The 57,457-nt window shown below is 37.1% G+C and carries 49 protein-coding genes and 2 pseudogenes (1 of these 51 only partly in view); 27 read left to right on the top strand and 24 right to left on the bottom strand.

Annotated features, from left to right (window positions below; translation table 11 throughout):
* Window positions 1-110 precede the first annotated feature (110 nt).
* From HMPREF0014_RS12210 to HMPREF0014_RS12165, 10 genes and pseudogenes are all read left to right on the top strand, one after another.
* Complete coding sequence (locus tag HMPREF0014_RS12210; RefSeq protein WP_006580900.1) at window positions 111-725, top strand: hypothetical protein; 615 nt, start codon at window positions 111-113, stop codon at window positions 723-725.
* A 266-nt stretch (window positions 726-991) separates the two neighbouring features.
* Window positions 992-1,333, top strand: a pseudogene (locus HMPREF0014_RS12205) (amidase family protein); the annotation flags it as partial.
* Window positions 1,334-2,014: 681 nt separating this feature from the next.
* Window positions 2,015-3,076: an HlyD family secretion protein gene (locus HMPREF0014_RS12200; protein WP_004887160.1), complete on the top strand. Its 1,062-nt coding sequence runs from the start codon at window positions 2,015-2,017 to the stop codon at window positions 3,074-3,076.
* Between the two features lie 25 nt (window positions 3,077-3,101).
* Window positions 3,102-4,649, top strand: a complete 1,548-nt coding sequence (locus HMPREF0014_RS12195) for a DHA2 family efflux MFS transporter permease subunit (protein WP_004887163.1) — start codon at window positions 3,102-3,104, stop codon at window positions 4,647-4,649.
* A gap of 188 nt (window positions 4,650-4,837) precedes the next feature.
* Complete coding sequence (locus tag HMPREF0014_RS12190) at window positions 4,838-5,626, top strand: hypothetical protein (protein WP_170318192.1); 789 nt, start codon at window positions 4,838-4,840, stop codon at window positions 5,624-5,626.
* The gene (locus HMPREF0014_RS12185) at window positions 5,623-7,209 is read left to right on the top strand and encodes a GH3 auxin-responsive promoter family protein (RefSeq protein WP_004887165.1); all 1,587 of its coding nucleotides are present in this window, start codon (window positions 5,623-5,625) and stop codon (window positions 7,207-7,209) included. Before HMPREF0014_RS12190 ends, HMPREF0014_RS12185 begins: the two co-directional genes overlap by 4 nt.
* Window positions 7,206-8,534 carry a TolC family protein gene (locus HMPREF0014_RS12180; RefSeq protein WP_004887167.1) on the top strand — a complete coding sequence of 443 codons (1,329 nt, stop codon included), beginning with the start codon at window positions 7,206-7,208 and terminating at the stop codon, window positions 8,532-8,534. The genes HMPREF0014_RS12185 and HMPREF0014_RS12180 overlap by 4 nt, the downstream gene beginning before the upstream one ends.
* A complete protein-coding gene (locus HMPREF0014_RS12175) occupies window positions 8,527-9,690 on the top strand; it encodes a hypothetical protein (RefSeq protein ID WP_004887169.1) in 1,164 nt (387 codons plus the stop codon). The genes HMPREF0014_RS12180 and HMPREF0014_RS12175 overlap by 8 nt, the downstream gene beginning before the upstream one ends.
* Before the next feature lie 232 nt (window positions 9,691-9,922).
* Window positions 9,923-10,894: a 5'/3'-nucleotidase SurE gene (locus tag HMPREF0014_RS12170; protein WP_079377104.1), complete on the top strand. Its 972-nt coding sequence runs from the start codon at window positions 9,923-9,925 to the stop codon at window positions 10,892-10,894.
* A gap of 11 nt (window positions 10,895-10,905) precedes the next feature.
* A complete protein-coding gene (locus HMPREF0014_RS12165; RefSeq protein ID WP_004887171.1) occupies window positions 10,906-11,550 on the top strand; it encodes a hypothetical protein in 645 nt (214 codons plus the stop codon).
* Window positions 11,551-11,585: 35 nt separating this feature from the next.
* Here HMPREF0014_RS12165 and HMPREF0014_RS12160 read toward each other — a convergent pair whose 3' ends face one another.
* Window positions 11,586-12,026, bottom strand: coding sequence for an HD domain-containing protein (locus HMPREF0014_RS12160; RefSeq protein WP_004887174.1), 441 nt, complete (start codon window positions 12,024-12,026; stop codon window positions 11,586-11,588).
* Between the two features lie 295 nt (window positions 12,027-12,321).
* On the opposite strand from HMPREF0014_RS12160, the gene HMPREF0014_RS12155 reads away from it, so the two are divergent.
* The 3 genes from HMPREF0014_RS12155 (at window position 12,322) to HMPREF0014_RS12145 (ending at window position 15,234) form a co-directional block, all read left to right on the top strand.
* A complete protein-coding gene (locus tag HMPREF0014_RS12155) occupies window positions 12,322-13,653 on the top strand; it encodes a HipA domain-containing protein (protein WP_004887176.1) in 1,332 nt (443 codons plus the stop codon).
* Window positions 13,650-13,958 carry a helix-turn-helix domain-containing protein gene (locus HMPREF0014_RS12150; RefSeq protein WP_004887177.1) on the top strand — a complete coding sequence of 103 codons (309 nt, stop codon included), beginning with the start codon at window positions 13,650-13,652 and terminating at the stop codon, window positions 13,956-13,958. Before HMPREF0014_RS12155 ends, HMPREF0014_RS12150 begins: the two co-directional genes overlap by 4 nt.
* A gap of 727 nt (window positions 13,959-14,685) precedes the next feature.
* Window positions 14,686-15,234 (top strand): TetR/AcrR family transcriptional regulator, encoded by a 549-nt coding sequence (locus HMPREF0014_RS12145; protein WP_004887179.1) that lies wholly within the window; start codon window positions 14,686-14,688, stop codon window positions 15,232-15,234.
* A 69-nt stretch (window positions 15,235-15,303) separates the two neighbouring features.
* Here the strand turns inward: HMPREF0014_RS12145 and HMPREF0014_RS12140 are convergent, their stop codons facing one another.
* Entirely contained in the window at window positions 15,304-17,244 is a 1,941-nt protein-coding gene (locus HMPREF0014_RS12140) for an ATP-binding protein (protein WP_004887182.1), read from the bottom strand.
* Between the two features lie 186 nt (window positions 17,245-17,430).
* Here HMPREF0014_RS12140 and HMPREF0014_RS12135 point away from each other — a divergent pair, with 186 nt between their 5' ends.
* Window positions 17,431-17,949 (top strand): GNAT family N-acetyltransferase, encoded by a 519-nt coding sequence (locus HMPREF0014_RS12135; RefSeq protein ID WP_004887184.1) that lies wholly within the window; start codon window positions 17,431-17,433, stop codon window positions 17,947-17,949.
* Between the two features lie 179 nt (window positions 17,950-18,128).
* On the opposite strand, the gene HMPREF0014_RS12130 is transcribed toward HMPREF0014_RS12135, so the two are convergent.
* From HMPREF0014_RS12130 to HMPREF0014_RS12120, 3 genes are all read right to left on the bottom strand, one after another.
* Complete coding sequence (locus tag HMPREF0014_RS12130; RefSeq protein ID WP_004887186.1) at window positions 18,129-19,169, bottom strand: NAD(P)-dependent alcohol dehydrogenase; 1,041 nt, start codon at window positions 19,167-19,169, stop codon at window positions 18,129-18,131.
* Window positions 19,170-19,191: 22 nt separating this feature from the next.
* On the bottom strand, window positions 19,192-19,950 hold the full coding sequence (locus HMPREF0014_RS12125; protein WP_004887188.1) for an SDR family NAD(P)-dependent oxidoreductase: 759 nt from the start codon (window positions 19,948-19,950) through the stop codon (window positions 19,192-19,194).
* A gap of 88 nt (window positions 19,951-20,038) precedes the next feature.
* Window positions 20,039-20,962: an alpha/beta hydrolase gene (locus tag HMPREF0014_RS12120; RefSeq protein WP_004887191.1), complete on the bottom strand. Its 924-nt coding sequence runs from the start codon at window positions 20,960-20,962 to the stop codon at window positions 20,039-20,041.
* A gap of 109 nt (window positions 20,963-21,071) precedes the next feature.
* On the opposite strand from HMPREF0014_RS12120, the gene HMPREF0014_RS12115 reads away from it, so the two are divergent.
* Window positions 21,072-21,971, top strand: a complete 900-nt coding sequence (locus tag HMPREF0014_RS12115; RefSeq protein ID WP_004887193.1) for a LysR family transcriptional regulator — start codon at window positions 21,072-21,074, stop codon at window positions 21,969-21,971.
* Window positions 21,972-22,021: 50 nt separating this feature from the next.
* Here HMPREF0014_RS12115 and HMPREF0014_RS12110 read toward each other — a convergent pair whose 3' ends face one another.
* The 3 genes and pseudogenes from HMPREF0014_RS12110 to HMPREF0014_RS12100 form a co-directional block, all read right to left on the bottom strand.
* Window positions 22,022-23,101, bottom strand: a complete 1,080-nt coding sequence (locus HMPREF0014_RS12110) for an HlyD family secretion protein (RefSeq protein WP_004887196.1) — start codon at window positions 23,099-23,101, stop codon at window positions 22,022-22,024.
* Window positions 23,102-23,114: 13 nt separating this feature from the next.
* Window positions 23,115-24,748, bottom strand: a pseudogene (locus tag HMPREF0014_RS12105) (MFS transporter).
* Window positions 24,749-24,889: 141 nt separating this feature from the next.
* A complete protein-coding gene (locus HMPREF0014_RS12100) occupies window positions 24,890-25,534 on the bottom strand; it encodes a TetR/AcrR family transcriptional regulator (RefSeq protein WP_004708743.1) in 645 nt (214 codons plus the stop codon).
* Window positions 25,535-25,738: 204 nt separating this feature from the next.
* Between HMPREF0014_RS12100 and HMPREF0014_RS12095 the strand changes: the two genes are divergently transcribed.
* Window positions 25,739-26,149, top strand: coding sequence for a hypothetical protein (locus tag HMPREF0014_RS12095; protein WP_006580906.1), 411 nt, complete (start codon window positions 25,739-25,741; stop codon window positions 26,147-26,149).
* Between the two features lie 17 nt (window positions 26,150-26,166).
* Here the strand turns inward: HMPREF0014_RS12095 and adeS are convergent, their stop codons facing one another.
* Together adeS and adeR are read right to left on the bottom strand one after the other, a co-directional pair.
* Complete coding sequence (gene adeS / locus HMPREF0014_RS12090; protein WP_004887202.1) at window positions 26,167-27,234, bottom strand: two-component sensor histidine kinase AdeS; 1,068 nt, start codon at window positions 27,232-27,234, stop codon at window positions 26,167-26,169.
* A gap of 31 nt (window positions 27,235-27,265) precedes the next feature.
* On the bottom strand, window positions 27,266-28,009 hold the full coding sequence (gene adeR / locus HMPREF0014_RS12085; RefSeq protein WP_004887203.1) for an efflux system response regulator transcription factor AdeR: 744 nt from the start codon (window positions 28,007-28,009) through the stop codon (window positions 27,266-27,268).
* A gap of 145 nt (window positions 28,010-28,154) precedes the next feature.
* Between adeR and adeA the strand changes: the two genes are divergently transcribed.
* The 9 genes from adeA to HMPREF0014_RS12040 all read left to right on the top strand — a co-directional run bounded on the left by adeA (window position 28,155) and on the right by HMPREF0014_RS12040 (window position 42,261).
* Entirely contained in the window at window positions 28,155-29,345 is a 1,191-nt protein-coding gene (gene adeA / locus HMPREF0014_RS12080; RefSeq protein WP_004887204.1) for a multidrug efflux RND transporter periplasmic adaptor subunit AdeA, read from the top strand.
* Window positions 29,342-32,452 carry a multidrug efflux RND transporter permease subunit AdeB gene (gene adeB, locus HMPREF0014_RS12075; protein WP_004887205.1) on the top strand — a complete coding sequence of 1,037 codons (3,111 nt, stop codon included), beginning with the start codon at window positions 29,342-29,344 and terminating at the stop codon, window positions 32,450-32,452. Before adeA ends, adeB begins: the two co-directional genes overlap by 4 nt.
* A 79-nt stretch (window positions 32,453-32,531) precedes the next feature.
* Complete coding sequence (gene adeC, locus HMPREF0014_RS12070; RefSeq protein WP_004887206.1) at window positions 32,532-33,929, top strand: multidrug efflux RND transporter AdeABC outer membrane channel subunit AdeC; 1,398 nt, start codon at window positions 32,532-32,534, stop codon at window positions 33,927-33,929.
* A 1,508-nt stretch (window positions 33,930-35,437) separates the two neighbouring features.
* On the top strand, window positions 35,438-35,728 hold the full coding sequence (locus tag HMPREF0014_RS12065) for a hypothetical protein (protein WP_004887207.1): 291 nt from the start codon (window positions 35,438-35,440) through the stop codon (window positions 35,726-35,728).
* Window positions 35,729-36,214: 486 nt separating this feature from the next.
* A complete protein-coding gene (locus HMPREF0014_RS12060) occupies window positions 36,215-36,748 on the top strand; it encodes a fimbrial protein (RefSeq protein ID WP_004708758.1) in 534 nt (177 codons plus the stop codon).
* Window positions 36,749-36,834: 86 nt separating this feature from the next.
* Window positions 36,835-37,569, top strand: a complete 735-nt coding sequence (locus tag HMPREF0014_RS12055; protein ID WP_000774082.1) for a fimbria/pilus periplasmic chaperone — start codon at window positions 36,835-36,837, stop codon at window positions 37,567-37,569.
* A gap of 60 nt (window positions 37,570-37,629) precedes the next feature.
* Window positions 37,630-40,188, top strand: coding sequence for a fimbria/pilus outer membrane usher protein (locus HMPREF0014_RS12050; protein WP_006580908.1), 2,559 nt, complete (start codon window positions 37,630-37,632; stop codon window positions 40,186-40,188).
* On the top strand, window positions 40,185-41,195 hold the full coding sequence (locus tag HMPREF0014_RS12045) for a fimbrial protein (protein WP_002049906.1): 1,011 nt from the start codon (window positions 40,185-40,187) through the stop codon (window positions 41,193-41,195). The genes HMPREF0014_RS12050 and HMPREF0014_RS12045 overlap by 4 nt, the downstream gene beginning before the upstream one ends.
* 109 nt (window positions 41,196-41,304) lie before the next feature.
* Window positions 41,305-42,261, top strand: a complete 957-nt coding sequence (locus tag HMPREF0014_RS12040; RefSeq protein WP_004887213.1) for a DUF4882 domain-containing protein — start codon at window positions 41,305-41,307, stop codon at window positions 42,259-42,261.
* Window positions 42,262-42,316: 55 nt separating this feature from the next.
* Here the strand turns inward: HMPREF0014_RS12040 and HMPREF0014_RS12035 are convergent, their stop codons facing one another.
* A complete protein-coding gene (locus tag HMPREF0014_RS12035; RefSeq protein ID WP_004887215.1) occupies window positions 42,317-43,426 on the bottom strand; it encodes an S-(hydroxymethyl)glutathione dehydrogenase/class III alcohol dehydrogenase in 1,110 nt (369 codons plus the stop codon).
* A gap of 228 nt (window positions 43,427-43,654) precedes the next feature.
* Complete coding sequence (locus HMPREF0014_RS12030) at window positions 43,655-45,526, bottom strand: hypothetical protein (protein WP_004887218.1); 1,872 nt, start codon at window positions 45,524-45,526, stop codon at window positions 43,655-43,657.
* Window positions 45,527-45,709: 183 nt separating this feature from the next.
* Here HMPREF0014_RS12030 and HMPREF0014_RS12025 point away from each other — a divergent pair, with 183 nt between their 5' ends.
* The gene (locus HMPREF0014_RS12025) at window positions 45,710-46,873 is read left to right on the top strand and encodes a catalase family protein (protein WP_004887221.1); all 1,164 of its coding nucleotides are present in this window, start codon (window positions 45,710-45,712) and stop codon (window positions 46,871-46,873) included.
* A gap of 99 nt (window positions 46,874-46,972) precedes the next feature.
* On the opposite strand, the gene HMPREF0014_RS12020 is transcribed toward HMPREF0014_RS12025, so the two are convergent.
* Window positions 46,973-47,332 (bottom strand): hypothetical protein, encoded by a 360-nt coding sequence (locus tag HMPREF0014_RS12020; protein ID WP_004887222.1) that lies wholly within the window; start codon window positions 47,330-47,332, stop codon window positions 46,973-46,975.
* A 728-nt stretch (window positions 47,333-48,060) separates the two neighbouring features.
* A complete protein-coding gene (locus HMPREF0014_RS12015; RefSeq protein ID WP_006580909.1) occupies window positions 48,061-48,528 on the bottom strand; it encodes a hypothetical protein in 468 nt (155 codons plus the stop codon).
* A 436-nt stretch (window positions 48,529-48,964) separates the two neighbouring features.
* Between HMPREF0014_RS12015 and HMPREF0014_RS12010 the strand changes: the two genes are divergently transcribed.
* A complete protein-coding gene (locus tag HMPREF0014_RS12010) occupies window positions 48,965-50,524 on the top strand; it encodes a phospholipase D family protein (protein WP_020992230.1) in 1,560 nt (519 codons plus the stop codon).
* Between the two features lie 9 nt (window positions 50,525-50,533).
* Here HMPREF0014_RS12010 and HMPREF0014_RS12005 read toward each other — a convergent pair whose 3' ends face one another.
* The 10 genes from HMPREF0014_RS12005 to ppk1 all read right to left on the bottom strand — a co-directional run.
* Window positions 50,534-51,121 carry a uracil-DNA glycosylase family protein gene (locus HMPREF0014_RS12005; protein ID WP_000582748.1) on the bottom strand — a complete coding sequence of 196 codons (588 nt, stop codon included), beginning with the start codon at window positions 51,119-51,121 and terminating at the stop codon, window positions 50,534-50,536.
* A gap of 162 nt (window positions 51,122-51,283) precedes the next feature.
* The gene (locus tag HMPREF0014_RS12000) at window positions 51,284-51,520 is read right to left on the bottom strand and encodes a hypothetical protein (protein WP_000044007.1); all 237 of its coding nucleotides are present in this window, start codon (window positions 51,518-51,520) and stop codon (window positions 51,284-51,286) included.
* Between the two features lie 252 nt (window positions 51,521-51,772).
* Complete coding sequence (locus HMPREF0014_RS11995; protein ID WP_000920232.1) at window positions 51,773-51,949, bottom strand: hypothetical protein; 177 nt, start codon at window positions 51,947-51,949, stop codon at window positions 51,773-51,775.
* A 579-nt stretch (window positions 51,950-52,528) separates the two neighbouring features.
* Window positions 52,529-53,581 (bottom strand): dipeptidase, encoded by a 1,053-nt coding sequence (locus HMPREF0014_RS11990; RefSeq protein ID WP_004887232.1) that lies wholly within the window; start codon window positions 53,579-53,581, stop codon window positions 52,529-52,531.
* Between the two features lie 16 nt (window positions 53,582-53,597).
* Window positions 53,598-54,752: a pyrroloquinoline quinone biosynthesis protein PqqE gene (gene pqqE / locus HMPREF0014_RS11985; RefSeq protein WP_004887235.1), complete on the bottom strand. Its 1,155-nt coding sequence runs from the start codon at window positions 54,750-54,752 to the stop codon at window positions 53,598-53,600.
* Entirely contained in the window at window positions 54,749-55,033 is a 285-nt protein-coding gene (gene pqqD, locus HMPREF0014_RS11980) for a pyrroloquinoline quinone biosynthesis peptide chaperone PqqD (RefSeq protein WP_004887236.1), read from the bottom strand. The genes pqqE and pqqD overlap by 4 nt, the downstream gene beginning before the upstream one ends.
* Window positions 55,030-55,788: a pyrroloquinoline-quinone synthase PqqC gene (pqqC, locus tag HMPREF0014_RS11975; protein WP_000195110.1), complete on the bottom strand. Its 759-nt coding sequence runs from the start codon at window positions 55,786-55,788 to the stop codon at window positions 55,030-55,032. Before pqqC ends, pqqD begins: the two co-directional genes overlap by 4 nt.
* Before the next feature lie 8 nt (window positions 55,789-55,796).
* Complete coding sequence (pqqB, locus tag HMPREF0014_RS11970; protein WP_004887239.1) at window positions 55,797-56,708, bottom strand: pyrroloquinoline quinone biosynthesis protein PqqB; 912 nt, start codon at window positions 56,706-56,708, stop codon at window positions 55,797-55,799.
* A gap of 75 nt (window positions 56,709-56,783) precedes the next feature.
* Window positions 56,784-56,858, bottom strand: a complete 75-nt coding sequence (gene pqqA, locus HMPREF0014_RS0206300; RefSeq protein WP_001982218.1) for a pyrroloquinoline quinone precursor peptide PqqA — start codon at window positions 56,856-56,858, stop codon at window positions 56,784-56,786.
* 223 nt (window positions 56,859-57,081) lie between these two features.
* Window positions 57,082-57,457: the final stretch of a polyphosphate kinase 1 gene (ppk1, locus tag HMPREF0014_RS11965; RefSeq protein WP_004887241.1), read on the bottom strand. It continues 1,700 nt past the right edge of the window; only the last 376 of its 2,076 coding nucleotides appear in the window; its start codon lies off the right edge, out of view; the stop codon is at window positions 57,082-57,084.

The raw sequence follows: 57,457 nt of genomic DNA, 5'->3' as shown, positions 1-57,457 counted from the left end.
AGCACTAAAACGTTTGGCCATTTCTTGGATCTCCAAAGTTAACGTTACGTTATCTTTAGAGGGAAGTACTGTCCATTATTTTGGCTAGGATCACAGGAACGATTGATGTAGTGGTAGTAGGTAGCGAAGATTCTAAAACTCGTCTTGGTATAGGAGTGGATAAACCTAAAAGTACTCTACATATTCATGATAAGAGTCTGCCGATGTTACAACTCACATCTGATTCTACTGGTTCAGAAGATAGAAATAATGGTGGATTGATCTATGTCACTGAATCAGACCTAATGATACAAAACAAAGAAAATGGACGGTTATATCTTGTTAATTCAGCTGGTATGGTGGAACTAGACTTATCAGGTAATTTTCTTTCAAGAAAAGGTAAGATTGGTTATGGTGGAGGAGCAGGATCTTATATTCTGCAGTATAGTTTCAAAGACAGGTCGGTAACTTGTAACTTTCCATCCGGTTGCGTTCGCATGGCCGCAAGTGCGTTGGGAGCTAATTCTTCTGTTGCATTCGTGTTGGAAAACAATTTCATTTATCAGGATGATGTGGTGATTGTAAATGTGAGAAGTATGCCGAGTGGTAATTCTGATTTATATTCAGTTAGAGCTTCAAATATAAAAACGGGCTCATGTCATATTATTCTAAAAAATGAATCAAATACTATTCTCTCTGAATATGTAGAAGTAAATTTTTGTATAGTCTCATGTGGTAATAGCTAGCCTAGCTAAGCAGATTAACATTAGTTTATATTGTGAACCCTCCTTATGGTGGGTTCTTTAACTTCTCAATTAGGGGGCTTTAGATTTAATTTCACCTGAAGTTTTAAGGTGCAAGATTTTTTTTAATTTTTAGTAAAACTGCTAGTGAGATAAAATATTTTATTTCTGTTTATTTTGACAAAATTTAAAACTAAAATTATTTTTTGTTATTAACGTAAACCCTAAACATGGCTAGAGCTGTTATTGATGATCAAGAATTATTTACTTTCTATGAAAAAGCCATCAGTGAAGCTCGTCCACAATTGATTGAACTCTACCAAAACACATTTAAAGCGCATAACTTACATGCTTTATTATTTCCGACATCACCGATTGTTGCACCACTAGCAAACGAAGACGTCTATTCAATTGAAACTTTCCAGACACTCATGCGAAATACAGACCCCGGCAGTAATATTGGAATACCGGGCCTGAGTTTACCTATTGGAAAGGGCGCGAAATCAAAACTGCCAATCGGATTTGAAATAGATGGCTTAGCTCATCAAGATAGTGAATTGCTTGCGATTGGAATAACTTTAGAAGAAATTTTTAAGGTTTTAAATCAATAGACAAAACCGCTTAAATCACTATTTTTAAAGCTTTGTTTGTCTTTTAATAATAGGTCTAAATTTATTTTAAGACTGTTTTTTATCCAAAAAATTATAAGCCATTTTACTTGTTATAATGGCTTATTTATTAAGCAATCATTGCTTGTTAGATTTAATATTTTGTCAGTTTGTTGTTGTTAATTTTATAAAATATAATATTTATAAATCATATATATTCTATTTTTATAAGTATAACAATTTTTATTGTTAACTCATTTTTAAATTACATATTATTTTAATTAATAATACTTAAATATTACATAATAAAATTTATTCTTAATATTTCTGCAATATATTGCTTTTATTAAAGGAGTTTTATTGAAGCTTAAATAAAAATTAAATTGTTTATTAACAATAGCTTGTATTGAATTTTTAGATGGATTAATTACGAGAAATCTACACTAGTTCGAATTACATAATTTTTAAACATAGTTTATATAATATGCTTTATTGACATAAATAGAAAAAATATATGGCAAAGAAGTCAATGATATTTAATTAACTTCAGAACCATAATTTGCACCAAATTTTACGCTGTCACGATTCATTGAATAAAACCAAGTGAAAAGTTACGTAAAAAAGAAACCAATAATTTTATTGGCTTAAATAAAAAATCGAATATTACAAATAAGCGGAATGAATATGGATAACGTAGCTCAGCTAGAAACTGATACTAATTTCCAAAGTCGAAAGAAAATAACTTGGGGTGTTTTTAGTGTCCTGCTGTTATTTTTAGTTGCCGGTATCGTATATTATTTTTTGGTATACCGATTCTATCAATCTACTGATAATGCTTATGTGCAAGCCGATGTGACTTGGGTCATGCCAAAAATTTCAGGCGAAGTGATGGAGTTATTAATTAACGATAATCAGGTGGTAAAAAAAGGGGAAACTTTAGCGGTATTAGACCATCGTGACTATCAAGCTCGTTATGACCAAGCCCGTTCTGTGGTCAGCTTAAAAGAAGCCGCACTGGGCGTACAACAACAAAATGAAAAGTCTGCCAAGTCTTCAATTACCGAAGCAAATAGTGGTGTAGTGGCAGCACAAGCCGACCTATCTCGTTTGAAAAAAGAGTTCGAGCGTTATCAAGACTTATTAAAAGATGGCGTGATTACCCGACAAAATTTTGAAGGGATCCAGTCTCAATATTTAACAGCTCAAGCACAGCTCAGCAAAGCACAAGCCGCCGTAAATGCAGCAGAAGCTCAGTTGGGGAGCTTACAAGCGAGCCGAGCGCAGCTTTTAGCAGATATTCAAAGTGCCAATGCAAATTTAAACTTGTATCAGGTTGATTTAGCTTCTTCAAAAGTGATCAGTCCTGTTTCGGGTAAGATCGGTAGCCTTGCAATTCAAAAAGGTTCACGCGTTTCTCCACAAACCCGCTTAATGGCGATCATTCCTGAAAATAGTTTGTATGTACAAGCGAACTTCAAAGAAACCCAAATTGAAAAAATGCATATCGGTCAAAAAGTGAAGTTAAAACTTGATGCCTATCCGAGCCTCACCTATACCGGAAAAATTGAGAGCTTTTCACCAGCTTCAGGCGCAACTTTTTCACTCATGCCACCAGACAATGCAACGGGTAACTTTAACAAGGTTGTACAGCGTATTCCTGTACGTATTGCCATAGATTCAAGCCCACATATTGATTTGATTAAACCTGGAATGTCGGTGAGTGCCACCGTTGACCTAAGAACTTAATAAAAAAATTTTAGGTAATAAAAAAATGAATAAGCATGTTGAAGCCGAGTGGAGGTTTCCTGCAAAAACTGCATGGGCAATTTTTGCTGCCATGATTTTTGGCAACTTCATGGCGATTCTTGATATTCAGATTGTGGCGAGTTCTCTAAACGAAGTTCAAGCTGGTATGAGTGCAAGTCGTTATGAAGTCACTTGGGTACAAACGGTTTATTTAATTGCCGAAATTATTGCAATTCCAATGTCGAGTATTGTCTCGCGAGTGCTTTCAACACGGGTGTATTACACCATGTGTGCAATTGGGTTTACGGTGAGTTCTTTACTTTGTGCTTTGTCATGGAACTTGGAAAGTTTACTGGTGTTCCGTGGCATTCAAGGCTTTATGGGTGGCGGCATGATTCCGACTTCCATGACGGCGTTGTATTTACTCTTTCCAGAAGCAAAACGCTCATTGCCTTTGGTCATGTTTGGCATGATCAGTACTTTAGGTCCAGCGATTGGTCCAACCATTGGCGGTTGGCTCACCAATAACTTCTCATGGCACTGGATGTTCCTGATCAATATTATTCCAGGCATTATCATTGCTACGGTCATTTACTCAGGCCCAAATATTGACCGTGCCAATTATTCACTCATCAAAAGCATGGACTGGCTCAGTCTGGTCGGTATGGCAATGTTTTTGGGTGGGCTTGAATATTTCCTCGATGAAGGCGCACGACATGACTGGCTTGCAGACACGGGCGTTCGTATTGCTTTTATGATCTGCGTTGTAGGCGGCATGATTTTCTTCTCTAGAAGTTTTACCCAGCCTAAGCCTTTGCTCGATTTATCGGTATTTAAAAATAAAAACTTTACTTTGAGTGCTATTACAACGTTTGTGATTGGCATGGCGCTGTATGGCTTGGGTTACATGATTCCTGTGTTTCTTGGGCAAGTCCGTGAAATGAATAGTAGCCAGATTGGTCACATCATGATGGTGACAGGCATTGTCATGTTCTGCTTTGCACCGTTTCTTGCGTGGCTTATTCCTAACTTCGATACCCGCAAAACCGTATTTGTTGGAATGGTTCTGGCTGGTTTTGGTGTATGGCTCAATTCGCACCTCAGCATTCATAGCGATTATGACTTCATGTTTTGGCCGCAAATTTACCGTGGTATTGGTCTTATGATTTGCCTGATTGTGGTGTCACATTTGGCTATGAGCACCTTGCCACTCAGTAAAGTAGCCGATGCCAGCGGTATTTATAACCTCATGCGCAATATTGGCGGCGCGGTTGGACTGGCACTTATCAACTCATCCTTAGACTGGCTAACAGCCATGCACGTCACCCAGATTAATCAGGCGATGACACCGCAAAACTGGATATTTACAGAACGACTCGACCAACTCACGGCGCAATATCAGGAAGTCGGCGCAAATGCTCAGCAAATCGCGCTAAGTGTGATTTACCGTGACATTCACTTTCAAGCATTAACTTCGAGTTTCAACGATTTATTACGCATGCTCGCAATCATCATGTTTGTGACCGCTTTTTTAACCATCTTTATGGATAGGGGGAAGAAAATGAATATGTAAGGTTTTAGCAGTAGAGGGCAGCTTTTAAAGAATGAAAAACAATAGGGCATATCAAAACGTATCCCTTCATAGAAAAAGAACATTTATACGAGTTTCTAATATCGCCGTATAAGCGATTGGAACTCACAGATCTGAATGTGGGAGATTAAAGTATTATGATTAATACAACATATAAACTGATTTCAAAATTGAACCTGAAAAATGCAACTTATGGGCAATATTTTGAAAAAGAGCAAATTGATACTGATCGACTAAAAGTGATGTATTCCATTTACGAACAGTATTATGAAAATACCAGATTTTCTATTTTTGTAGATGATTTTGAAAATAAAAGCGGTGCGATTTTAATTTTTGACTCTGAAACAGACGAAATAGTCGGTTTCTCGACGGTTGTTGTGCAGCACTTTTATTTAAACGGTAAAGACTACACCGTACTCTTTAGCGGTGATACGGTTATTTTGAAGAAGTTCTGGGGCACGCGTAGTTTACAAAGCACTATGCTTAAACTCATGATTAAGCTCCGAATCAAATATCCTTTTAACGAACTTTATTGGCTCCTTATTTCTAAAGGCTATAAGACCTATCTCTTACTAGCCAATAATTACTATGTGTATTACCCAAACATTAAAGATGAAAACCAACATCTTTCGGAAGTGGTTGAGCACTACTGTGAAAAATTCTTTGGTGAATATTATGACCGTGAAGCAGGCTTGCTTAACTTTGGTGATGACTATCAGCCACTAAAAGGCGAAGTCGCACCGATTACTGCCGAAATGAGAGAAAAGAACCCAAATATTCATTTCTTTGAACAGAAAAATCCAACTTGGAAAGCCGGTACAGAACTGCCGTGTATTGGTCGTCTTGGCTGGAAAGATATTGCCCGTTTCCCCGTAAAGCTGATGACTAAGCCGACCAGTAAAGGAAAGTTTGAAGCCCGTGTAACTCATAAAACAAAACGTAGAGAGGCTATCCAATGAAATCTAATGAATGGCTGACTCTCGGCTCGCATCTTATTTTAAAAAAATGGTGTGATGCATCTGACCGTAATTTCCAAAAGCAGTTTAATGCCCTAGAGACCACACAACGTCAAATTTTGCATTCGATATTACAGACCTCGACCTTTGCCAAAGATAAGAAGGTTCAAAATTATGAGCAGTTTGTAAAAGCATTTCCTGCCACTCGCTATAGCGCTTGGCGAGAAGACATTCAGCGTTACCGTGAACACAAGCTTTCACTCTCAAGCAGTAAATTGGTTCGTTTTCAGCCGACCAGTGGTTCGAGTGAGCAAATCAAGTTTATTCCATACACCAAGCTGTTTTTAGATGAACTTGACCATGCGATTGCACCGTGGATGGCAAGTTTATACCGTAAATGCCCACAGCTGAGTTCGGGTACACACTACTGGTCGGTGTCATGGTTGCCAGAAAGTCAGCGTGAAGTTTTAAAAGATAAAAATCTAAATGATGACAGTGCATTACTCGGTGTGGGTAAACGTATATTGTCCAAGTTTACCCAAGCGGTTCCAAGTAACGTTGCCTTTGCAGCCAATGCAGACGATGCACTGTTTGCCACCATTTGCTATTTGGTCGCAAACCGCAACTTAGCCATGATTTCGGTGTGGAGTCCGACTTTTGCGCTGCAATTACTTGAGCGTTTGGAGTCACTGCAAAAAGAAGTCATTGAAGTTTTGCAAAGTGGTAAATGGGGCAATCGTCAGGATTCATTAAAAGAAGTGACCGCACCGCATAGCCCTGAAAGTGCTCAAGCCTTAATTGCAAGTTCAAACGGCGCACAGATCGATTTTAAAAAGCTCTGGCCAAAGTTAAGTCTGGTTTCGAGTTGGGATACCGCAGGTTCAAAAGCTTGGGCCGAAAAATTAAAAGAGAAATTGCCCAGTGTTCAGTTTGAAGGCAAAGGATTATGGGCGACGGAAGGTGTAGTCACCATTCCCTATAACGACCAATACCCACTCGCATACCAAAGCCACTTCTATGAATTTGAATATTTAGAAGGTGAGAAACAAGGCCAAATTGTTCCTTCATGGCAACTTAAACAAGGTGATGTGGTCAGCCCACTGATTACTTCGGGGAATGGCTTACTGCGTTACTGTCTGGATGACTGTTTACGAGTTACTGGCTTTATAGAGCAAATCCCGTGTTTTGAGTTCCAAGGCCGCCGTTTTGGTGTAGATCTGGTCGGTGAAAAGTTAGCACCTGAAACCGCTCAACAGTTGTTGTCTCAGTTAAACGAAACCGAGTCAAAAGCGATTTCCTTACTGGCGATTGATACGGAGCAACAGGTTAAACCATTTTATTGCGTGCTTTTTGAAGGTGAAATTCATCACAGCATTAACAATGAATATATCGACAGTATTTTGCGTCAAAACTTCCATTATGAACTTGCGCGAAACTTGGGACAGCTTGATGAGCCGCAAATTCGCCAAGCCAATAATGGTTGGAATGCTTATAAAAAACTGGTCATGTTTGATGGCATTATCGAAGGCAATATCAAGCCTGAGCCACTTAAGAAAGTCACCCTCAATAGTTTGGAACAACTATGAAAGGGATGAAGCACTTTAATACTCGTTTTTTAACACTTCGACACGCCTTGTATTTAGGCGTGTTGGTTGTGTCCAATACACATGCCATGACTTTAGACGAGGCGTTGTCTGCCAGTTTAAGACATGAAAGCCAGCTTGAAGTCAGCCGTTTAAGTGTAAACCAGTCTACCGCTATGCTTGAGCAGGCCAAACAGCGTGATGGACTCAAAGTCAATTTAGTCGGGCAACTTGACTATGAAAGAATAGATACACCGCCAAAAGTCATGTTTCCAACTGAAGGAAACCGTAAAGGACGAAGTTTGCAGTTACAGGCAGATTATCCGATTTATACCTCTGGGCGGCATCGCTTGGGTGTAGATATTGCCGAAAGTCAGCTTTCTGCCCAACACCAAGGCTTGTCAGATCAACGGTCGGAAACCATTTTAAATACCGTGATGGTCTATACCGACGTATTAAAAAAGAAAGCCATTTTAGAACTTAGACAAAAGACCATGGCGAACCTGCAACGGTCTTTATATGAGTCAAAGCGCCGTTTTGATGTTGGTATGATTACCCGTGCAGACTTGGCTCAGGTTTTGGCGCAAGTCGCCCAAGGCCAAGCCGATATTACACAGGCGCAGTCTAACCTGACTGTAAGTGAAGCACAGTTTTACCAAGTGACAGGTACAACACCAGACAACCTTGTTGCAATAAAACAATTACCAGCTATACCGAATGGACTAGATGAGATTTTGGCGCAAACCAAGAACCATCCCGCTTTAATGCGCGCGAAATATGAAATGCAAGCCGCAGAGAAACAATATGCCTTAACTAAACGGGAGCTTTGGCCAACGGTTATGCTGACCAGCCGTGCCGGAAAGCAAGATGAAGCGAGTTATATTGGTTCTGAAAGTAATAACTATATGGTTGGGGTGCAGCTTAATGTACCGCTCTATGACGATGGTTTAAATCGGGCCAATGTTAAAAAAGCACAGGCCGATATCGATTTGGCTCAGCAGAAAATACGAAGTCTTGAACTGGACTTAAATAAGCGTACCCGTACCACCTATGCGCAGCTTCAAACCATCCGACAAAATAAAGACGCACTGGCAAACGCTATAGAGGCAGCGTCTATTGCTTTCGTCTACACACGTAAAGAGTTTGATGTCGGCACCAAAACCACTTTTGATTTGCTCAACACCGAGCAGAAACTACTCGATGCCCAAACCCAAAAAACCGTAAATGACCAAGACGAAGTAGTGTTTGTCTATCAGCTACTCGACCAAATGGGACGTTTAAACAGTTTGGTTCCTGTGCATACCGCACAACAGGTGAATAATGAATAAAACAAATACACCACTTGCGAATAACACTCTCATTACCCGTGAAGCGACTTCGGCAGATGACGAGGCTTTGCGAGAGTTAATTGCGGTGCCCATGACCACCAAAGGTATACAAATTAGCTTTCAGCGTGAACCGAGTTATTTTAAGGCGTCCGACATTGTCTATCGGCATAAACTGCATGTAGTAATTGAAGATACCGAAAGCCAAAAGAAAGTGGCTTGTTATAGCAATGGCTATCGTCCTTGTTATGTCGACCGAAATATACAAAACTTACGCTACGCGGGCGATTTACGGGTAGATCATAGCTATCGGGGTAAATCACTGGTGAAGGTATTAGGTAAGCATGTGAAAGATACCATGCACGCACCTAACTTTAGCCAGATGATTATTTTTGATGATAACCATGCCGCACGCGCCGCTATACAAACGGGCAAAACGGGAATGCCCGATTATTATGATGAAGGGCTTATAGAGACACTCAGCCTGACGAGCACTGGCGCAAAAAGAAAAGTCACGGCTTTTTTAAAGCAGACTGCTAAACAGAGTCATCTTCAAGAGATCCGTAGCTGTGTTGCCGAAGCTCAGCATGTACCAGCTATGAACCAGTTTATTCGCGACATGGCAGAACACTATAACTTTATTCCGGCCTATAACTTTGAAGAGCTTGCCCAAGGTCATCAGTATTTTTCAGGGATGAAACTTTCGGACTTTTCACTTTACTTTAAGGGTGAAAAACTGGTGGGTATGTTTGGCTTGTGGGATCAGCATAGTATTAAGCAAACTAAAATTTTAAATTACAGCTCGGCCATAGCTGTGCTTAGACCCGTTTATAACTTATTGACGCCAATAACTAAGGGCATGCGTTTGCCTAAACTTGGCGACTCTATTCAATACCACGTACTGCATACGCTTATGTGCCATCCCGAAGATTTGGCTTTGCATCATAAAATGCTCGAAGATGCCTATAACAAGTCAAAACAGCAGGGTGTTGGCGTGGTGAGTTTTACGCTTTCCCATAAAGACCCGCGTTATCAGTTAAACCAGTTTTATAAAGGTGAGCGTTTAACGGGTATGCATGGCTTTATTAGTTTTGAAGGCGACCCACGACCAAATTTTGATAAAAACCTAATTCCATACTTAGAAGTTGGGCGTATTTAATTTAAAGCCTGAGGTGATACTTTTAATGAAGCCCACGAAAGTGGGTTTTGTCATTCTTAACATGAACAATGAGGCTGATAATTAGTTGATAAAAAGAAATATAGCAATAACTTATAATATAATTATTTAATTTTTAATGGAAAAATATTTGGATTTTTACGAGTGCTTAGTCACTAAACCTACATATAGCCCAACTACTATACAAATCAAAATTTAAGAACATGGTAGTTAAGTGATGAAAAAAAGTTTATTGGGCGGCCTTATTCTGTCTTTGTGTACGACTCAAGCTTTTGCATTAAATATTTTATTGGTTAATGATGACGGTCTAACCAGCAATATCAAAGCACTCTATGATGAATTAAAAGCAAATGGTCATAACGTGCTTGTGTCTGTACCATGTTCACCACAAAGTGGTCGTGGTGGTGCAATTGTCATGTACAGTTCAACAACGATTAACGCAGATAATGATAAGCAAATTACGGCTGAAAACGGTTGTCACAATGGTGCAGCACCGATTGGCGCACCTGCGGCTGGAACCTTTACCAAAGCGGGCTATACCAATGGCGACTGGAATTACACGCATGGTACGCCAGTCATGGCAACCGTTTATGGACTAGACGTGGTTGCACCAAAGCATTGGGGTAAAGCACCAGACTTAGTTTTATCTGGCCCAAATGAAGGCCAAAATGTCGGAAAAGTCGTTGTACACTCTGGCACGATTGGCAATGTACAGTTTTCAGCAGGTCGTGGCATTCCATCTATCGCATTAAGTGCCGATACCAACACGGTAGATGACAAAACTTTAAATAACCCTAACTCTGCGATTGTGGCAAAGCAAACCGTAGTGTTATTAAAAGAATTACAAGCTAAGGCAGGCAAGGGCCAGTTGTTGCCAAAAGGCATTACCCTCAATGTGAATTTCCCTAAAAATTTAACAACCAGTACGCCGTTTGCATTTTCAAAAATTGGGACGTATGACTTATATAAATTAAAGTTCCAAGTGACCAAAGATAGTAAAGGCAACAACCAATTTGGTTTAGGAATAGACGCGGCACCATCGGCACCAACTGCCGCTCAAATGTCGGATGAAAGTGCTGTAATGCAAAGCAAAATTGCTGTGACTGCCATGCAAGTTGCTTATGACCAACGACCAGCAGGTCAAGAATGGCTTAAAATCCGTTTAAAAAGCTTATTTAATAAGTAAGGAGAAAGACCATGAAACGTTGTTTATTGGTTTTACTCCTTGGGTTTGGATTGGCGGCTTGTAATGACAATGATCATGATGACCAAGTCTCGACTGAAAAACCTGCCTTAGCACCAAGCTTAGATGTCGGTACTTATATTATTAGTACCGAAACTGATGAAGAGTTACCTATGGCGGGTAAATACTATTCTGGCGCAGATGGAACTAAATTATTGGTTTTAGATGATGATGAAAACCGTGCCAAGATTGTGATGAGCTACGATGCCAAAAATAAGACTTGGAAGAGCAACCAGTCTAATCAAGCGATGACAGTTGAATTGGCACATTATGAAAAAATTGCTGATCAAAAACTTTTGCTTAATCAATTGGTCGGCACCTACGATTTATCGTTTCCAGATGGAACAACGGTAAATGCCGAGGTGAATGCACAAGGCAAAATTGTCTCGAAAGATCCAAATTGTGTGTTTACGGGTGTGATCACTGAAAGTGCATTAGCCAATACGGCAAACTATCAACTTACCGATAACAAGTGTGATGCGCTAAAAAATAACTCGAAAGGTTATGTTGTGGTAGATGAAGATTTAGAGCCTATGAGTTTTAGACTTGTATCTGACACGGTTGCATCAAAAGACATTTGGGCATTTGCACAATCTTAAAAATAAAAAAGACAACGGATTCATTTCGTTGTCTTTTATTCCAACCTATCTTGCGCCGTTGAAACAGTTAACATGGTTTGAAGGTAATAGTCGACACGTGACTGATTATTTTCTTTATGTGAATTATGCGCATTAAAAGCTGCATCATGAAGTTTTACGACTCGAGCGATCGGGTTCAAACCACAACGAATTAAATATTCTTCGCGTGTTTCATCTTCACGTTTAGTTAATGCATCTACTGCATCACGGACTTCTTTTCCAAATAAGCTTTCGATTTTTTCTAGGGTAAGAGGCGTGTCTTCAACACTATCGTGGAGAAGAGCGGTAATAATATAGACTTCTGAAAATTGATGCTCGATTAATGAATTGACCACACCTTTAATATGGTAATCAAAGTAATCATGAGGACCATACTTTTGACCTCGATGCGATTCTTTTGATAATTTCTCTGCCAATTCAACTTTATTTTGAGTCATTTTTTGCTCTTATTACTTTAAGTATATGACACGGCCTAATGGGCGAGATGGGTAGTTTAAGTCATAATTTTATACTGAATAAGCTACTTTGTTGTGAATACTCTCGTTTGTTTGGTGAATCTCCACAATGTAATATTCAACATATGAAAACGGATAAATAAATTATTGCTATCTATAAATATGAGATGCGCAAAAATTTGCTCACTTTTATCTAAAATAAATCAAATTGAGCAAATATATTCACAAAAACTTATTTTTATAGTATTTTTGAGAAAATAATTGCTCATTTACACGAATGAAAAAATTAACAATACAGGCTTTACTAAATAAAAACTGGATAGATATAGCAGAACTAAAACTGCTGAAACCTAAGTTGGGTTCGGCTAGCGCCAGTGAACTAGAATATGAATTGGATTATGCAATTCAATATTTAGACAGACGAGATGAGCACGCCTGTAGTTTATCACTTCCTGTACAAATTCTTATCAAACACGAATCGGACACATGGTTTGGCTTTTTAGATGATATTGTTCCATCTGGCGCTGCACGCCGTTATTGGGTGAATTATCTAGATTTACAACGCTTAACCTATGCGGAACAAGAAAGTATTCTATTAGAAAAAGGTGGGATGGCACCTGTTGGTAATTTACGAATTAAAGAAGCATTGCCTCCACTAAACCCAGAGTCAACCTTGCACTTACGTTATTTTAGTAAGGAAGATGTGGCTGAGCGTAATATTGATTTTCTGGAATATGCTCAACAAATGGGAGCAATTAGTGGTGGTGCAACTGGTGCAGGCGGTGAAGCTCCCAAGTTGCTTATTCGTGTTTCACCAGAACAAAAAGTCTGGATTGACACCTACCAAGAAAAATTTGATCAGCCAGATCAGCATTATTTAGTTAAATTTCCGCGAAATAAACGTAGCGAGATTGATTGCGATATTCTCAGAGCTGAATATTATTACTATCAAATACTCAATGAGTTAGGTTTCAATACGATAGAGACGACTCAAATGCAGCTCATTGAAGGTACAAAATATCCGTCATTGTGGCTTCCAAGATTCGATACAGAATGGTGTGATCAATATTGGCACCGCTATGGTCTAGAGTCTGTGTATTCGGTACTAAATAAGTCTTCTGGCAGTCATCTTAATCATTTTGAAGTGATTGAAGATCTATGTAGATTACTCACAAGTATTGATTCAGATTTTGATGTACCACAATTTATTTGTGAGTGGTTACAACGAGATTTACTCAATATCATTTTTGGTAACTCAGATAACCATGGGCGTAATACATCATTTCTAAAAAAATCTGGAAAAATTTATCTTTCGCCTATTTATGACTTTGCACCTATGAAAGCCGATCCGGAAGTTGTGACCAGGTCGACGACTTGGGGAAGTCCGTACGAGGAAGGTGGTGAATACCGTTGGGCGCAAATTACACAAAAACTTGCTCCTTGGTGCGATCCCGATTTATCTCTAGCAACATTAAGGACTTTGGCGAATAACCTGCTTGGCTTAAAGCAACGATTAGTTGATAAAGGTGTACCAAAACAAATTATTGAAATGCCAGCGCTGTCATTTGATTACATAGAAGCTAAATTGAAAAGATGGGAACTGCTATGAATGTAAAAAATCAAACCAAAGACCGTCAGCAGATTCTTATAGATTTATATAAACAATATTTGTTGAGTGAGATTACTTTGGGGCAATTGCTATCGTATTTACGCAAAAATGTGTTGGGTTTGTCGCAAGAACAATATGCTAATTTGGTGGGTATAAGCCGTCGGACTTTAACGGACATTGAGCAGGATAAAGGTAAACTCACTCAGTCTGTGTTAGATAAAGTGTTTAAACCACTTGGTTTAAAAGCAGGGCTTGTACCTACGCATGAACATATTGTTAGCAAAATTATAAAGCCAAACGAGTAAGAAACTATTTAAATGTTCACAAGGGAACGCTTGTGAACACTAAAATGATAATTTTTGAACCAATCTAATATATAAATTTTTTCAACTTTAAAATTTAACTTAATGATATAAAAGCAGATTGTAAATATTACTTAAGAATATCCTTAATTATGTAATTAAATGAAAAATAATAATTATTTAAATATTTTCTAGCCAATTTCACATTGACACTTCAAATATTGGAGATTACCATTTGCGGGCTGGCCTACATCGCCAGACGGTTTTAGCAGACCGTTCACTCCGCATCAGAATTTATTCCTTCTGAGGGATAGTTCTATGTGTACCTCTCGTCTCTTTCCCGTAGCGGTAGGACGGGAGAGGGACACCTACGGGTGTGCTAGTTGAGTGACTAGTCTGCTAACCCTCTTTCGTTCTGCCACCATAAATCTTATGCTTTGGCAGAACTCCATATATAAGGAGTTAGCTTTGCGCATCCATCATTTCTTGGCACCCATTGCCAAAAGCTATAACAACACAGCTTAAAACATTTAACACAGCTTGGTCGCCGTAAGGCTTTTTCAGGCTTTAACTCGTTATTACTTAAAACTTTCATCAACAACTAAAACTTGAGATGTGCTAGGCACAGTCTTTACGGCTTTGCTACGCCTTTTTTTCACCTTTAGAAAAGTGGAAGGCTTTTATATCTCATTTATATACAACAAAAAATTTAATTTATAACGGTAAAAATATGCCAAATTTAGTTCTCCCAACACGTGCATTAAAAGTCGTCAATAAATCAATTGAGCTGTTCCATTACAACGGGTTTCATATCGTGGGTGTCGACAGACTTGTGAAAGAGTCAGAAATACCAAAAATGACGTTTTATAACTACTTTCAATCTAAAGAACGCTTTATTGAAATCTGCCTGATGGTGCAAAAAGAACGACTTCAAGAAAAAGTAGTCACTATGCTCGAATACGACCACGACACAAGCGCAGCCGATAAACTCAAAAAGCTCTATAACTTACACGCAGACATAGACGGGCTGTATTACCTATTATTTAAAGCCATTTTTGAAACGAAAAATAACTACCCAAACGCCTATACAACCGCCGTGAGATATAGAACATGGCTCACCAACGAAATATATAGCCAGCTTAGAGCACTTAACCCCGATGCTTCTTTTACCGATGCCAAACTATTTTTATATATGATCGAAGGCGCTGTCATTCAGCGTTTAAGCTCAGATGAAGTTGATGAAAGGGGGTTGGAGGTGTTTTTGAGGGGGATGGGGTGAGGGTATTATTATAGCTATTTTATAATACCCTTTTAAAAATGTAAGTTTAGGTGCTTTTCTGAGAAGAAATTAAGTATTGCAGGCTTCAATATGTTTAAAGATCTTTTCGCAAAGTTCTTTTGCAGGTTCGGTAAGCACCCAATCTTCGTAAGTCATTAAAATTTTGCATATTTCACAAAAACTGACTTTGTCATCAATTGTACCAGAAGCATCTGAAAATAAGCGAGGTGGATTTGATTGAAGTAATAAGTTCTTATCTTTGATAATAATCTCATCAATAATTTTTCCGATACCTTCACTACTTATAAAATTAGTAGAAGAATTCAATTGATCGATATCAAAATTAGAAGTATCTTTAGTAAATCCTCTATGATTTAGATTGATAATGGTTTCATCGTTTAATGTGATTTGATCCTTTGTTTTATTTATTCCTTGAAACTTTATCAAACATGCCTTATGAATTATCGATGAATCCAATGTATTTTCTATTTCTTTACAAGGTAGAATATAAACATTCTCTGGTTTTAATTCAGATTCCCATTCTTGTAATCTTTTTGCTTTTCCTTCATTATCCCCGTCCGCTAATAATAATATATTTTTAGAAATAGCTTTGGCAGTCAGGCCTTTGCTATTTTCAAGAAATTTTAGTGCCTCTTCTTTTGATGGATAATCATCAATAAAACTCCAATGTGTTATGTTTCCACCAGCATATTCAATAAAAGTATAATGGAAGTTAGGCATAAAGCTTTTGTATTTTTTATACTTTTCAGGTTTTGAAAATTCGATTTCCTTTAAATATTTATCCATTAATTTAGATAAATACATTCTGTCAGTAACGCCTTCAACCCAAATTGTACAATTAGCTAGATAAACAGATGAGGGGCGAACTCCTAAAGATGTTAATAATTCATGGTCTTTGTCACAATTATAAATTTTGAAAGAAAACGTCTTATCATCATCTAATACTTTGATAATTTTTTGAATTGTGACTTGATCTGATTCATCTACCATATCTAACAAGTGGTTAGAATGTGTGGTAAAAAAATAGTAATGCTGTGTTTCATTTAAGTAGAAATTCATTAACTGACGCACCATTCCTGCGTGCATGTGTAGTTCAGGTTCTTCTATAAAAAAAGCATGAGTCTTATCTTTTTTAATAAAAGCCTCATAGGTCATAATGATAGCTTGTTGTAAACCATCTCCTAATTTATAAATTGGAAATTGTTCTTCATCACCAATTTTAATATGGACTACGTCATTTTCATTTCCATTCTCATCTTTACCAAACATCGGAATTAATGTAACTACATCATTATCAAAAAAATATTGACTCAATTTTTCTTCATATTTTTTGATAAGTTCACGTTGTTCAGGTTTACCAAGTAAGTGAATTTTTAATTCATAGTATAAACATTCACCGGTAATTATATTTTCAGCATTAAACCTAGACTTATCTTGAAAGTAATCCTTTTGGGCACGTTCCAGATAAGGTTGTTTATTATTTATATCTGTTACAGGTCGCATACCTCTTAAAGTAGGGATATAAAATTTATCTTGAAAAAGATCATTTATCTTTTCTATATCATCTTGACTAAAATTAATATCTTGATAATTGGCTTCCGAGCGATAATTCGTTGGTAATCTGGAAAACATTTGATCTATTTTTGAAATATAATATATAAGTTGGTTGAAATTACCTATTTTAGAGTTTGTGAAAAAAGCATCATAATATCCTTTCATTTCTATTAATTTTTCACGATGTTGAGAAAAATCGTTAATTAACATAAAATTTTTCAATCTTTTGATATTTTTTAAAATTTCAATATGTCTAAAAAAATTGCTAGGATAATCGGAAATAAATAAATTTCTAAGAAAACGGCTTTTTCCAGAATTATTTTTACCGATAAAAAAATTTAGACGCTTTATTTCAATAATTTCGCCATAGTCTTCCACATTGTCAGAAGAATATTGATCTAAATCATGCCCCCAATAGTATAATTTTTTGTTCATTTGAAAACTCTGAAATTTATAGGCTAAGTTAATTAATCATATAAATTTAGTATATAAAACTATGAAAATATTAACAATGATGAGAAAATTGCTTAATTGAAAGTTGTCTTTTCTACACATGCTAAATCTAATTAAGGATTGCGAACCATCCTAATAAATTTTTTTCAAATAACTTTGAGAAGAAATATGAAAAATATTGAAATTTTAGAAATAAATGAAATTGGCGATTATGAAGAAGGCTTATCGCTACTGTTAGAAGATTCTATTAATAGCGGAGCTTCAATCGGTTTCTTAGCTCCCGTAGAAAAGGACGATGTTTTAAATTATTGGGGTGAGGTCAACCATAAATTAGCACAAGGTAGTAGCCGTCTATGGATTGCCATTCAACAAGGAAAAATCGTAGGTAGTGTCCAATTATCCTTAGTAAGTAAAAAGAACGGCGTTCATAGAGCCGAAGTTGAAAAACTCATGGTGCTCACATCTACAAGAAAACAAGGGATAGCAACATTACTAATGAATGAACTAGAAAATTTTGCACGAGAAAAGGGCTTGCGATTACTTGTTTTAGATACACGTGAAGGCGATGTGTCCGAACTTTTATATAGCAAAATTGGATTTGTTCGTGTAGGTGTAATTCCAAGTTTCGCATTAAGCTCAAACGGGAACTATGACGGCACAGCCATTTATTATAAGCAGCTTGTTTAGTTGCTATAAGTATCTATAGAGCAACTCATTGATCACTTAATTTTTATATTCAAAGTCTTTTCAAATAAATATTCAGTTAAAAATTTCTAGCTGAGAGGGGTATTATCTTCAATCTTTTGCGCTGATTTTAGAAAGGAAACAACTCTCAACTAGAAAATTTAGTCAGAAACTATCTGAGTTTATAAAGTGCTCATATCAATGACAAAACGATACCGCACGTCAGAACGTTCTAGGCGCTCAAATGCCTCATTAATTTGATCCATACGAATCATTTCACAGTCAGGTAAAATATTTTGACGGGCGCAGAAATTCAACATTTCCTGAGTTTCAGCGATACCGCCAATCATAGAGCCTGCAATTCGACGGCGGCCCATAATCATTGGAACGGTAAACGGCTCTTCAAGTAACCCTAATTGCCCAACCACTACAAAAGTTCCATCAATATCTAATAATGGAATATAAGGGTTAATATCATGTTTTACCGGCACTGTATCCAAAATCACATCAAAGCCATTCAATGCTTGTTGCATGGCAGCCTCATCTGAAGTATCTAACAAATGATGGGCACCCAATTGCAAAGCATCCGCTTCTTTATTTTTTGAACGGCTAAGTACCGTGACATCTGCACCTAGGCCTACAGCAAGTTTTACTGCCATATGACCCAAACCACCAAGCCCGATAATACCTACACGAGTACCGGGGCCAACATTCCAAGTACGTAGAGGAGAATAGGTAGTAATGCCTGCACATAGTAAAGGTGCTGCACGCGAAATATCTAAACGGTCCGGAATGCTTAAAACAAAATGCTCCTTCACGACAATATGTTTGGCGTATCCACCATAGGTATTTTCACCTGTGACACGATCCTGACCATTATAGGTTTCGGTCAGGATTTCACGGCACATGTGCTCTTCACCTTTTTGACATTGATCGCACGCCATACAACTATCAATAAAAGTTCCCACGGCGACATGATCACCAATTTTGAACTTGGTCACATCTCGACCAATGGCAATTACTTTGCCAACAATTTCATGACCGGGAACCAACGGGTAGACCGCGCGTCCCCAGTCGTTTTTTGCCATATGTAAATCTGAGTGGCAGACGCCTGAATATAAAATCTCGATTGTCACGTCATCGCCATTTGATTCGCGACGTTCAAATGTGAAAGGCACAAGGGACGTGCCTTGCTCTACAGCAGCATAGCCATAAGTTTTCATCTTTAAATCTCAACTTTTGAATTTATGAGCCAAGAACTACTCGAGGGTAAATAAGATCTTTGAGATCGAAGCCATTTTGCTCATTGACAATGCCAACCACTTTGTCGCTTTGATACAGTTGGTAGGCATAATCCGCTAATTGTTCAGCGCTAATAAATGCTTCTGGACTAAATAGGTGGTCGCCATCTATGCCGCCATTAACAGAAGCTTGGCCTACAAATTCGGTTGCCGTTGCACCCGGTGCCAAGACTTTAACTCGCATTTTTTTGCCTTGAGACTGCATAGCTAAAGCTAGACCTTCGGTAAACGAGGCAACATAAAACTTGGTGGCGCAGTAGGTGACTGCAATATCAAATTGGGCGTATCCACCAATTGAAGCGGTATTGATTAAGGTTGAATCTTTGTCTGCATAATCTTTTACATACAGCAAAGATAAATCCGTCAAAGCCTTAATATTCAGGTTGATCATATCGTTGGCTTTCTCTAGGTTAACATCCCATGGAAAGCCATAATCACCAAAGCCAGCATTGTTAATGAGGACATCAATCTGGAAAGAATTTAACTTTTCATAAAGTTGTTTTGCACTGCCATCTTTACTTAAGTCGGCAGTTTCAATATGTACTTTAATGGCAGGATATTTCGATTCAATATCTTGTTTGATTTGCTCAAGTGCCTCAATGCGGCGGGCAACAATAATTAAATTAAAACCTTCAGCCGCAAATTTATAGCTCAGCGCTTTACCGATACCCGAGCTGGCACCAGTGATAAGAACAGTTTTCATAGATATATTCAGCTTATAAAGAGAGGGTGAAACACGAGGTGAAGGGAGTGGAAAGTTTCCCTGCTTGAGAAACTTTCCAATTTATGAATTAAAGATGTTTTTGAAAAAATGGAATAATTTTTTCTAAGGCTTGAGCAACAGGTTCAGGTTGATCATATAAGTCATAATGACTTGCATCTTTAACCACAAAGAGGTTTTTATCTTTAGAAGCCGCTTTGCTATATAGCTCATAACCGTCACGATATGAACCGAAGCCTCCCGGAACTCCACCAATCACAATTTGTAAGGGTTGGGTGAGTAGGTGATCTGCCAAATGAAACGCATCAAACCCAACAGCAGCCGCTAAACCTGAAAAGCGAAGTTTATTTGGTGAACCTTCTGCCTGACCGCGCGGGGTTTTGTAGTAATCTACAGCTTCTTTAATATCAATATCATGAATGCCAGCTTGTTCACGCTCTTGTTGTGAGTTTGGAATGTACTGGGTAATAAATGGTTCGGCACCACGAGCTTCCGCAGTACGCTGTGCTGCAATGGCTTCTAAAGTTTTAATGGCAGCTTCAGGTGTTTGGTCGCCTTCACGCATTAAACGACCATAGTTTGCTGCAACCACAGTTGCGACTGCTTTAAAACGGCGTTCAGTCATAGCAGCATTAACAGCATAACCGCCACCACCACATACGCCTAATACACCAATACGGTTTTCATCGACATAAGCAAGCGTTGTTAAATAGTCGGCTGCACAGCGGAAATCTTCTACACGTGTTGCAGGGTCTTCAAGGAAACGTGGTTCGCCACCGCTAGCACCTTGATACGATGCATCAAATGCTAAAGTAATAAACCCAGCTTCAGTAAGTTTTTCACCATAGATTGCGCCGGCAGTTTGTTCTTTACAGCTACTAATTGGGTGGGCGCATACAATCGCTGCATATTTTTTGTTTTCATCAAAATCTTTTGGAAAACGTATGGTTGCAGAAACATCAATATCTTTATTTTTAAAAGTTACAGTTTTCATCATTTTTCTCCAAGAGAAGAACTATCTCGATGAAACCAATATACCCCTAGTGATTCATTATGATAATCCACTATAATGAGATAGCACTTATATTGAATACTTATAAATAATGAAAGAAAATCTGAATGATTTGCATACATTTATTGTGGTTGCACAGGAGCGAAGCTTCACTCGTGCGGCTGCAAAACTTAGAACTTCACAATCAGCCATTAGCCAAACGCTCCGTAATTTAGAGGACCGAATTGGTATAAAGCTATTATCAAGAACTACCAGAAGTGTCGCACCGACAGAAGCAGGTGAATATCTGCTTAGCTTGATTCAACCTGCCATCGAAGAAATAGAACATGGCATGAATCAGCTCAGTGCTTTAAAAAATGATCCGGCAGGAACATTACGTATTAGTGCCGATGAATATGGCATCCAGACTGTTTTATGGCCCGCCGTTGAAAAAGTTATACAACAATTTCGAAAAATCTCAGTCGAAATTACCTCTGATTATGGTCTGGTCGATATTGTAGATGGTCGTTTTGATGCAGGGCTTCGAAGAGGCGGTTTGGTTTCTAAAGACATGATCGCTTTACAAATTAGTGAACCTATACAAATGCTGACAGTGGCTACCAAAGAATATTTAGAACGTTATGGTCATCCTAAGCAGCCAAAAGATTTAGTTGAACATCAATGTATCAATTTAAGGTTACCCACACATGGTGAACTCTATCGTTGGCAATTTACCAAAGGAAATAAAACGCAGAGTGTTAACGTTAACGCTAAAATTGTTTTCACAACCTTATCTCCCGTGCTTCAAGCAGTAAGAAGTGGAGTAGGCATCGCTTATCTACCTATTGATATGGTTCAGCCTTATATTGAAAGTGGTGAACTGAAAGAAACGCTAAAGGACTGGCGACATAGCTATGAACCGTATCACCTGTATTATCCGCATAGACGTGAGCAAGCGCCTTTATTAAATATCTTAATCAATGCATTAAAAGAAAATTTTAATAAGGTATAGCGCTTAATCAGATTGATCTTCTTAAGCGCACTTATTTGAAATAATAAGTATTAATTCATTACTGTGGTAATCACGGACATTCCCGGACTTAAGCGATTTAAATCTTTTTGATTTGGATCAATCGCAATTCGCACCGCAATGCGCTGTACCACCTTGGTAAAGTTTCCTGTCGCATTATCCGGTTTAATAACACTAAATTCAGAGCCGGCAGCAGGTGAAATTTCTTCTACATGACCTGTGAATTTTTGATGGCCCAACGCATCGACCGTAAAAGTAGCTTTTTGGCCAATACGCATGTTTTTCATTTGGGTTTCTTTAAAATTGGCAATCACCCAAGTCTTTTGGGGAATTAAAAAAAGCAATTGAGAACCCACTGATACATATTGTCCAACACGTGGATTGACTTCACCCAACTGTCCATCCATAGGTGCATAAATCACACTATAATTTTTAGTTGTTTTTGCCTGATCCAGTTGAGCTTGGGCATTATTAACCTCAGCCTGTAAACCGACTTTAGCCACTTGCGCCGTTTTTAAAGCCTCCTTTGCAACCGACAAATTTGCTAAAGCTTGTTTAAGAAGTGCCAAATTATTTCTTTCATTGGCAAAAGCTTTATCTTGTTCGGATTGTGAGGCAGCACCAGAGCTTCCTAATTGTGAATAACGTTTTGACTCAGCCACAGAAAGATCATATTCAGCTTGAATCTGATCCACTTTTGCTTGCGCTGAGGCAATATCGGCCTGACGCTGTGCAATAGTCTGTTGTTGATTGGCCAAATTATTTTTTGCTTGTTCAACCATTGATTGTGCCTGAACTACTTTTTGATCATAGGTTTGAGCATCAATAATCAGGAGCGGTTGACCTTTTTTGACATGATCAAAATCTTTCACTAAAACACGTTTTACATAACCATTGATTTGTGAGGATAAAATCGTGGTTTGACCTTTAATATAGCTGTTATCGGTTTGTTCACTGTTTAGAGCAAATGGCGGTAAGTGCCATGCCCTGAAAATAAACAGTACTCCGACCAGTAGTACAATTGCCATAATAATAAGGGTCGATTGCTTCGGTTTAATTAATTTGGAACTAAACTGAGCTGAAGAACCCAGTGTTTGTGCTTGTTCAGCCATTTTAATTACTCACTCATGCTTGTTTGCGTGCGCTATAACGCGTCCATAACAATGAAGTCACGCCAAAGATAAATACGAGGGTTGCCAGTAGCGCATTGATTTTGATTACGTCATTAAATGCGAGAACTTGAGCTTCACGGGTAACAACTTGATTTAAAGATTTTTGTGCATAATTCTGCTGAAAATTGGGATCGGTACTGTTTTGTCGAGCCTGATTGCTATATATCTGAAGCCGAGACTCTACCGTAGCATTGGTTGTATCTAGATTTGTGTAGATCGCATTTTGATGTAGACGAGTTTGATGTTGCTGGTAGGTTGAAAAGAAAGACGTACCGATTAACCCACCTAAGTTTTGAGTAATTCCCAATAACACCGCAAAAGTCACCACACTCCATTGGCTGTGTTGTAGTACACGGAAGTAGCCAATCAATACGAGTGGTCCCATAAAAATACCGCCTGCGCAGCCAATCAAAAACTGCGAAAGGTAGAGATTATAAGTCGAATATCATGCGTGAGGCCAAGATCTAAACCGCAACCGATCAGAATAAGCAGTTCTGCAACCAGTAATTGCTGCATTAATAGGTGTTGTTTAAACGTTAAGATACTTGCAACGCTTCCAACGAGAACACCCAGCCCAATCATGCCGTAGAGTCCTACTAATTGTTCGGGTAATAAGCCCATCGCTTGTAAAAAATGTCCGACCGCATAGTTTTGTTCTGACATGAGAATGCGAATTGAAAAGGCACCGATCATAAACGTAAGCGTCGATTTCATGACAAGCCATTGGGTCACGATGAGCGGATGTTGGCGATGATGTTCAATCACAAGACCAATGACTAAGAGGACAAAGCCCAAAGCAAGGGCATAAGCAATCCAAGTGTTGTTAAACCACCAAACAATAGGGCCTTGAACAAGTACTGCACTGAATAAAGCTATGGCAGGAAAGATAAAAAGAAGGGGAAAAATATCGGCTTTTTCTAATACGGCAGCTCGGATACTACGCGGTAATTTGAGGCTGACCACCATTGCTAAACAGCATAGATAAAGTCCAAGTTCAAAATAGGCTAAATCTGTCCATCCTTCACCGTGGGTAATGCCGGGTGAAATCATCCATGCCAAAGGTAAACCAAACTGTTGTAGGCCTAAAATGACATAAATACCTTTCAGTGCTGACGGTTTTTTAAAAGACTGAATAACATAGTGTGCGCTCATCGAAGTCAGAGGAGCTGCGACAATACCTGCAAAAAATCGAACCGCTAAAGCCATTTCATAGCTATTTACAAGTAAATGTAAACCAATACAGATACAGCATAAAACTAAACTGATTTCAGCAAATAAACGAAGTCCAAACTGTTGCCTAATTTTAATGACATATAAATTTGCAGCAGTGTTTCCAATAACGAAAGCTGCAGGTAGCCAAGCTGCTTCACTTGGGGTAAGGCCAAATTCACCTTGAAAGAGCAAAGCATTGGAAATAATTAAACCATTTCCTAGACTTGCCGAGAGTGCGATAAATACACCAATAAACAAGTAAGCCACTCTCAGGTGATTCGGATGCTCAATTGAGGCAGGTGAGCCAATCAATGCTGGACGTTCTGTCTCCGTCCAGTTAGGCATAGGCTCTAAATATTTTGGCGTTCTTTGCATAACTGAAGCCTCTGCTTCACAAATTTAAGGCGTAAAAATCTACCGACGCATTTAAAATGCAATCGTTTAGATAAGTGAGAACGTAAAAAAGAACGAGAGCTGGGTACGCTTCGTTCTTAAGAAATGAGCATATTTCTAGGCTTATTCGAGCTTATGAAAATTTGTATGAAATAGCGCATATAAATTTGTACGGAAAAGATTATTGATATTGATTGTCTCAATATTTTGTAGCATGCCGTTATATAAGACACCCATCCATGTGGGTGCAATGAGTAATAGAGAAAACTCTTTTGTATTTACAGGCGCAATTTCTTTGCGATCTATAGCAATTTGGATTAATTTTTCAAATTCAACCAAATATGGGGAAAGGATGCGTCGAAAGTAAATTTCCTTAATATTTGGAAAATTTTCACCTTCTTTTAAGACCAATCGTGAAATGCCATCTCGGCCAGATTTTTCAACAGTACCCACAATTTTATCTAGATGTTCTAGCAAAAAAGAATAAACAGTTTGATTTTCCTGTAAATCTGTAGCCCGAATTAAACGAAGATCTTGTTGTAAGATATCTTCAATCACACCTTCAAAAAGTTCTTCTTTGGTTTTGAAATAAGAATAAATCGTACCATTGGCAATGTTTGCTTTCTTTGCAATATCGCTAACTTTGGCTTTAGCAAAACCCACCTCTGCAAAATGGATACGTGCAGCTTGAAGAATAGCTTCTTTGGTTGCTTGTGTTTTTTCGAGGCTAGGGCTACGTTTACGTTTTACAAGCTGAGGCTCAGTCATAGTTAATAAAAGTGATTATTTATTCATTTTTATTGTATTTAAAAATGAATATTAAGTCAATTTTATAAATTTATAGCGCTTAATGGTGTTTGGCTTATGCAAACCGAAGTTTTTTTAAACTGCTACAGAACACGAAACCTCTTACTTAATAAAGAAAAAAATGTATAACATTAAATGTTAAAAGACTTATTACACATCGCATCTATGAAGAAAAATACAAAACTTGATCAAGATAAGTTGTTTATTAAATTACTATTTAAGTCCTCATCGGAAGTAACCGAAGACGAGGTTGAATACTATCGAAAATATCCCGATCAAATTGATCAAGTCACAGCACCTATAAACATTCATAAAGTATTTTTGTGGACGGGTGCTTTTTTAGGAATTGTGGTGGTCGCTATAGCGAAATTCTTCAAATTTTCTGGCACATTAGATTTTTTGTCTGAAGGCGTGCTCGAGTTTGTGATAGATATTATTTATGAAACCGGCATTGCCTTAATTGGGGCAGCAGTCACAGCTTATGTGTTAGGTGTACTCTTAAACAAACAACAGGAAAACGCCACAAAGTGGCGAGAAGAAATTCGTAGAAAAATAAATGAGAGTGAAGAGTTGTAACGCTAAGGTTTTTCTCGCTAACCCATAGAAATTTTTATGGTAAAAATACTTTTTGGACCCTGACTACTGTATTCAATAGTACCTTTCATTGCCACAATAATTGCGTGTACAACAGCAAGTCCTAAGCCTGTACCACCAAACTCTTTATTTCTTGATTCTTCTAATCTAAAAAAAGGTTTAAACAAATCATCTCGGAATTCGGTTGCAATTCCCGGGCCTTCATCTTCAATTTTCAATGTCCAGTTTTGTGAATCAACTACTGAAGAAATTTTAAGTTTACCTGCATTTGAATAACGAATAGCATTGTCAATTAAAGCAATTAAAACTTGCTCTATACGACGGCGGTCACTAAAAACAGGAGTCGTTGTCAGATCTAGTTCTGGCACTAGCTTCGCTTGTTGCAAGCGATCTTCAAATGCATTGAGAACCTTTTCAAGTACCGACTTAAAGTCAAACAATTCATAATTTAATCTGAGTTGCTGGTTTTCGACCAAACTTAAAGTCCGTAGGTCTTCGACTAAGTGTGATAATCCTTCAACTTGGTTTAAAAGGCTTTTAAAAAGAACTTCATCAGGTTTAAAAACACCATCAATAATTCCCTGTAATCGACCTTGTAAAATGGTTATGGGAGTTCTTAGCTCATGGGCTATGGCAGCATTCCAAACTTGCGCATTTTTAACAGAAACTTCTAGCTTTTGAGCCATATTATTAAAGTTATATAAAAGTTCTGACATTTCAGCAGAATGAACTCGATTGTCATAAGCTCTAGCAGAGAGATCGCCTTGACTAATTTTTTTGGCTGCTTCTGCTAAGAAATTAATCGGTATAATGAAACGCTTCGCAAGATGCATACCGATCACTAAGGAAATCATACTGCCACAGAAGATTACAGTACATAACCAGATCCAATCTACGAGGTGGAAGCTTGTCCAGTCTTCTTGAATTGAGCTTAAAGTAATCCAGCCTTTTTCAAGCGCATAATTATAAACCAGATACCCCATTAAAATAGAAAATAGGGTAACACTTAAGTTAACGATACTTAATGCGATAAAAAGCTGTTTGCTAATTCCTAACTTATATTTCATAACATATTCTCTAGCTATATTTTTATATTATTTAGACATCATCTTTCACAGCTAGTGGATTATCCAGTCTATATCCCACGCCACGTACATTAATGAACATTTGAAGGATTCCTTGTTCTTCTAATTTTTTTCTCAGTTTACTGACATGGCTATCTACGGTTCGTTCTAGGGCATCGCTATCATTCATACAATGATTCATGAGTTCACCACGTGTAAAGACTTTATGTGGTTGGTCAATCATGAAGGAAATAATTTTATATTCGGTCAGCGTTAAATTAAGCAAGATTTTCTTATTCTCAGAGTGTATATAAACACTATGAGTGTCAGTATCAATTTCAATATTTTTATAGATCTTATTTTTATTAGAAGCTTTATTTGCAAATTGAGTTCTTCTTAATACTGCCTGAACTCTAGCGACCACTTCATTTGGGTTAAATGGCTTAACCACAAAGTCATCTGCACCTATGCGTAGTGCCATCACCTTATCAATATCTTGATCGAGCGCCGTTAGCATAATCACGGGAGTTTGAGCTTTTTGACGTATTTTATTTAGCACTTCCCAGCCATTTAGCTCGGGTAATTTAATATCAAGTAAAATTAAATCAATAGGTTGGCTAGCGTGCAATTCAATGGCCTGTTTTCCATTCATGGCACGAATCACACTCATTCCTTCACGTCTTAAATAATTTTCAATAATGTCGCCAATATCGTAGTCGTCTTCTACCACAAGAATAACTTTATCTTGGCAATCAAAAGAAAAAGAATGATCGAACATAGAAAATCTATCTATTAAAGCGCTTCAATCCATCATACGCTAAATTATCCGTGTTTCTCCACACTTCCTCCACACTTTAGCGATTATCCCTACACACTCATCAAAAATAATACGACCATCAAAAAACTCCCTAGGTTCGGACAGTATGCAAAAGCATCTTTTACTTCCTTTATTTTTATCTATTGGGCTTATATTACAGGGGTGTGATTCAAAAGAAGCAACTCAACCTGAGCCACCGCCGGCTAAAGTCAGTGTATTAAGTATTCAACCGCAATCGGTAAACTTTAGTGAAAATCTTCCTGCACGGGTACATGCGTTCCGTACGGCTGAGATCCGTCCACAAGTGGGAGGCATCATTGAAAAGGTTTTATTTAAACAGGGTAGTGAAGTTAGAGCAGGGCAAGCTTTATATAAAATTAATTCAGAAACTTTTGAGGCAGATGTAAATAGTAATCGGGCTTCGTTAAATAAGGCTGAAGCAGAGGTTGCGAGGCTCAAAGTTCAGCTAGAACGTTATGAGCAGCTCTTACCAAGTAATGCAATTAGTAAGCAAGAAGTAAGTAATGCCCAAGCTCAATATCGTCAAGCTTTAGCTGATGTCGCTCAAATGAAAGCAGTATTGACTCGACAAAACTTGAATCTGCAATATGCAACAGTTCGAGCGCCTATTTCCGGCCGGATTGGACAATCTTTTGTTACTGAAGGTGCATTGGTTGGTCAAGGTGATACCAATACCATGGCAACCATCCAGCAAATTGATAAAGTCTATGTTGATGTAAAGCAATCAATTAGTGAATATGAGCGTTTACAAGCTGCTTTGCAAAGCGGTGAGCTATCAGCAAATAGTGACAAAACCGTTCGTATTACTAACAGTCATGGGCAGCCTTATAACGTAACAGCAAAGATATTATTTGAAGATATTAATGTTGATCCTGAAACGGGCGATGTTACGTTCCGTATAGAGGTAAATAATACTGAACGAAAATTACTTCCTGGCATGTATGTGCGCGTCAATATTGACCGTGCTTCTATTCCTCAAGCGTTATTGGTTCCGGCACAAGCGATCCAACGTAATATTAATGGTGAGCCGCAGGTATATGTTATTAACGCTAAAGGCACAGCGGAAATTCGTCCTATCGAAATTGGACAACAATATGAGCAATATTACATTGCCAACAAAGGCTTGAAAATTGGCGATAAAGTTGTTGTTGAAGGCATTGAACGCATTAAGCCAAATCAAAAATTGGCAATGGCTGTATGGAAAGCACCAGCCGTTGTAAATGACGCTCCAAGTATAGAAAAGAAAGCTTCTACAACTGAAGGAGCTCAATCATGATGTCACAATTTTTTATTCGTCGTCCTGTTTTTGCATGGGTTATCGCGATCTTTATTATTATATTTGGATTGCTAAGTATTCCTAAATTACCAATCGCGCGCTTTCCAAGTGTAGCTCCGCCACAAGTAAATATTAGTGCGGTTTATCCGGGTGCTACAGCTAAAACTATTAACGATAGTGTCGTCACCTTAATTGAGCGCGAATTATCGGGTGTAAAAAATCTACTCTACTATAGTGCGACAACAGATACCTCCGGTACAGCAGAGATTACTGCTACGTTTAAACCGGGCACGGATGTCGAGATGGCTCAGGTCGACGTTCAAAATAAAATCAAGGCTGTAGAAGCTCGTTTACCGCAGATTGTGCGTCAGCAAGGTTTACAGGTGGAAGCTTCATCGTCCGGATTTTTAATGCTGGTCGGGATTAACTCTCCAAATAATCAATATTCCGAAGTTGATTTAAGTGATTACCTTGTTCGTAATGTTGTAGAAGAGCTAAAACGTGTCGAAGGTGTAGGGAAGGTTCAATCTTTTGGTGCCGAGAAAGCTATGCGTATTTGGGTCGACCCAAATAAGTTAGTTTCTTACGGTTTATCAATTAGTGATGTGAATAATGCAATTCGAGAAAACAACGTCGAAATTGCACCCGGTCGACTTGGTGATTTACCCGCTGAGAAAGGGCAACTCATTACTATTCCACTGTCTGCACAAGGGCAATTGTCTAGTGTCGAGCAATTTAAAAATATCAGTTTAAAAAGTAAAACTAACGGTAGCGTTATCAAGTTATCTGATGTTGCAAATGTTGAAATCGGTTCCCAAGCCTACAACTTTGCTATTTTGGAAAATGGTAAACCTGCGACTGCGGCAGCAATTCAGTTAAGTCCCGGTGCGAATGCCGTGAAAACTGCCGAAGGTGTTCGAGCAAAAATTGAAGAGCTAAAGTTAAATTTACCAGAAGGCATGGAGTTTAGTATTCCTTACGACACCGCGCCGTTTGTTAAAATTTCAATTGAGAAAGTAATTCATACATTACTTGAAGCCATGGTTCTGGTTTTCATTGTGATGTATTTATTTTTGCACAATGTCCGCTATACGCTTATTCCAGCAATTGTGGCACCTATTGCCTTACTCGGTACTTTTACCGTAATGCTACTTGCCGGTTTTTCAATTAACGTACTCACCATGTTCGGTATGGTGCTTGCCATCGGGATTATTGTCGACGATGCGATTGTCGTGGTTGAAAACGTAGAAAGGATTATGGCGACTGAGGGATTAAATCCTAAAGAAGCAACATCTAAAGCAATGAAAGAGATTACCAGCCCGATTATTGGTATTACACTGGTATTGGCAGCAGTATTTTTACCAATGGCATTTGCGAGTGGTTCTGTAGGGGTTATCTATAAACAGTTTACCTTGACCATGTCGGTGTCTATTTTATTTTCAGCGCTATTGGCACTCATTTTAACACCGGCACTTTGCGCTACGATTCTAAAACCAATTGATGGGCATCATCAGAAGAAAGGCTTCTTTGCATGGTTTGACCGCAGCTTCGATAAAGTCACTAAAAAGTATGAGTTGATGCTGCTTAAAATCATCAAACATACTGTGCCAATGATGGTGATCTTTTTAGTGATTACCGGTATTACCTTTGCCGGAATGAAATATTGGCCAACTGCATTTATGCCAGAGGAAGATCAGGGCTGGTTCATGACTTCATTTCAATTACCTTCAGATGCAACTACGGAACGTACCCGAAATGTAGTCAATCAATTTGAATATAATTTGAAAGATAACCCCGATGTAAAAAGTAATACCACTATTTTAGGTTGGGGCTTTAGTGGTGCAGGACAAAACGTAGCGGTGGCTTTTACTACCCTTAAAGACTTTAAAGAACGAACTGGTACGGCATCAGAAATGACGAACGCCGTGAATACCTCGATGGCAAATAGTACGGAAGGTGAGACCATGGCTGTATTGCCACCTGCTATTGATGAGTTAGGTACTTTTTCTGGTTTCAGTTTACGTTTACAAGACCGTGCTAACTTAGGTATGCCAGCTTTATTGGCTGCTCAAGATGAACTTATGGCAATGGCAGCCAAGAATAAAAAGTTCTATATGGTTTGGAATGAGGGGTTGCCACAAGGTGACAATATTTCTTTAAAAATTGACCGTGAAAAGCTGAGTGCACTTGGTGTTAAGTTTTCTGATGTTTCAGACATCATTTCTACATCAATGGGTTCAATGTATATCAATGACTTTCCTAATCAAGGACGCATGCAACAAGTCATTGTACAAGTTGAGGCCAAATCACGTATGCAATTGAAAGATATATTGAATCTGAAAGTCATGGGTTCAAGCGGTCAATTAGTATCTTTATCTGAAGTTGTGACGCCACAATGGAATAAAGCACCGCAACAATATAACCGTTACAACGGACGTCCATCTTTGAGTATTGCCGGTATTCCGAACTTCGATACTTCATCGGGTGAGGCAATGCGTGAAATGGAACAATTGATTGCGAAATTACCGAAAGGTATTGGTTATGAATGGACGGGTATTTCTTTACAGGAAAAACAGTCTGAATCTCAAATGGCCTTTTTACTTGGTTTATCCATGTTAGTTGTTTTCCTTGTATTGGCTGCACTCTATGAGAGCTGGGCAATTCCACTTTCTGTGATGCTGGTTGTGCCACTCGGTATTTTCGGCGCAATTATTGCCATTATGTCTAGAGGCTTAATGAATGATGTGTTCTTCAAAATTGGACTCATTACCATTATTGGTTTATCGGCAAAAAATGCAATTTTGATTGTTGAATTTGCAAAAATGCTGAAAGAAGAAGGCATGAGTTTGATTGAAGCCACTGTTGCAGCAGCTAAACTTCGATTACGTCCAATTTTGATGACTTCTCTTGCGTTTACCTGTGGTGTAATTCCTTTGGTGATTGCTTCTGGTGCAAGTTCGGAAACTCAACATGCTTTGGGTACAGGAGTTTTTGGCGGCATGATTTCAGCAACCATTCTGGCTATTTTCTTTGTTCCCGTATTCTTTATCTTCATTCTGGGTGCAGTAGAAAAGCTATTTTCCTCTAAGAAAAAAATCTCTTCCTAAATTCAATGCATCAGAGGGAATACTAAATTTCCTCTGATCTACACAGCTACTCAACTCATTTTGTTATTTGGAGAATACTATGTCGAAATCGGCAACTGTATCTCGTGGACTCGTTATTTCTACACTCTCAATTGCACTCGTTGCATGTGTCAATATGCAAGCTCCACAACCTGCAATTACATCTCATATTCCACACAACTTTTCTCAAAATACTTCTGGAAAAACGATTGCTGAACAAAGTTATAAAGAGTTTATTTCTAATCCGAAATTAGCACAGGTTATTGAAATAACTTTAAATAACAACCGTGATTTACGTACTGCCACATTCAATATTGAACGTGTACAGCAAGAATACCAAATCACAAAAAATAGCCAGTTACCCACCATTGGTGTAATGGGAGGTGCAGCAAGACAAGTTGATCCGTCTATTAATCCTAATAACCCAGCTTCTACATTTCAGGTTGGTTTAGGAATGACCGCATATGAACTAGACTTTTGGGGACGTGTGCAAAATTTAAAAGATGCGGCATTAAATAATTATCTAGCAACACAAAGTGCTAAAGAAGCAGTTCAAATTAGTTTAATCAGCAATGTCACGCAAGCTTGGTTAAACTATGCTTTTGCTCAAGCTAATTTAAATCTTGCAGAGCAGACTCTAAAAACACAACTCGATTCTTATCATCTTAATAAAAAGCGTTTTGAAGTTGGTATTGATAGTGAAGTTCCGTTAAAACAGGCACAAATTTCGGTTGAAACAGCACGAAATGATGTGGCCACGTATAAGACTCAGATTCAACAGGCAAAAAATTTACTGGATTTGCTAGCAGGTCATCCTGTTCCGCAAAATTTACTTCCTGATCATACAATTCAAAATATTACCTTTGAGAAAACCTTTGCAGCCGGTTTACCAAGTGATTTATTAAATCATCGTCCAGATCTTAAAGCTGCCGAATATGAGTTACGTGCTGCCGGAGCGAATATTGGTGCTGCCAAGGCACGCATGTTCCCGACCATCAGCCTGACAGGTTCGACGGGTTATGCATCGTCTGAACTGAAAGATTTATTTAAAACAGGCAATTTTGCATGGTCGATTGGACCTAGTGTTGATCTACCAATTTTTGATTGGGGAACACGAAAAGCTAATATTAAAATTGCAGAAACTGACCAGAAAATTGCATTGGCTAAATATGAAAAAGCTATTCAATCGGCATTCCGTGAAGTCAATGATGCTTTGGCTACGCATGCACATATCGGAGAAAGGTTAGATGCACAACGTCGCTTAGTCTCTGCGACTGATGCAACCTATAAACTCTCCATGGCACGTTATAGAGCAGGCGTTGATAGCTATTTTACGGTTTTAGATGCGCAGCGTTCTGCCTATGCAGCACAACAAGGCTTACTTGCGCTTGAACAGATGAAATTCAATAACCAAATCGAAATATATAAAGCTTTAGGAGGAGGAATATCTAAAAGCTAACTAGTTGTGGTCTAAAAAATAAGCTGATATAGAGATTCCTGATCAGCTTATTTTTACTTTAGATGATTAAATTTTGCTATGACATCATATATTCAGCGCTTAAGTTCATATGAACTATTAGGTTAAATTTAAGCAATAGCTGTACACACGTACTATATCAGTTTTTCCAGGCGTGTAAAGAGATTTTTAAAAATTTATTATTAAATTTCAATGTAGTACAAAGATTTAGTATTTTAAGCTTTAGCGTGGGCAGGCTAAGAATTTTGAGACTAAAAGGTGATTTAGAAAAAGAAATTTGTATAGCAGCCAGTAGCCATAATACGGCTCGTAAATTTAGAATTTAGTAAGGTAGCTCGGCTCACTAGGGTAAATATAAAAGTGTAATTACATTTTGTAGAAAGCTGCCAGAACTATTTTGGCTAAGATTAGAAATAGGGTTAGCCAGTTTAAGTCTTTAAGAGTGGCACGGCTTGGTAAGTTGCTTGAGCAACAGATACCAAGCTAAAAATTTACTGTAGTAAAGAATAAACGGCGTAGCAGTAATGTAGAGTAGCCAGAGTCATATATATGGTAGGTTTTCAGATATTCTATTTAACATAATATACATTATACGAACTGTTGTGTAATTTACACCTAGGTCTTTGATCCTCCTTATTTTTATACACTGGTGCTGTGCTTTGCTTAGCCAACAATGAAATTTTTGGCTAAAGTCTGATAAAAATATTATGTCTTATCTTTCACGCTCCATTTTAGCTATTGCACTACATCCTAGAAAGCATGGCATTTTTATAAATTATTTCTTTACTTTTTTAAGCTTCATTGTGCATTAACGCCAAAACTGTGATTTAACTAAAAATTCAAAATTTGAATTAAATTACAGATATGAAACTTAATTGTTAATTGAATAACCAAATTTAGGCAGCTTTCTTCTCTACAACTGTAAAATAATTTTCTTATATCTAAATGCTACTTATTTAAAATTAAATTACCTAGATTTCAGCAAAGTTACAACTTGCCTCATACAATGAGAGTTTATTTAATTGTGCTAAACAACTCTACTTACTGTTTAAAATGTATTCAATATTGTTCTTATTAACTTAAAGCTTTTATATTTTAATTTATATAAATCACCACAAATTAGAGTTAAAGATCTAATTACATAATTGTTTTTTAGTAAAATATATTATTTTATTAAATAATATAAATTTTTAAATCATCGAGTTTTTTAATTTTTTTAAAAAAATAAGAATATTTTAAATTAAAGCATTCATTATCAGTAATTTAATTTTATACAAACTAAGATTCATTATTTGTTTAAAATGTGATTTTATTATCATTTTTAGCAAAATAGCTATAAAGCAATAACTATTTATATAAATAAAATAATTAGTGAGATATGCGTCACATGTTATTTATTATTTTTTTATTAAAATGAATTTTCATATTGTTTTTAAATAAAAATTATTGTATCTCTTATATTAACTATTTAATAAATAGGTATATATAAAATGAAAAATAATATATTTAAAATTGTAGTTTTGGCGGTACTTTCCACTTCCCCACTATTTTGTTATGCGAATAACACAATAATGATTAAAGGAAATATTGTTGAAGATACTTGTTCTACAGTAAATATTGAAAAAGAATGCGCTCAAATCAATTCTTTGAATACAACTATTGATACTCAATATTTAAACAAAGATAATGTATTCAACTTAGCGCGACATACTGAAAAAATGGATACGAGTATTGAAACTATAAGTGCTAATAAAAAAGTAGTGCTTGTTAACTATCATTGAAATGAACGAGCTTTCAACATCAACTCAGTCTTAACTCTTTACGGTTACTTGAGTATGAATGGCCTTATAAGAGTGAATTTTTGACTTTATAGTGCAATACTTAGCTAGAGTTAACAATTCGCTCTTATTTGCTTAATAAATGATAAATTTTTCACGTTTTTTCATGCATAAAGATAAATTGTTCTATATAATTACTTCATTAAATTTTTCTTAAAATAATTTTCTTTAATTGTATTTTTCTTTTGCAATTATTCTTAATAGAACTTCTATCAAATATTTCATATTTAAAAACAAAATCTTAACTCAAAAAGAGCATTTGTCATGTTTACTCTAAATTCATGGTATTTTTTCTTATTCTTTAAAAAATATGTGATCTAGTTTGCATTTTGTTTAAAAAATGTTTGTATCGCCGCATTACTTTTCAAGATGTCAACCTCTGGAAAAGTAACAGATTAAACTTTTATCCAGACTTTTTGAGAAAACACTATGAAAAAACTTGCTTTGATCGCTGCTCTTTCAGTTGTAGGGATTGCGAACGCTCAAGCTGCTGATGGTACAATTACAATTAATGGTTTAGTTACAGACAAAACTTGTGACATCGTTACACCTGCTGGTAAAGATTTCACAGTTACTCTTCCAACTGTTTCTAAACAAACTTTAGCAGCTGCTGGTAACGTTGCTGGTCGTACTCCTTTCCAGATCAAATTAGCTAACTGTTCAGAAGGTAAAGTTGCGACTTACTTCGAACCAGGTGCAACGGTTGACTTCAATACTGGTCGTTTACTTAACCAAGACGCTACTGGTGCTAAAAACGTTAACGTTCAACTTTTAGGTAGCAACAACCAAGTAATTCCAGTTCTTGCTGCTGGTGCAAATGGCGCTCAAGCAAACTCTCAATGGGTTGACGTTGCAGCAGCTGGTAGTGCAGACCTTAACTACTATGCTGAATACTATGCAACTGGCGCTTCTACTGCTGGTAAAGTCAACACTTCTGTTCAATACACAATTATCTATCAATAATTGATGGATGATAGGGTTTCTATATCCGTATAGAAGCCCTATTTTGTGTAACGCTTTCCCGAACTTCCTTGGCTGAGAATCCTGAAATGAAATTGAACAGTTATAATTTTTTGTTAGGTTTGGCATTTGCTTCAGCGGTAGCCGCACCTGCCTCTCATGCAGAAATTGTAATTCATGGCACTCGTGTAATTTATCCATCAGATGCCCGAGAAGTTACGCTACAAGTTAGCAATAACGGTTCAAAACCAGCACTTGTCCAAGCTTGGATTGATGAAGGCGACCCAAAAAGTACTCCGGATCAATCAAAAGTTCCTTTTATGATTGCTCCTCCAATTTCTCGTGTTGAAGCAACAAAAAGTCAGACTTTTCGTATTACTGCTCTACCCACTGCTTCTCAGTTAAATCAGAAGCAAGAAACTGTCTTATGGTTAAATGTTTTGGATATTCCTCCAAGACCTACCTCAAAGGGCTCAGATGCGACACCTGATAATTTTCTGCAATTAGCAATTCGTTCACGTATTAAATTCTTCTATCGTCCAGCTTCGATTAAAGATGATGCGAACTTAGCGGCAGATAAGCTTCAATGGGTTAAATCTGGTCAAAACTTAACGGTAAAAAATCCAACACCTTTTCATATCACCATGACTTCTGTTTATCAGAAAGTCGGCGATAAAAAAGTAGATTTATTACCTGAAGGGCTAATGGTTAAGCCTTTTTCTGATGCATCCATTCAGCTTAAGAATGGCAATCTTCAGGATATGAGTTTTATTAATGTGAATGACTACGGTGGCCGAGTCGAACACTCAATAAAACTTCAATAATCAGATTTATATTTTTTAATAAATTTTAAGCACCTATTATGTGAGTAGGCGGACTTAGCTATGCCAAAAAAACGGCAAGAATCTTATAAATTATTAAAACGCCATATTTGTTATTACTTGGCTTCCGGTGTTGTTACCATGACAATGCCTGTATTCGTGCACGCTGAAGAAACAGCTGCGAGTGCTCCTGTCGAAGCTGAGTTTGATTCTGCTTTCTTAATTGGCGATGCAAAAAAAGTTGATATTTCTCGCTTTAAATATGGCAACCCTGTTTTACCTGGCGAATATAACGTTGACGTATATGTAAATGGTCAATGGTTTGGTAAACGTCGTATGGTGTTTAAGGCGGTAGACCCAACACAAAATGCGGTCACTTGCTTTACAGGAATGAATCTTCTTGAATACGGCGTAAAACAAGAGGTTTTGTCTAAGCATGCTCCCCTTCAAAAAGAAAATAATAGTTGCTACAAAATAGAAGAATGGGTTGAAAATGCATTTTACGAGTTTGATAACTCTCGTTTACGTGTCGATATTTCAATCCCTCAAGTCGCATTACAAAAAAATGCGCAAGGTTATGTCGATCCGAGCGTATGGGATCGCGGTATTAATGCAGGCTTTTTATCTTATAACGGTAGTGCTTATAAAACGTTCACTCAATCGAATGATAGAAGTGAAACCTCAAATGCGTTTATGGGTATCACAGCCGGACTAAATTTAGGTGGTTGGCAGCTACGTCACAATGGTCAGTGGCAATGGCAAGATACACCTGCTGAAAATCAATCTAAGTCAAGTTACGAAGAAACAAGTACTTATTTACAGCGAGCATTCCCGAAATATCGTGGTGTTTTAACACTTGGTGATAGTTTTACAAACGGCGAAGTATTTGACTCTTATGGCTATCGTGGTATTGATTTCTCAAGTGACGATCGAATGCTGCCGAATAGTATGCTTGGTTATGCCCCACGTATTCGTGGTAATGCTAAAACTAATGCAAAAATTGAAGTACGTCAGCAAGGCCAACTTATCTATCAAACAACGGTAGCACCGGGTAACTTCGAAATTAATGACCTGTACCCTACTGGATTTGGTGGCGAGATTGAAGTTACCGTTATTGAGGCGAATGGGGAAATACAAAAATTTTCTGTGCCTTATGCATCTGTTGTTCAGATGTTACGTCCGGGTGTAAACCGTTACTCACTCACTGTAGGTCAATTCCGTGATCGTGATATTGATCTTAATCCTTGGGTGGTTCAGGGTAAATATCAACAAGGTATTAATAACTATTTAACGGGTTATACCGGAATTCAGGCTTCTGAAAATTATACAGCTTTATTGCTGGGTGCTGCTTTTGCAACACCTATTGGTGCTGTTGCATTTGACGTTACGCATTCTGAGGCGGACTTTGAAAAACAAGCTTCGCAGTCTGGTCAAAGTTTCCGTTTAAGCTACAGTAAATTAATTTCACCAACCAATACGAACTTAACACTTGCAGCTTATCGTTATTCAACAGAAAACTTCTATAAATTGCGTGATGCCCTTCTTATTCGTGATTTAGAAGAAAAAGGTATCAATACTTACGCTGCGGGTCGCCAACGTAGTGAATTCCAGATTACCTTGAACCAAGGACTCCCTGAGGGTTGGGGTAACTTCTATATGGTAGGTTCATGGGTCGATTATTGGAACCGTAGTGAAACAACTAAACAGTATCAGATTGGTTATAGCAATAATTACCATGGCTTATCTTATGGTTTGTCTGCGATCAATCGTAAAGTTGAATACGGCGCAAGTAACCAATCACGTGATACTGAATACTTAATGACATTGTCTTTCCCAATGAACTTCAAGAAGAACTCAGTTAATGTCAACATTACTGCATCTGAAGATAGTCGTACAGTGGGTGCAAGTGGAATGGTGGGTGATCGCTTTAGTTATGGTGCTTCTATGTCGCATCAGGACTATGCAAACCCAACATTTAACGTAAATGGTCGTTATCGTACTAACTATACAACTGTTGGCGGTTCTTATAGTGTGGCTGATTCTTATCAACAAGCTATGGTGAGCTTAAGCGGTAGTATCGTTGCTCACTCAAAAGGTGTGTTATTTGGACCTGAACAAGGTCAAACAATGGTACTTGTACATGCACCTGATGCAGCTGGCGCAAAAGTAAGTAATACCGTTGGTCTAAGCATTAATAAAGCAGGTTATGCCGTAGTTCCATATGTTACTCCATACCGTCTTAATGACATTACCCTTGACCCTCAAGAAATGTCTAGCAAAGTAGAACTTGAAGAAACAAGTCAACGTATTGCACCGTTTGCTGGTGCAATTGCTAAAGTAGATTTTGCGACTAAGACAGGTTATGCAGTTTATATTAATAGTAAGACTGCAGATGGCAACAGCTTACCTTTTGCAGCACAAGTCTTTAATCAAAAAGACGAAGCTGTAGGTATTGTTGCACAAGGTAGTATGATTTACTTACGTACCCCACTTGCTCAAGATCGTCTGTATGTAAAATGGGGAGACGAAAGCAATGAGCGTTGTTCGGTTGAGTACAATGTTGGTAATCAGTTGCAAAACAAGCAACAAAGCGTGGTAATGACGGAGGCTGTCTGCAAATGAAAAGAATATTATTAACGGGTGCTCTATTTACCGCGGGCTTAGGTGTGTATGGTGAAGCTAATGCTGCATGCTATATAGTCAATTATGAAGCAAATGATGTTCTTATGGCGGTGGGACGTGTTGTCGTACGTCCTAGTGATCAAGTAGGTGCGATTTTAAGAAAAGCGACTTTTCCTATTACCCGGACTAGAACACAAGCAAATAATTGTGATAGCCGCGATGTTGCCGTTGCGGAATTAACACAGGCTTATCCGTTAAGCTCCTTAGGCAATAGCATCTATACAACCAATATTCCTGGTATTGGTATTCGCCTATACCGTGAAGCAGATAATAATACCAATTTTTCTGGTTATTACCCTTATCAACGTGGTGGAATCTCAGGTAATCGTTACTTAGCAGATGGCTATTTTGTTGTGGAAATAATTAAAATTGCCTCACAAACAGGTTCTGGGACTTTAGTTCCTGGTAGATATAGTAGTTATTATATCCGTGGTTTTCCAGATAAGCCTTTCTTAACAAGTACTGTTAATGCCAATGCGATTACCATTGCATCTTCTTCATGTGAAATTCAAGGTAATATCAATAAAGTTGTACAACTACCAACAGTTACTAAAGCTGGCTTTAAAGGTGTTGGTTCAACTCAAGGTGAACAAACTTTTGATATGAACATCCTATGTAATGGTGGTATTAACCCTACTGGCTATGAAGAGAAAAATCTTATTAGTTTGACCTATGACTTTACTCAAGATGGTACAAACAATCAGGTTTTAGCGAATACAGCTGCAGCTTCTGAAAAAGCAAACGGTGTAGGCGTTCAGTTACTTTGGAATTATCAAAATAAAAATCAGGTTATCAAAAAAGGTGACAAGCTGGCTTTAGGTACATTGTCTTCTAACCAGACACTTCAATATAACGTACCGATGACTGCCCGCTACTATCAAACAGCAACGAATGTTACACCGGGTAAAGTTCGTGCTATGGCAACTGTAACTATTGAATATGATTAATCATATTCAATAGTTTTTAAATTTAACAATATCAAATATTTAAGAATTAATAATAACTTTTTCTTTATCCATACTTTCTAAGAATTTACTTAACTTTATAGGAACATCTATGAAAAAAATAGGCATAGTTGCTGTTAGTGCAATTACCTTATGCTGGGCCATGTATGAGGTATCATCTGATAATACCAATACAGCATTACGTAATGAATCTAACCAAAAAGTCGCATCTAAAAGAATTTCATCAACTACAAAGAATGAAAAATTGGCATCTCAACCCCTTTTGACTCAAATGAATTCCCCTAATTCTTCTACCCCAATCTGCCAATATCATTTTGATGCAACTCAAGAAGATTATGACCTATGGAATAATGAACATCCTGATTATTTTCCTATGAAAATATTTCCAATAATAAGTGGGCAAAAATTTAGCCTTAAAGTAGATCCTATACTAGAAAATGAATATGGCAATATAGATTATATAGCGAGAAGTAAAGCAGGTCTCAACTCGACTAATGATATTGGCGATTTCTCTATACCTAATAAGGGCATTATTGCCTTTGAAATGGAACTAAAAATTCCAACTGTAGCCGTTGGTAACTCTTCTTATATCTCTAATATTGATTTTACTGGCGTAACAAATAATGGATATACCGTTAGATCAAACTACGGGTTTCATACAGGGACTTATGACCCAGATTTTGGCGAGAATCCTCCAACTTTAAATTACTCTTTAGCATATCGAGTTAGTGATAATAGCGGACCTGATCATCCTTACTTCAAAAGTCAAAATATGACAAATAATATGAATGGATACCAACGCTTGGGTATATATATTAATCAGAACACGAAGCAAGTAGGCTTTATTTTAAATGGAGTTGATCAGGGGTATCAATCTAATTTGCCAGCTCCGCTTGCGAATATACGTTTTTCTATTATGAATGGTATAGCAATATATTCTGAACAATTATTTGGACAAGAGTTATCTAGTGAACTTATAACTGATCGAGATGATCTTCAATTTATTTACCCACCAGATACAACTGATATTTGTGGTAATACCATTTAAAATATAAAACTATGAAGCGTAAAAAAGGGCTAAATCATAGCCCTTTTTATTTCCTTTAAAAATGAATGACAGTACGAATTGATTTACCTTCATGCATTAAATCAAAAGCAGTATTAATGTCTTGTAAAGGCATGGTATGAGTAACAAAAGGTTCAAGTTGAATATCACCTTTCATAGCATCTTCGACCATTTTAGGAAGTTGTGAGCGCCCTTTCACACCACCAAATGCTGTACCCAACCATTTACGGCCAGTAACTAACTGGAACGGACGAGTTGAAATTTCTTGGCCTGCACCCGCTACACCAATAATGACAGATTGTCCCCAACCACGATGTGCACACTCTAGAGCTGAGCGCATAACATTGACGTTTCCAATACATTCAAATGAATGATCTACGCCCCAGCCTGTCATTTCTACAATGACTTGCTGAATAGGTTGGTCATAATCTTTAGGATTTAAGAAATCTGTAGCGCCAAACTGTTTTGCCAGCTCAAATTTATCTGGATTTGTATCTACGACAATAATGCGCCCTGCTTTTGCTTGACGTGCTCCTTGTACAACGGCTAAACCGATACCACCTAAGCCAAATACAGCAACAGAGTCGCCCTCTTGTACTTTCGCTGTGTTATGCACGGCACCAATACCTGTAGTTACCCCACAACCTAATAAACATACTTGCTCGTGATTCGCCTCAGGATTAATCTTAGCTAAAGATACTTCGGCTACTACCGTATATTCACTAAAGGTTGAACAGCCCATGTAGTGGTAAATTGGTTCGCCCTTATATGAAAAACGTGTAGTACCATCTGGCATAACGCCTTTACCTTGAGTTGCACGTACAGCAACACAAAGATTGGTTTTTCCAGATTTACAAAATAAGCATTCTTTACATTCTGCCGTATAAAGCGGAATAACATGATCACCCGGCTGAACGCTTGTTACCCCCTCACCAACTTCAATTACTACCCCCGCGCCTTCATGACCTAAGATTGCCGGGAAAACACCTTCCGGATCATCGCCAGATAAGGTAAATGCATCGGTGTGACATACTCCAGTATGGGTAATCTTGATTAAAACCTCTCCCGCTTTGGGTGGTGCAACATCAATTTCAACAATTTCTAAAGGTTTTCCTGGAGCAAAGGCGACAGCTGCACGAGATTTCATCTTTGGGTTTCCTTTATATCATTCGGTATTTATAGTCGAGCAAAATAGATAATGTAATGCTAATACAAGAGCTTAATTTTGCTTAAATCAAAATTGGCTTTCATAGCAATCCATTACAGCATAGCCAGTCACATACGTCTAAGCAAGCCTACATTTAAAAAACGAGAAAACCCCTTACTTGAAGAGGTTTCTTATCAAATCATTATCTTGTAACCAGCTTATTTTTACTTATAGGTAAATATCCGGTGGGTATGGCGTGTTATCACTAATAGGTGTATAGAGCGTATTTTCAACAAAGAAGCCATTTGGAGCTTGAGTAGTATCGATTGTAATCGAGTCAAACATAACTTGTGGATATGCCCAGATAAATTGCTTCATAAGCCCTAGAGATACATTATTTTGCATATCTCCAAAAATACGTTGCCAGATAGGTGTTCGATATGGTTTGTTTTTGTCGAATCCATAGATATAAGCAATAGATGCATCTGGTACAAACCCTGATAAATAAGCAACTTTACTGGCAGGATAGCCTAAATCTTGAGTTGGTATTTGTGAAACAGCTTGATGGGCTAAATCTAATTTCGCTTCTAAAAGCCAATCATAGGCTTCAGTCATAATGTAATCAAAATGAGGGTATGAATAATGCTCACTTGGATAATTAATATAAGTTGCTAGGGTTTGTATTGGTGAGCGAATAGATGGGAAAAAGATTAATGGGCACACTTGGGCATTTGCATATTTTGTTTTAATTGCTGTTCTAATATCTTGGCAGGTCTGCCCTAACTTATTTCTTAACCATGTTTTAAATTCATCATACGGCGTTCCTGTTTTATTCATCGCCTCATAAATTGTTCCTAAGTCTGGTGCATATAAACCTGTATCTGCATTAAAAGCTAACTTGGTTGGATAGTCATAGACACATGGTAAGTTCGTATCTGTGTTATACCACCACCAAGGCTCACCAATTTGCATGTTGACATCACACCCACCCGTCACCATGGTATCTGCAAACTCAATAAAAACTTTATGTAAATATGCCAAAGCATTTTGATCACTTAAACTGAAGAAATAACTTGGTGGCTGGTAGCCTGTTTTACCCAAATTACTATTCCAGTCTCGCTGTGCCCAAAATTCATTTGCGCCTAGCGAGTACATTTCAAAACTTACCCCAAAAACGGGTTGCATATTTGCATTATGCAGAGCTTGGGCATATTTCTCATGCCATTTACGGGTACATGGGTTAATAACATCCTGTCCTGTAACGAGTGTGTCAGGAATCTGGAATCTATTAATATCACTTCTCCAGATTATTTCAGGATAATGTGACATACCACAGTAATGATTAATGAAACCGTGATAACCCAAAGCAGCCATGTTATCTACTATACGCTGCGGGTTCAGGTCGTAATGATCGTCATAGCTGGTACATAAGCCATAGTTATGCTGTGGTACAACCACTCGGCTTAGATTTAGTTTTGCATTTGCACCTGTCACGACTGAATTAGTAATGCGAATATAACCATCTTCAGCCTGACTTAAGGGCAATGATGAGTGTGGGTTATAACTACTTGTAAAAGCCGAAAATGTAATTTGCTGAATATTGGTAACTGGAAAACTGTCTGTAGCTGAAAAACCTGCTTTGACCGTATCCCAGTTGATATGAATATGGGCAGACCTTGAAGATGGAGTATTTGCATAGTTGAACAAGACGATATATGCAATTTTATCTACTCCATTGTCGTTATAATAAACCGTTAAAGTTGGAGTTAGCGACTCATTATTTAGAACTGGCATAGATGGTGATAGTTCAATATCAAAGTCCCATACCACACCTGAATAGCTATATTTAGTTTCATAAGCTAAAAATTTATGGTCTTTAGAGTCGTAAGAGTCCCAACTAATACCAGCCAAGTCTGTAGTCATGCGTGAGCGGAAAGACGCCTCAAAACCGTTGCCATAATTGGTAATCGCAAAAGACATGGTTTGTGGACCATCTATTCTCCAATAAGTTGGGTTGAACCTATCAATAAGTATATTTTGAGTAATGGGTTGAGGTGAAACAGTCGAATTATTTTGTACATTTTCTGAATTATTTATCATGTCATATTGCTCTTAATAGTTTTAAGAAGCTTTATATTAAATAATAATTTTATTTATATTGTTCAGATAAGTAACAATTTAGTCTAATCTATTAACAGTAGATAATGGTTGGAATCATTAAAATAATGTAAAGCTAACATATTATTTTAATTCTAAAGTGGACTTTGCAATAAGGAGCAATGAATGCCAAACTTTTCTCATTTAAGCCACTTTAGACTACTCGTTATTTTTACTCCAGTTCTTTCATTATTAAGTGGCTGTAGTGATCCAATATTTTATAAAAATACTAAAGCTTCTGCTATTTCTACTTCTACCTATACAACTAATTATCCAATCCCTGATGAATATTTAAATGAAAAGCTCCAACCAAATGAAAAAAAACTGGCTCAAGAAATCTCTACCGTTATTGAAGAATCAATACGTAAAGAGTATGCACCTGGTAAAGCCTTAAGAGATGCACATCCTAAAGCACATGGATGTGTGCGTGCCGAGTTCCATGTACTTAAAAATATTCCAACTCAACTTGCAAAAGGTATATTTGTTCCTGATAAGAGCTATCAAGCCTGGATTCGATTTTCGAATGCATCTAACGATGCATCTCAAGCAGACATTGAAAAAGATGCTCGCGGCATAGCCATAAAAGTCTTAGGCGTACCGGGTCAGAAAATTTTAGAAAGTGAAAAAGAAGCGACAACTCAAGATTTTATTATGATCAATCATCCTGTCTTTTTCGTAAATGATGGGCAAAGATATCTTTCTTTTATGCAGGATGTTAACAGCAAAAGTACTCTCAGAAAGCTTCATATTCCGTTTGCTTTAGGGCTTAAAGGAACAATCAATGCTTTAGGAGCGCATAATTCTAAAATTTCTAATCCATTATATGTACGTTACTGGTCTATGGTGCCCTATCAATTAGGATTAGATAATGACCGTCAAGCTGTTAAGTACTCCGTAAGAAATTGTTCTAAGGTGTCTACATCTCTACCTGACCATCCAAACCATAATTTTTTAAGAGCTGCACTACAAGATACGCTGCAAAAACAAGACGCTTGTATGGAGTTTCTTATACAGCCAAGAACTTCAACCCAAATGCAAGTTGAAGATGCAATGACAGAATGGAAAGAAGCAGAAGCACCTTTTTATCAGGTTGCAACTATTCGTATTCCAAAGCAAAGCTTTGATACACCGGAACAGAATCAATTTTGTGAAAATCTCTCCTTTACGCCGTGGCATGCTTTACCTGAGCACAAACCTTTAGGTGCAATAAACAGATTACGTAAAATTATTTATGAAAATATAAGTAAAGTGAGACACGATATGAACTCGGCCCCTCGACAAGAGCCTTAAAAATGAGTTCGTCATACTTTACATATAAAAGAACTACCGATAAAAAAGATAGTTCTATATCAATGGACCTTTAAAAAAATGGCTATACTAAGCTAAAGCCTATAGATCAATTTTCTCAACAATAGAGTGTAGGATGGCTAACTTCTTTTTTATTGAATAATCTCCTTTACTTGTGTCGATAGTGATTCGATCAATGAAATCTGCTAACCAAAAAATAAAGTCTTCTTCACTTTTATAGATGGGAATCAAGCTAATATCTAACTTGAAAGGTAACTCATCCTGAAGATTAAGAAGTGTGCCTCCGAAATCAAAAAAATTATATAAAAACTTTAATTCTGTACCATTAATTGCTTTTTTGATTTCCATAATTAAATTATTTAGGTTTTTTAGATGATTATTGGTATGTTCTTTTTTTATATTTTTTGAAATTTTTTCTGCTAATAGTAAATATTTTGGCATTTCTATCTCCTTATTAATTTATTGTAAAATATAAGTATAAGATTAAAGTTATAAATTTAAGTTTTTAGTTTTTATTGAAGTGTTATTTGTTTTTTAAATTTAATATAAATTTATGTAAATTGAAACCTTTTATAATTTAAAAATGTGATCTAATTTGAATTATATTCTGAGTAAATTAATAGGTTTTTTATTATTCATAAATAAGCCCAATACTTTTAAATTATTGGGCTTATTTTGTTAATATGCTTAAAATCACTTTCTTTAATCTTAAGTCATTTTATGGGAACTCTTCACTTTATGAATTTTCCCACATTTTCTACATTCTCTTATCTCATCATGAGAAATATCAAAATCATATTCCCAGATGTGCATGCAGAAAAACTGTCTAAAATTATGGAGCATAGACACCTCCTTTAAAAAACTAACAAACATGAAAGTTCTTTATAGATTCAGAATACATCTAGACTAAATTGTCTACAAGGAAGCAATTTAACTCTCTTTTAAAATTTCTATATCTCCTTAAATCATGAAGATAATAAAAAGCTAACATTGATTTCTGTATCCATTTTTATAGCGAACAAGTGAGTTATGTTCATAGTGAAAACTTATGTGAAGACATCAACATAACAAGGAATTTTGCTAATTCCATAAAAAAACCGCCCCAGAAGGCGGTCGCTGAATTTTGACAGCGATATAGAAGTGTGGTGGAAACACTTCTATTCTTTAAATTATTTTTCTTCTTTTATAATTTTCATGAAGGGCTCTGATTTAAAGTAATTAATGATAAGTTCCCCCTCATCATGTCTCTGTACTTCTACTGGCTGAGTATGACCACTATCAAATTCACAGTTAAATTTAAAGTCTGGTGGAATAAATTTTGAAATAGGAGGAAGATGAGTCTCCCCACCTGTCGTCATTCTTTCTATAAATCCCGCTAACCATAAAATATATTCGTCTTTATTTTTATGGCTTGGCATTAGGCTAATATCAATCTTAACGGCGCATTCATCCAGTGGCTTTGTTAAACATTCTTCAAAGTCAATAAAGTTATATTTAAGCTTAAATTTTGTACCTTTAATCTCTTTACGGATTACGCCTATCAAGTTATTCAAATGTTCAGTCGGAGTATCAGAAAAAAGATTATTTTCTTCAATTTTTTTATATACCTTTTCAGCAATCATTAAATATTGTGGCATTTCCTATCTCCTTCCTTCTACCTTCCATTGTTTGGTAGGTTGCTTATGCAGCTTTTTAAGGAAGTATGATAGAAATCATGTGTTTTAATGTAGTAGTTAGTGTCCTCATTGTAAGTAATGTGAACTTGTGAAATTAGGGCGCATGTTAAAACACAACTTATAAAAATAAGGAGTAATATGTCACAGTTTTATAAGTGAAATTCATAAATTATCGAAATAATTTCTTGCAGTAAAATACAGCTCACACAATCAAAATGATTATTTAACACGCCGCTAGTAAAATTTTAATCTCTACTAATACATTGTTTTCATTATATTTTAATTTTATAGTTTTTTAGAGTACAACAAAATCATACAGTTATTGAGGTTTTTGACATATAAATTGAATATAAGAATGCTCTGATAGATCTAACTTGGATGCAAATTAAATGCTTACATGATCAATCAGCCATATGAGCAGTATAGTACTATGGCCTTAAGTGCTTGGGGTTTTACTGATTTACCTTCTTATACAGATACATACGATCCTAATGAGAAAGATATAGTGATAAAGACAAATAATTGGTTGAATGATGAGGCAGCAGAAGAAAAAACACGTCAGGGTCTTACCGCTTTTGTAGCCCTCGATGATGCATTTATGAGTATCGCTTCACGTATTTATTTAATTAGAAATGCCAAAGAAACCATAGATCTACAATATTACATTTGGACTAATGATTTTGTGGGTAATCTGATCTTGCATGAATTACTGAAGGCGGCAGATCGAGGCATAAAAGTCAGACTGTTAATTGATGATCAAAACGGTATAAAACTCGATGGCATATTAAGAAGCCTTTTACAGCATTCCAATTTTGAAATTAGGTTATTTAATCCTTATAAATTTAGATATTTAAGAATATTCGACTATATTTTTCGCTTCAAAAAAGTGAATCACCGTATGCATAACAAGCTCATAATTGCAGATGCTTCAATTGCAGTAACCGGTGGTAGGAATATCAGTAGTGAATATTTTGAAGCAAGCAGTAAGTTTCAATTTACAGATTTAGATATTTTGTTTTATGGAGATGCTGTACGGCATGCCCAAGCTGTATTTGCTGACTTTTGGGAAAGTACCTTAAGTGTAGACGCGACTAAAGTGATTGGTACTTGTGCTGAGCATCATTTAAAAGCACTAAGAGAGCATTACGAACAATTACACCATGAAAACCATAGTCTGACTGAAGATAAACTTTATGATGCTCAGTCTTATCTAAAAGAGCTTTTAGAGCACAACCCTATACAATGGTCTAAAGCACACTTTGTAGCAGACTCTCCCAAGAAAATTTTAGGTACCGCAGCTGAACATGAAATGCTGTATGGGCAAGTCATGTCTATTATGGGTAAACCCAAGCAGCACTTAGAATTAGCTTCTGCTTATTTTGTACCCACTCAACAAGGTACGTATTATTTGAAACAACTGCGAGTTGAAGGAATTAAAGTTCGTGCTTTAACTAACTCTTTTGCTGCGAATGATGTTGCGATCGTACATGCTTTTTATAGTCAATACCGTGTAGAAATGCTTAAAAATGGTATTGAGCTTTATGAGTTTAAACCTGTTTTAGAACGGCGACGTAGAACTTGGTACGAAATCGTAACGGGTAGCGTTATACCGGCAAAAGGTAAAAATAAATCAAGTTTGCATGCGAAATTTTTTGATGTAGATGGCAAAGTATTTATTGGTTCTTTTAATTTTGACCCTCGCTCTACTTATTTAAATACCGAAGTAGGTTTAGTCATTGAATCTAGCCAATTACAAACTCAGATTTCCGTTATGTTAGATCAACATTTACCTCAAGTGGCCTATCAGTTAAAACTAAATAGCCAAGGTGAAATTACTTGGCTAGATTACCAGTCGAATGGGCAAGTCATTGAATACGATAAAGACCCGGGAACCAGCCGTTTTCAACGAACAATGATTAAAGCTGTTTCTTACCTGCCTATTGAGTGGATGATGTAAGTTTGAATATTACAAGAAACCTATTTCATTAAAGAATTTTTGATAGGCTTCTGCTTTCTTCTCAAGCGCTAGTGGATATGCTCTAGAAGATGACGGTAACCGATATAAATGAATATTGCGGTCGGCAAAATAAGTTGTTGTCGATGTTCCAATTAAAGGTTTTTCAGTGTTCTCAGGTAAAACTGAAATTAAGGTATCAGTTGCTTTGTCCCCTGTAGTCATAATAGTTTGGCATAAAGGGATTTTTTGAAGCAAAGCCGCCAAGTCTGTGGGTGTGACAATTTCCAGAAATTTGTCGGAAGCATTACCTTTGAGGCGTTTAATTTGATAAGCCGTATCGAAAATGGCAATACCTGTTTCAGTTAAGAAGTTTCGGATACGTTCTTCATTAAATGTTTTCTGATTTTCGCTTAAAAAATAGGTCTTGTCTTGGAAAAAGATTAAGCCAAAAATTCTCCACATGTCATTTTGAAAGTTTGGATAATAAAAGTCCATCTTCCATTTATTACGAGGAGGTGGGAAACTCCCTAGCATTAATAAACGGGCATTTTCAGGTAAAAATGGTTGTAGTGGATGGGTTTCTATCTCAATTATCATAAAAAATCAGTATTTACTTCAAAAATTATAAGTAACTTAACGCATTTTTAGGTTAATCACGAGTCAAGAAATGCAAATTCACTTAATTAAATGATTGAGGCGAAACATTTTGTTGTTTCGCCTCAATCATTTCGTTTATATGCATGTTAGTAACCAAACTGCTTAAGAGTTTAAAATTTTAAAGACTTTACCTGTTCTTGGATGGGCAAAGGTATTGTCTTGATCTAAATTGATAACTTTGTCTGAAATGACAATCTTCGAAAGTGGTAACCAGTTTTGCTCTACTTCGGTTGAAGCTAAATTTTTTTCCAACGCATTTTCAAAAATTTGCTCTACCACAATTTCCATACCACACATACTTTTTGCATTAACTTCTTTTAAAATATGACGTTTAGACATTTTAGTCTCCATTTTTTATTCTTAACGTTAAAGATAATAAAGGGAGTTTTGCTACAACATGTAAAATTTAGCATTTGAAGTGTTTTTTTTGTTTTAAACATATTTATTTAATAATTAAATGAATAGTGAAATAATTATTTAAAATAAAAATTAATATTAGATGAACTTGTAAAAAAGTTTATTATTTTAAATAAATTTAATTTATAGAAAATAATATTTAAAGGGCCCACGTATGAACCCCTTTATTTACTTTTAAACCTGTACAGCATTATCTAGAGAACTATCATCTTTGTTTTTATTATTATCTTTACTAATCAATGTGTCAGTATCGCTATCGGTACTAAAACTCTTACTATTTTTTTGCTTCTTCTTGTATACGCACATGCCAATGGCAATACCTGTTCCTAGTACTAAAATTGATTTTAACATTTTGCACCTCTTCAGTTGACGGAGAAACTTTTGAGAAATTAACTTAAATTAATAGCACATTATTTGTTATTTAAGGGCTTTGATTTGAGTCGCTTTTGTAAGGTATTTAATTTTTATGTTAATTGAAGAGTATAGTAGTTTCAAAAATAAATTTTGATACAAAGCAAAAAGCCTATTCTAAAAATGGAATAGGCTTTTTACTGTATTTCAGGATTAAGCAGTATTATTAATTGCTTTAAGCAATCTTATTTATCTTTAAATACAGTTCCAATGTATTTAATGCTGAACTTTTAGTCAAGATGGGAAAGGGACCATTTGCAATTAATTGGTCATTCTTGTGATGAAATTCTCATTTTTAAAATAAGCAATAAAAAACGCCCATTTCTACTTCTCAAAAAGAAATGGGCGCATGTGAAAACCACTAAAGACCTGAAATACCAAATGTTCTTACATTCAGTAATATTGATTCTAATTAATTTACCGAATGGTTGACAATTAAACCATTTGTACTTTTTTTAGTCATTTCGGCCAATAAAAAATGCAAAATAATTCGCTATTTTCAATATGTTTAGCAATAAATTATTTATCTAGAATGCGATTGAGTACGGTTAACCAGTTAGAAAAACAAATTTTTTCTATACTTTCATTGGAATAATGTCGCTTTTGCATTGCTTCAATAAGTAGGTGTAGTCCCCTTACATCTTCAATTTCATCGCTAATAAGTGCTCCATCAAAGTCGGAACCAAAACCGACATAATCTTCTCCCATTTGATCTATTAAATATTCAAGATGCTCTAAAAGTACATCAATAGATGTGTTGGCATCGCGCTGCCCGTCTTTACGTAAAAATGCAACGTCAAAATTTACCCCGACTATGCCTTTAGAGTCCCTGATCGCCCTAAGTTGGTCATCTGTTAGATTTCTGGCTTGTGGACATAAGGCATGTACATTCGAATGGGTCGCGACTATGGGCTGTTGAAGAATGTTAGCGGTATCCCAAAAAGCTCGTTCATTCATATGGGAAACATCAATCACCATTTTTTTATCAGTACAGCGTTTTATAAATGCTTTCCCCTCGTGTGTAAGGCCGGCTCCCGTATCTGGTGAATGGGGAAACTTAGCATTTAAACCATGTCCAAAACGACTGGGTCTATTCCAAAGCGGCCCAATGCTACGAAGCCCTGCATCATAAAATACATCGAGTAAATCTGGATTGTGCTGTAGTGCTTCGGCGCCTTCCATATGCAATACAATGGCTAACTTTTGTTTTGCTAAACAGTGCTGAATATGCTGAACAGTTGTGCAAATTTGAATATCGTTAGAATACTCGGCAAGTTGTTTTGCTAAATCGAGTTGTGCCAGACAAATTTGCTCAATTTGCTGTTGGGTAAAGTCAGACGCGTTTTGGTCAAATAGTTTGTTGGGATGATGCTGCTTAACATAATGAAAAGGCGGCAAGAAAATAGCAAACATCCCACCGACAAAACCCGCTTCTTGACAGCGTTTTAAATCGAGATGCCCTGCTAAACGTTCCTGAATAAAAGCCTGAGCAGGATTGCTATGATCACTTAACCACAAACGGGTTAATATATCATTATGGCCATCAAAAACAGGCAATATGCCATGGTTCATATCGGTTTTCTCATAGCTAATCATCTACAATATTTTGAACCGGAATGTTTTGTTGAACCGTAAATTGCTTTGAATTTTTAGTGTTACGGAATACCAGTTTTTCTAGAGTTGCATCGAATTCGCTCTCGGCACGTGCCTGTTCAATGAGCTGATGATACGGCGATTTACTACAAACAGGATCTGCATTACTTGCATCGCCTGTTAACATATAAGCTTGACAACGACAGCCACCAAAGTCGCGGTCTTTATCTGGACAACTACGGCATCCTGCTGGCATCCATGCATCACCACGGAAGTGGTTAAAACCGGTAGACTCATACCAGATTTTTGATAGGCTTTGTTCACGAACATTTGGGAAAGAAATCGGTAATTGTCTTGCTGCGTGACAAGGCAGAGCCATACCATCTGGAGCAACTGTAAAGAAAATTTTACCCCAGCCATTCATACAGGCTTTTGGTCTTTCTTCATAATAATCAGGCACTACAAAAATAAGTTTGCAAGGATGATTTTGCGCTTTTAACTTTTCCCGATATTCATTGGTAATACGTTCAGCACGTATGAGTTGTTCTTGTGTCGGTAATAAACCCTGACGGTTTAAAAATGCCCAACCATAAAACTGACAAATTGCTAGTTCGACTGTATCTGCATTGAGTTCAAGGCAAAGCTCAATAATTTTATCGATCTGGTCAATGTTATGCCGATGAATTACAAAATTGAGGACCATCGGATAATCATATTTCTTAACAAGTCGGCACATTTCATACTTTTGTTCAAAAGCATGTTTCGACCCAGCTAAAGCATCATTAACGACCGGATCACTCGCTTGAAAGCTGATTTGAATATGGTCTAGGCCAGCTTGCTTTAAATGCGAAATACGCTGTTCGGTAAGTCCCATGCCTGAGGTAATCAGGTTGGTGTAGAAGCCTAGTTGGTGTGCATGCGCCACAAGCTGTTCCAGATCTTGACGCACCAAAGGTTCGCCACCGGAAAAACCGAGTTGTACTGCCCCCATTTGACGCGCTTGATCAAAAACATCAAACCACTCTTGTGTGGTCAGTTCATTTTTATGCTGCGCGTAGTCTAAAGGGTTTGAGCAATATGGACATTGTAGCGGGCAACGATAAGTTAACTCCGCTAATAACCATAAAGGTAGGCCAACACCTTCTGTCATACTAAATCAATCCAGTGTTGTTGCTGGGCAACTAACATGTAATCAATAACATCGTTGTCAATTTCGGCTATATCGCCAAATTGTTGCTTGAGCTGGAAAATAATGGCAGAGACATTATTTTTCCCATCAATATACTGTCCAATGGCCCCTGCACTTTCATTTAATTTAATCATGCCTTCAGGATATAAAATGACAAAACTATTTTGAGCAGGCTCAAATTGAAAGCGATAACCTTGTCGCCATGTAGGCACAAGATTTACATCAAATTGTTCTTTATTCATTTAAATAGTCCTTTGTGCCATACCCGTTCTTGAGTCACGCTATGATATGGTGCTTCATTGTGTACGTATGCCAGTGTTAAGGCATCTAAAATGCTCCATAAAATATCCAGTTTAAACTGCAATATTTCCAGCATTCTTTGTTGTTGCTCATGAGTGGTAAATGAATCAAGCGTAATTGTTAAACCATGTTCAACATCACGGCGTGCTTGACTTAAACGAGAGCGGAAATATTCATAGCCCTTGTCATCAATCCAAGGGTAATGTTGTGGCCATGATTCAAGGCGAGATTGATGAATCTGCGGTGCAAATAATTCAGTTAAAGAGCTGCTTGCGGCTTCACGCCATGATGCACGACGTGCAAAATTTACATAGGCATCTACAGCAAAGCGAACACCCGGCAAAACCAATTCTTCGGAAATCACTTGTTCACGACTCAAACCTACAGCTTCGGCTAATCGTAACCATGCTTCTCGTCCACCACCGTCAGGATATTCACCATCTTGGTCAATCATGCGCTGAATCCATTCCTGACGTACGCGTTGGTCTGGGCAATTTGCCATGATCGCGGCATCTTTGAGTGGAATATTGATTTGATAATAATAGCGATTTGCAACCCAAGCCTGAATTTGTTGTTGAGTGGCTTTACCTTCATACATCATCACATGAAATGGATGATAGATATGATAATACTGACCTTTATCAATAATGGCCTGTTTAAATTGTTCGGTTGTTAAAGCTTCAGGTGTTTGAGTCATGTTTCACCTTAGAGTTCGATCTGCATGCCATCATAGGCAACTTCTACACCATGTGCTTTTAGTTCAGCAAATTGAGCAGAGTCTTCATTTAAAATCGGATTGGTATTGTTAATATGAATCAGCACTTTTTTGGGTGTATTGAGTTGGTTCAAATAAGACAGTGAACCGCCTTCCCCACTAATATATAAATGTCCCATTTCACGGCCAGTTTTTTTACCTACACCCGTTTGCTGCATTTCATCATCGGTCCAGAGTGTGCCATCAATCATGACGCAGTCAGAATTTTGCATAATCTGCATGATTTGATCATCAATCTTTCCAAGCCCTGGTGCATAAAACAACTGTTTTTGTGTTTTACGATCTTTGATGATTAAGGCAATATTGTCGCCCTCATGCGGGTCATGGCGATGTGGTGAATATGGCGGTGCCGCGCTTTGAATAATTAAAGGTAAAAATTCTAAATTTTCAAAACCATCAATTTTAAAAGCTTGTTTAGGATTAATTTCATTGTATTGAAGACCGCCATTCCAGTGCTTCAACATATTAAAGACTGGAAAACCTGTGGTCAGGTCTTGATAGACCATTTCTGTACACCACACATTCATTGGACAGCCTTCACGTAAAGTTAACAGTCCAGTGGTATGGTCAAGTTGGCTATCCATCAAAATAACGTTGGTAATGCCCGTGTCACGTAATTTACGTGCAGGTTGAGCTGTTTTAAAGTCAAATAATTGCTGACGGATATCTGGTGATGCGTTTAATAAAATCCAGTCTACGCCGTTTTCTGAAACCGCAATTGAAGATTGAGTTCGTACTTTGGCATTAATTTTACCTGTACGAACACCATGACAATTAGGACAATTACAGTTCCACTGAGGGAAGCCGCCTCCAGCCGCTGAACCTAAAATATAAATATACATAAAATTAATATCTTATTAGAAAGACATAAGCCCTAGAACAAAACTAGGGCTTATGTCAGATTTGAATAGAAATAATTAACGTGCTTCAAAGTACATTGTTACTTCAAAACCAATACGTAAATCAGTGAAAGCTGGTTTTGTCCATTGCATAAATTTTTCTCCAGTCAGGATTAATCTTGCGAAATGAATCACTTGATTAAATCTTATAAAGCAATTAAAAATTTATTCTAATTAAAAATGCCACGTTTGTAGATAAGGTTGATACAAGATATTGTTCGATAATTGTGTTTTTTGTCCAAATTTTAATAACTCCTTATCAATCAAAGGTGATTAAAAGGTCATAACAGACAAATATTCTGCTATGACCGAACTTTTACACGGCTAAGTTCATTAAGTATTGCTGTGCAATATAAAGATCTTGCTCTGGTTTAGGCTGACATTGCACCCAAGTTCCATCGGCTTGTAGTTCCCATGCTTGACGATTATCTTTTAGATAATTGTTTAGCCCATCTTCAATCACTTGTTTCTTTAATTTTTTACTTTCGATTGGGAAGCAGGTTTCGATACGAGAGAACAAATTACGTTCCATCCAGTCTGCACTAGCGCAAAACACTTTTGTATCACCATCATTATAAAAATAGTAAACTCGAGTATGTTCTAAATAGCGTCCAACAATTGAACGTACTCGAATATTATCGGACAACCCTGTAACTTGTGGTATTAAACAGCAAATTGAGCGAATAATTAAA

This window comes from Acinetobacter sp. RUH 2624, from assembly GCF_000162375.2.
GTDB classification, from domain to species: Bacteria; Pseudomonadota; Gammaproteobacteria; order Pseudomonadales; family Moraxellaceae; genus Acinetobacter; species Acinetobacter nosocomialis.
Note: the sequence above shows the minus strand (reverse complement) of the source record. Positions and strands in the feature narration are given on the sequence as shown.

What these genes read in the sequence shown, in the direction of transcription:
- adeC (WP_004887206.1), top strand. Translation starts at nt 32,532, where the DNA reads ATGTCGAAATCGGCAACTGTATCTCGTGGACTCGTTATTTCTACACTC.
- HMPREF0014_RS12055 (WP_000774082.1), top strand. Translation starts at nt 36,835, where the DNA reads ATGAAATTGAACAGTTATAATTTTTTGTTAGGTTTGGCATTTGCTTCA.
- HMPREF0014_RS12150 (WP_004887177.1), top strand. Translation starts at nt 13,650, where the DNA reads ATGAATGTAAAAAATCAAACCAAAGACCGTCAGCAGATTCTTATAGAT.
- HMPREF0014_RS12125 (WP_004887188.1), bottom strand. Translation starts at nt 19,950, where the DNA reads ATGAAAACTGTTCTTATCACTGGTGCCAGCTCGGGTATCGGTAAAGCG.
- HMPREF0014_RS12140 (WP_004887182.1), bottom strand. Translation starts at nt 17,244, where the DNA reads ATGAACAAAAAATTATACTATTGGGGGCATGATTTAGATCAATATTCT.
- HMPREF0014_RS12130 (WP_004887186.1), bottom strand. Translation starts at nt 19,169, where the DNA reads ATGAAAACTTATGGCTATGCTGCTGTAGAGCAAGGCACGTCCCTTGTG.
- HMPREF0014_RS12160 (WP_004887174.1), bottom strand. Translation starts at nt 12,026, where the DNA reads ATGACTCAAAATAAAGTTGAATTGGCAGAGAAATTATCAAAAGAATCG.
- HMPREF0014_RS12000 (WP_000044007.1), bottom strand. Translation starts at nt 51,520, where the DNA reads ATGTCTAAACGTCATATTTTAAAAGAAGTTAATGCAAAAAGTATGTGT.
- HMPREF0014_RS12185 (WP_004887165.1), top strand. Translation starts at nt 5,623, where the DNA reads ATGAAATCTAATGAATGGCTGACTCTCGGCTCGCATCTTATTTTAAAA.
- adeR (WP_004887203.1), bottom strand. Translation starts at nt 28,009, where the DNA reads ATGTTCGATCATTCTTTTTCTTTTGATTGCCAAGATAAAGTTATTCTT.
- HMPREF0014_RS12025 (WP_004887221.1), top strand. Translation starts at nt 45,710, where the DNA reads ATGCCAAACTTTTCTCATTTAAGCCACTTTAGACTACTCGTTATTTTT.
- pqqC (WP_000195110.1), bottom strand. Translation starts at nt 55,788, where the DNA reads ATGACTCAAACACCTGAAGCTTTAACAACCGAACAATTTAAACAGGCC.
- HMPREF0014_RS12195 (WP_004887163.1), top strand. Translation starts at nt 3,102, where the DNA reads ATGAATAAGCATGTTGAAGCCGAGTGGAGGTTTCCTGCAAAAACTGCA.
- HMPREF0014_RS12015 (WP_006580909.1), bottom strand. Translation starts at nt 48,528, where the DNA reads ATGCCACAATATTTAATGATTGCTGAAAAGGTATATAAAAAAATTGAA.
- HMPREF0014_RS12050 (WP_006580908.1), top strand. Translation starts at nt 37,630, where the DNA reads ATGCCAAAAAAACGGCAAGAATCTTATAAATTATTAAAACGCCATATT.
- HMPREF0014_RS12045 (WP_002049906.1), top strand. Translation starts at nt 40,185, where the DNA reads ATGAAAAGAATATTATTAACGGGTGCTCTATTTACCGCGGGCTTAGGT.
- pqqE (WP_004887235.1), bottom strand. Translation starts at nt 54,752, where the DNA reads ATGACAGAAGGTGTTGGCCTACCTTTATGGTTATTAGCGGAGTTAACT.
- HMPREF0014_RS12200 (WP_004887160.1), top strand. Translation starts at nt 2,015, where the DNA reads ATGGATAACGTAGCTCAGCTAGAAACTGATACTAATTTCCAAAGTCGA.
- HMPREF0014_RS12115 (WP_004887193.1), top strand. Translation starts at nt 21,072, where the DNA reads ATGAAAGAAAATCTGAATGATTTGCATACATTTATTGTGGTTGCACAG.
- HMPREF0014_RS11990 (WP_004887232.1), bottom strand. Translation starts at nt 53,581, where the DNA reads ATGAACCATGGCATATTGCCTGTTTTTGATGGCCATAATGATATATTA.
- HMPREF0014_RS12100 (WP_004708743.1), bottom strand. Translation starts at nt 25,534, where the DNA reads ATGACTGAGCCTCAGCTTGTAAAACGTAAACGTAGCCCTAGCCTCGAA.
- HMPREF0014_RS12145 (WP_004887179.1), top strand. Translation starts at nt 14,686, where the DNA reads ATGCCAAATTTAGTTCTCCCAACACGTGCATTAAAAGTCGTCAATAAA.
- HMPREF0014_RS12155 (WP_004887176.1), top strand. Translation starts at nt 12,322, where the DNA reads ATGAAAAAATTAACAATACAGGCTTTACTAAATAAAAACTGGATAGAT.
- pqqD (WP_004887236.1), bottom strand. Translation starts at nt 55,033, where the DNA reads ATGAATAAAGAACAATTTGATGTAAATCTTGTGCCTACATGGCGACAA.
- HMPREF0014_RS12110 (WP_004887196.1), bottom strand. Translation starts at nt 23,101, where the DNA reads ATGGCTGAACAAGCACAAACACTGGGTTCTTCAGCTCAGTTTAGTTCC.
- HMPREF0014_RS12020 (WP_004887222.1), bottom strand. Translation starts at nt 47,332, where the DNA reads ATGCCAAAATATTTACTATTAGCAGAAAAAATTTCAAAAAATATAAAA.
- HMPREF0014_RS12095 (WP_006580906.1), top strand. Translation starts at nt 25,739, where the DNA reads ATGAAGAAAAATACAAAACTTGATCAAGATAAGTTGTTTATTAAATTA.
- HMPREF0014_RS11995 (WP_000920232.1), bottom strand. Translation starts at nt 51,949, where the DNA reads ATGTTAAAATCAATTTTAGTACTAGGAACAGGTATTGCCATTGGCATG.
- adeS (WP_004887202.1), bottom strand. Translation starts at nt 27,234, where the DNA reads ATGAAATATAAGTTAGGAATTAGCAAACAGCTTTTTATCGCATTAAGT.
- HMPREF0014_RS12035 (WP_004887215.1), bottom strand. Translation starts at nt 43,426, where the DNA reads ATGAAATCTCGTGCAGCTGTCGCCTTTGCTCCAGGAAAACCTTTAGAA.
- adeA (WP_004887204.1), top strand. Translation starts at nt 28,155, where the DNA reads ATGCAAAAGCATCTTTTACTTCCTTTATTTTTATCTATTGGGCTTATA.
- HMPREF0014_RS12060 (WP_004708758.1), top strand. Translation starts at nt 36,215, where the DNA reads ATGAAAAAACTTGCTTTGATCGCTGCTCTTTCAGTTGTAGGGATTGCG.
- HMPREF0014_RS12180 (WP_004887167.1), top strand. Translation starts at nt 7,206, where the DNA reads ATGAAAGGGATGAAGCACTTTAATACTCGTTTTTTAACACTTCGACAC.
- HMPREF0014_RS12175 (WP_004887169.1), top strand. Translation starts at nt 8,527, where the DNA reads ATGAATAAAACAAATACACCACTTGCGAATAACACTCTCATTACCCGT.
- HMPREF0014_RS12005 (WP_000582748.1), bottom strand. Translation starts at nt 51,121, where the DNA reads ATGATAATTGAGATAGAAACCCATCCACTACAACCATTTTTACCTGAA.
- HMPREF0014_RS12120 (WP_004887191.1), bottom strand. Translation starts at nt 20,962, where the DNA reads ATGAAAACTGTAACTTTTAAAAATAAAGATATTGATGTTTCTGCAACC.
- HMPREF0014_RS12065 (WP_004887207.1), top strand. Translation starts at nt 35,438, where the DNA reads ATGAAAAATAATATATTTAAAATTGTAGTTTTGGCGGTACTTTCCACT.
- adeB (WP_004887205.1), top strand. Translation starts at nt 29,342, where the DNA reads ATGATGTCACAATTTTTTATTCGTCGTCCTGTTTTTGCATGGGTTATC.
- HMPREF0014_RS12010 (WP_020992230.1), top strand. Translation starts at nt 48,965, where the DNA reads ATGATCAATCAGCCATATGAGCAGTATAGTACTATGGCCTTAAGTGCT.
- pqqB (WP_004887239.1), bottom strand. Translation starts at nt 56,708, where the DNA reads ATGTATATTTATATTTTAGGTTCAGCGGCTGGAGGCGGCTTCCCTCAG.
- HMPREF0014_RS12030 (WP_004887218.1), bottom strand. Translation starts at nt 45,526, where the DNA reads ATGATAAATAATTCAGAAAATGTACAAAATAATTCGACTGTTTCACCT.
- HMPREF0014_RS12040 (WP_004887213.1), top strand. Translation starts at nt 41,305, where the DNA reads ATGAAAAAAATAGGCATAGTTGCTGTTAGTGCAATTACCTTATGCTGG.
- HMPREF0014_RS12165 (WP_004887171.1), top strand. Translation starts at nt 10,906, where the DNA reads ATGAAACGTTGTTTATTGGTTTTACTCCTTGGGTTTGGATTGGCGGCT.
- HMPREF0014_RS12135 (WP_004887184.1), top strand. Translation starts at nt 17,431, where the DNA reads ATGAAAAATATTGAAATTTTAGAAATAAATGAAATTGGCGATTATGAA.